Source organism: Sphaerisporangium sp. NPDC005289 (genome assembly GCF_040607455.1).
Lineage (GTDB): Bacteria > Actinomycetota > Actinomycetes > Streptosporangiales > Streptosporangiaceae > Sphaerisporangium > Sphaerisporangium rhizosphaerae.
Genome location: NZ_JBEXGS010000014.1, coordinates 1 through 57,035, shown reverse-complemented (window position 1 = coordinate 57,035; position 57,035 = coordinate 1). Strand labels below are relative to the sequence as shown.

Annotated in this window: 54 protein-coding genes and 1 tRNA gene (1 of these 55 running past the window's edge); 17 read left to right on the top strand and 38 right to left on the bottom strand. The window is 71.6% G+C overall.

Annotated elements, in window-relative coordinates; translation table 11 throughout:
* From ABZT47_RS24050 to ABZT47_RS24030, 5 genes are all read right to left on the bottom strand, one after another.
* On the bottom strand, positions 1-171 hold the 5' end (the start) of the coding sequence (locus ABZT47_RS24050; protein ID WP_354846065.1) for an ABC transporter ATP-binding protein. The gene continues 612 nt to the left of window position 1, outside the view; only the first 171 of its 783 coding nucleotides appear in the window; it begins with the start codon at positions 169-171; the stop codon falls past the left edge of the window.
* On the bottom strand, positions 168-1,319 hold the full coding sequence (locus tag ABZT47_RS24045) for a branched-chain amino acid ABC transporter permease (protein WP_354846062.1): 1,152 nt from the start codon (positions 1,317-1,319) through the stop codon (positions 168-170). Before ABZT47_RS24045 ends, ABZT47_RS24050 begins: the two co-directional genes overlap by 4 nt.
* The gene (locus ABZT47_RS24040; RefSeq protein ID WP_354846060.1) at positions 1,316-2,284 is read right to left on the bottom strand and encodes a branched-chain amino acid ABC transporter permease; all 969 of its coding nucleotides are present in this window, start codon (positions 2,282-2,284) and stop codon (positions 1,316-1,318) included. The genes ABZT47_RS24045 and ABZT47_RS24040 overlap by 4 nt, the downstream gene beginning before the upstream one ends.
* A gap of 105 nt (positions 2,285-2,389) precedes the next feature.
* The gene (locus ABZT47_RS24035; protein ID WP_354846488.1) at positions 2,390-3,538 is read right to left on the bottom strand and encodes a branched-chain amino acid ABC transporter substrate-binding protein; all 1,149 of its coding nucleotides are present in this window, start codon (positions 3,536-3,538) and stop codon (positions 2,390-2,392) included.
* Between the two features lie 349 nt (positions 3,539-3,887).
* Positions 3,888-4,478, bottom strand: coding sequence for a response regulator (locus ABZT47_RS24030; protein ID WP_354846057.1), 591 nt, complete (start codon positions 4,476-4,478; stop codon positions 3,888-3,890).
* A gap of 50 nt (positions 4,479-4,528) precedes the next feature.
* Here ABZT47_RS24030 and ABZT47_RS24025 point away from each other — a divergent pair.
* Positions 4,529-4,601: transfer RNA gene (locus tag ABZT47_RS24025), tRNA-Leu, on the top strand.
* A gap of 220 nt (positions 4,602-4,821) precedes the next feature.
* On the opposite strand, the gene pyk is transcribed toward ABZT47_RS24025, so the two are convergent.
* The 16 genes from pyk to hisI all read right to left on the bottom strand — a co-directional run bounded on the left by pyk (position 4,822) and on the right by hisI (position 24,724).
* Complete coding sequence (pyk, locus tag ABZT47_RS24020; protein ID WP_354846054.1) at positions 4,822-6,252, bottom strand: pyruvate kinase; 1,431 nt, start codon at positions 6,250-6,252, stop codon at positions 4,822-4,824.
* A gap of 348 nt (positions 6,253-6,600) precedes the next feature.
* On the bottom strand, positions 6,601-8,349 hold the full coding sequence (locus tag ABZT47_RS24015; RefSeq protein WP_354846052.1) for a S8 family serine peptidase: 1,749 nt from the start codon (positions 8,347-8,349) through the stop codon (positions 6,601-6,603).
* 189 nt (positions 8,350-8,538) lie between these two features.
* Entirely contained in the window at positions 8,539-10,023 is a 1,485-nt protein-coding gene (locus ABZT47_RS24010; RefSeq protein WP_354846049.1) for a glutamate synthase subunit beta, read from the bottom strand.
* 14 nt (positions 10,024-10,037) lie between these two features.
* A complete protein-coding gene (gltB, locus tag ABZT47_RS24005) occupies positions 10,038-14,552 on the bottom strand; it encodes a glutamate synthase large subunit (protein WP_354846046.1) in 4,515 nt (1,504 codons plus the stop codon).
* A gap of 379 nt (positions 14,553-14,931) precedes the next feature.
* Entirely contained in the window at positions 14,932-15,582 is a 651-nt protein-coding gene (locus ABZT47_RS24000; protein ID WP_354846043.1) for a hypothetical protein, read from the bottom strand.
* Positions 15,583-15,593: 11 nt separating this feature from the next.
* Positions 15,594-16,406 carry a hypothetical protein gene (locus ABZT47_RS23995; RefSeq protein ID WP_354846040.1) on the bottom strand — a complete coding sequence of 271 codons (813 nt, stop codon included), beginning with the start codon at positions 16,404-16,406 and terminating at the stop codon, positions 15,594-15,596.
* Positions 16,407-16,476: 70 nt separating this feature from the next.
* Positions 16,477-17,727: a prolipoprotein diacylglyceryl transferase gene (gene lgt, locus ABZT47_RS23990; RefSeq protein ID WP_354846038.1), complete on the bottom strand. Its 1,251-nt coding sequence runs from the start codon at positions 17,725-17,727 to the stop codon at positions 16,477-16,479.
* Positions 17,728-17,753: 26 nt separating this feature from the next.
* Complete coding sequence (locus ABZT47_RS23985; RefSeq protein WP_354846035.1) at positions 17,754-18,503, bottom strand: thioredoxin domain-containing protein; 750 nt, start codon at positions 18,501-18,503, stop codon at positions 17,754-17,756.
* Entirely contained in the window at positions 18,503-19,057 is a 555-nt protein-coding gene (locus tag ABZT47_RS23980; protein WP_354846033.1) for a MauE/DoxX family redox-associated membrane protein, read from the bottom strand. The genes ABZT47_RS23985 and ABZT47_RS23980 overlap by 1 nt, the downstream gene beginning before the upstream one ends.
* A gap of 467 nt (positions 19,058-19,524) precedes the next feature.
* Entirely contained in the window at positions 19,525-20,319 is a 795-nt protein-coding gene (gene trpA / locus ABZT47_RS23975) for a tryptophan synthase subunit alpha (protein WP_354846030.1), read from the bottom strand.
* 33 nt (positions 20,320-20,352) lie between these two features.
* Positions 20,353-21,543, bottom strand: coding sequence for a tryptophan synthase subunit beta (trpB, locus tag ABZT47_RS23970; protein ID WP_354846485.1), 1,191 nt, complete (start codon positions 21,541-21,543; stop codon positions 20,353-20,355).
* A gap of 50 nt (positions 21,544-21,593) precedes the next feature.
* Positions 21,594-22,418, bottom strand: a complete 825-nt coding sequence (trpC, locus tag ABZT47_RS23965; protein WP_354846028.1) for an indole-3-glycerol phosphate synthase TrpC — start codon at positions 22,416-22,418, stop codon at positions 21,594-21,596.
* A 184-nt stretch (positions 22,419-22,602) separates the two neighbouring features.
* Complete coding sequence (locus ABZT47_RS23960) at positions 22,603-23,040, bottom strand: DUF2752 domain-containing protein (protein WP_354846025.1); 438 nt, start codon at positions 23,038-23,040, stop codon at positions 22,603-22,605.
* Positions 23,040-23,570: a CD225/dispanin family protein gene (locus tag ABZT47_RS23955; protein WP_354846022.1), complete on the bottom strand. Its 531-nt coding sequence runs from the start codon at positions 23,568-23,570 to the stop codon at positions 23,040-23,042. The genes ABZT47_RS23960 and ABZT47_RS23955 overlap by 1 nt, the downstream gene beginning before the upstream one ends.
* Positions 23,571-23,687: 117 nt before the next feature.
* A complete protein-coding gene (locus ABZT47_RS23950) occupies positions 23,688-24,377 on the bottom strand; it encodes a TIGR02234 family membrane protein (RefSeq protein WP_354846019.1) in 690 nt (229 codons plus the stop codon).
* Positions 24,374-24,724: a phosphoribosyl-AMP cyclohydrolase gene (gene hisI / locus ABZT47_RS23945; RefSeq protein ID WP_354846016.1), complete on the bottom strand. Its 351-nt coding sequence runs from the start codon at positions 24,722-24,724 to the stop codon at positions 24,374-24,376. Before hisI ends, ABZT47_RS23950 begins: the two co-directional genes overlap by 4 nt.
* 155 nt (positions 24,725-24,879) lie before the next feature.
* Here hisI and ABZT47_RS23940 point away from each other — a divergent pair, with 155 nt between their 5' ends.
* The 6 genes from ABZT47_RS23940 to ABZT47_RS23915 all read left to right on the top strand — a co-directional run bounded on the left by ABZT47_RS23940 (position 24,880) and on the right by ABZT47_RS23915 (position 30,409).
* Positions 24,880-25,917: an ABC transporter ATP-binding protein gene (locus ABZT47_RS23940; RefSeq protein ID WP_354846013.1), complete on the top strand. Its 1,038-nt coding sequence runs from the start codon at positions 24,880-24,882 to the stop codon at positions 25,915-25,917.
* Positions 25,918-25,947: 30 nt separating this feature from the next.
* Positions 25,948-27,162: an ABC transporter substrate-binding protein gene (locus ABZT47_RS23935; RefSeq protein ID WP_354846010.1), complete on the top strand. Its 1,215-nt coding sequence runs from the start codon at positions 25,948-25,950 to the stop codon at positions 27,160-27,162.
* Positions 27,159-28,091, top strand: a complete 933-nt coding sequence (locus tag ABZT47_RS23930) for an ABC transporter permease (protein ID WP_354846008.1) — start codon at positions 27,159-27,161, stop codon at positions 28,089-28,091. Before ABZT47_RS23935 ends, ABZT47_RS23930 begins: the two co-directional genes overlap by 4 nt.
* Positions 28,092-28,149: 58 nt before the next feature.
* Complete coding sequence (locus tag ABZT47_RS23925) at positions 28,150-28,956, top strand: ABC transporter permease (protein WP_354846005.1); 807 nt, start codon at positions 28,150-28,152, stop codon at positions 28,954-28,956.
* A gap of 178 nt (positions 28,957-29,134) precedes the next feature.
* The gene (locus ABZT47_RS23920) at positions 29,135-29,983 is read left to right on the top strand and encodes a helix-turn-helix transcriptional regulator (protein WP_354846002.1); all 849 of its coding nucleotides are present in this window, start codon (positions 29,135-29,137) and stop codon (positions 29,981-29,983) included.
* A gap of 120 nt (positions 29,984-30,103) precedes the next feature.
* The gene (locus ABZT47_RS23915) at positions 30,104-30,409 is read left to right on the top strand and encodes a hypothetical protein (RefSeq protein WP_354845999.1); all 306 of its coding nucleotides are present in this window, start codon (positions 30,104-30,106) and stop codon (positions 30,407-30,409) included.
* 115 nt (positions 30,410-30,524) lie between these two features.
* Here the strand turns inward: ABZT47_RS23915 and ABZT47_RS23910 are convergent, their stop codons facing one another.
* Together ABZT47_RS23910 and ABZT47_RS23905 are read right to left on the bottom strand one after the other, a co-directional pair.
* Complete coding sequence (locus ABZT47_RS23910; protein ID WP_354846482.1) at positions 30,525-32,288, bottom strand: ABC transporter ATP-binding protein; 1,764 nt, start codon at positions 32,286-32,288, stop codon at positions 30,525-30,527.
* Positions 32,289-32,344: 56 nt separating this feature from the next.
* Entirely contained in the window at positions 32,345-34,129 is a 1,785-nt protein-coding gene (locus tag ABZT47_RS23905) for an ABC transporter ATP-binding protein (protein WP_354846479.1), read from the bottom strand.
* 455 nt (positions 34,130-34,584) lie between these two features.
* On the opposite strand from ABZT47_RS23905, the gene ABZT47_RS23900 reads away from it, so the two are divergent.
* Together ABZT47_RS23900 and ABZT47_RS23895 are read left to right on the top strand one after the other, a co-directional pair.
* Complete coding sequence (locus ABZT47_RS23900) at positions 34,585-35,220, top strand: TIGR03085 family metal-binding protein (protein ID WP_354845996.1); 636 nt, start codon at positions 34,585-34,587, stop codon at positions 35,218-35,220.
* Positions 35,221-35,599: 379 nt separating this feature from the next.
* Positions 35,600-35,761 carry a hypothetical protein gene (locus ABZT47_RS23895; RefSeq protein ID WP_354845994.1) on the top strand — a complete coding sequence of 54 codons (162 nt, stop codon included), beginning with the start codon at positions 35,600-35,602 and terminating at the stop codon, positions 35,759-35,761.
* 184 nt (positions 35,762-35,945) lie between these two features.
* Here ABZT47_RS23895 and ABZT47_RS23890 read toward each other — a convergent pair whose 3' ends face one another.
* The 9 genes from ABZT47_RS23890 to hisD form a co-directional block, all read right to left on the bottom strand.
* Positions 35,946-37,241, bottom strand: a complete 1,296-nt coding sequence (locus ABZT47_RS23890; protein WP_354845991.1) for a hypothetical protein — start codon at positions 37,239-37,241, stop codon at positions 35,946-35,948.
* A gap of 187 nt (positions 37,242-37,428) precedes the next feature.
* Entirely contained in the window at positions 37,429-38,199 is a 771-nt protein-coding gene (gene hisF, locus ABZT47_RS23885) for an imidazole glycerol phosphate synthase subunit HisF (protein WP_354845988.1), read from the bottom strand.
* Complete coding sequence (gene priA, locus ABZT47_RS23880) at positions 38,196-38,918, bottom strand: bifunctional 1-(5-phosphoribosyl)-5-((5-phosphoribosylamino)methylideneamino)imidazole-4-carboxamide isomerase/phosphoribosylanthranilate isomerase PriA (protein ID WP_354845985.1); 723 nt, start codon at positions 38,916-38,918, stop codon at positions 38,196-38,198. Before priA ends, hisF begins: the two co-directional genes overlap by 4 nt.
* Before the next feature lie 4 nt (positions 38,919-38,922).
* Positions 38,923-39,261 carry a hypothetical protein gene (locus ABZT47_RS23875; RefSeq protein ID WP_354845983.1) on the bottom strand — a complete coding sequence of 113 codons (339 nt, stop codon included), beginning with the start codon at positions 39,259-39,261 and terminating at the stop codon, positions 38,923-38,925.
* Between the two features lie 78 nt (positions 39,262-39,339).
* Positions 39,340-39,972: an imidazole glycerol phosphate synthase subunit HisH gene (gene hisH, locus ABZT47_RS23870; RefSeq protein WP_354845980.1), complete on the bottom strand. Its 633-nt coding sequence runs from the start codon at positions 39,970-39,972 to the stop codon at positions 39,340-39,342.
* Complete coding sequence (locus ABZT47_RS23865) at positions 39,963-40,118, bottom strand: hypothetical protein (RefSeq protein ID WP_354845977.1); 156 nt, start codon at positions 40,116-40,118, stop codon at positions 39,963-39,965. Before ABZT47_RS23865 ends, hisH begins: the two co-directional genes overlap by 10 nt.
* Entirely contained in the window at positions 40,115-40,735 is a 621-nt protein-coding gene (hisB, locus tag ABZT47_RS23860) for an imidazoleglycerol-phosphate dehydratase HisB (protein WP_354845974.1), read from the bottom strand. Before hisB ends, ABZT47_RS23865 begins: the two co-directional genes overlap by 4 nt.
* Positions 40,732-41,868 (bottom strand): histidinol-phosphate transaminase, encoded by a 1,137-nt coding sequence (locus ABZT47_RS23855; RefSeq protein ID WP_354846476.1) that lies wholly within the window; start codon positions 41,866-41,868, stop codon positions 40,732-40,734. Before ABZT47_RS23855 ends, hisB begins: the two co-directional genes overlap by 4 nt.
* 11 nt (positions 41,869-41,879) lie before the next feature.
* Positions 41,880-43,184, bottom strand: a complete 1,305-nt coding sequence (gene hisD, locus ABZT47_RS23850; RefSeq protein ID WP_354845971.1) for a histidinol dehydrogenase — start codon at positions 43,182-43,184, stop codon at positions 41,880-41,882.
* A gap of 101 nt (positions 43,185-43,285) precedes the next feature.
* Here hisD and ybaK point away from each other — a divergent pair, with 101 nt between their 5' ends.
* Positions 43,286-43,786: a Cys-tRNA(Pro) deacylase gene (gene ybaK / locus ABZT47_RS23845; RefSeq protein ID WP_354845968.1), complete on the top strand. Its 501-nt coding sequence runs from the start codon at positions 43,286-43,288 to the stop codon at positions 43,784-43,786.
* Between the two features lie 105 nt (positions 43,787-43,891).
* Positions 43,892-45,304, top strand: a complete 1,413-nt coding sequence (locus ABZT47_RS23840; RefSeq protein ID WP_354845965.1) for an amidase — start codon at positions 43,892-43,894, stop codon at positions 45,302-45,304.
* On the opposite strand, the gene ABZT47_RS23835 is transcribed toward ABZT47_RS23840, so the two are convergent.
* The gene (locus ABZT47_RS23835) at positions 45,301-46,104 is read right to left on the bottom strand and encodes a hypothetical protein (RefSeq protein WP_354845962.1); all 804 of its coding nucleotides are present in this window, start codon (positions 46,102-46,104) and stop codon (positions 45,301-45,303) included. The two genes, ABZT47_RS23840 and ABZT47_RS23835, sit on opposite strands and share 4 nt — an antisense overlap.
* Before the next feature lie 112 nt (positions 46,105-46,216).
* Between ABZT47_RS23835 and murA the strand changes: the two genes are divergently transcribed.
* The gene (gene murA / locus ABZT47_RS23830; protein ID WP_354845959.1) at positions 46,217-47,521 is read left to right on the top strand and encodes a UDP-N-acetylglucosamine 1-carboxyvinyltransferase; all 1,305 of its coding nucleotides are present in this window, start codon (positions 46,217-46,219) and stop codon (positions 47,519-47,521) included.
* Between the two features lie 53 nt (positions 47,522-47,574).
* Positions 47,575-49,989, top strand: a complete 2,415-nt coding sequence (locus ABZT47_RS23825; RefSeq protein WP_354845956.1) for a transglycosylase domain-containing protein — start codon at positions 47,575-47,577, stop codon at positions 49,987-49,989.
* Positions 49,990-50,355: 366 nt separating this feature from the next.
* On the opposite strand, the gene ABZT47_RS23820 is transcribed toward ABZT47_RS23825, so the two are convergent.
* Together ABZT47_RS23820 and ABZT47_RS23815 are read right to left on the bottom strand one after the other, a co-directional pair.
* On the bottom strand, positions 50,356-50,550 hold the full coding sequence (locus ABZT47_RS23820; protein ID WP_354845953.1) for a DUF397 domain-containing protein: 195 nt from the start codon (positions 50,548-50,550) through the stop codon (positions 50,356-50,358).
* Entirely contained in the window at positions 50,541-51,362 is an 822-nt protein-coding gene (locus tag ABZT47_RS23815; protein ID WP_354845950.1) for a helix-turn-helix transcriptional regulator, read from the bottom strand. The genes ABZT47_RS23820 and ABZT47_RS23815 overlap by 10 nt, the downstream gene beginning before the upstream one ends.
* A gap of 220 nt (positions 51,363-51,582) precedes the next feature.
* Here ABZT47_RS23815 and ABZT47_RS23810 point away from each other — a divergent pair, with 220 nt between their 5' ends.
* The 3 genes from ABZT47_RS23810 to ABZT47_RS23800 all read left to right on the top strand — a co-directional run bounded on the left by ABZT47_RS23810 (position 51,583) and on the right by ABZT47_RS23800 (position 53,405).
* Complete coding sequence (locus ABZT47_RS23810; RefSeq protein WP_354845947.1) at positions 51,583-51,849, top strand: hypothetical protein; 267 nt, start codon at positions 51,583-51,585, stop codon at positions 51,847-51,849.
* Entirely contained in the window at positions 51,846-52,256 is a 411-nt protein-coding gene (locus ABZT47_RS23805) for an ATP-binding protein (RefSeq protein ID WP_354845944.1), read from the top strand. The genes ABZT47_RS23810 and ABZT47_RS23805 overlap by 4 nt, the downstream gene beginning before the upstream one ends.
* A 147-nt stretch (positions 52,257-52,403) precedes the next feature.
* Positions 52,404-53,405 carry an RNA polymerase subunit sigma-70 gene (locus tag ABZT47_RS23800; RefSeq protein ID WP_354845941.1) on the top strand — a complete coding sequence of 334 codons (1,002 nt, stop codon included), beginning with the start codon at positions 52,404-52,406 and terminating at the stop codon, positions 53,403-53,405.
* Between the two features lie 61 nt (positions 53,406-53,466).
* Here the strand turns inward: ABZT47_RS23800 and ABZT47_RS23795 are convergent, their stop codons facing one another.
* Positions 53,467-54,018, bottom strand: coding sequence for a helix-turn-helix domain-containing protein (locus tag ABZT47_RS23795; RefSeq protein WP_354845939.1), 552 nt, complete (start codon positions 54,016-54,018; stop codon positions 53,467-53,469).
* A 96-nt stretch (positions 54,019-54,114) separates the two neighbouring features.
* On the opposite strand from ABZT47_RS23795, the gene ABZT47_RS23790 reads away from it, so the two are divergent.
* Positions 54,115-54,540 (top strand): nuclear transport factor 2 family protein, encoded by a 426-nt coding sequence (locus tag ABZT47_RS23790; protein ID WP_354846473.1) that lies wholly within the window; start codon positions 54,115-54,117, stop codon positions 54,538-54,540.
* A 221-nt stretch (positions 54,541-54,761) separates the two neighbouring features.
* Here the strand turns inward: ABZT47_RS23790 and ABZT47_RS23785 are convergent, their stop codons facing one another.
* Complete coding sequence (locus tag ABZT47_RS23785; protein WP_354845936.1) at positions 54,762-55,658, bottom strand: oxidoreductase; 897 nt, start codon at positions 55,656-55,658, stop codon at positions 54,762-54,764.
* Between the two features lie 138 nt (positions 55,659-55,796).
* On the bottom strand, positions 55,797-57,035 hold a 1,239-nt coding region (locus tag ABZT47_RS23780; RefSeq protein WP_354845934.1), incomplete at its 5' end, for a non-reducing end alpha-L-arabinofuranosidase family hydrolase.

The following is a 57,035-nucleotide window of genomic DNA, read 5'->3' as shown; positions in this document are numbered from 1 at the left end:
GTAGACGCCGGTGACGACGTTGAACACCGTCGTCTTGCCGGCGCCGTTCGGCCCGATGAGGGCGAAGATCTCACCCTCGTTGATCGTCAGCTCCACCTCACGCAGCGCGGTGACGCCGCCGAACTGCATCTTGACCTTCTGCAGCTGCAGAAGCGGACGCGGATCGCTCATTTCGCTGCCCCTTCGGCTGCTGCGGTGTGGGCATCCGGCGCAGGGACCTCGGCGCCCATGGCGCCCATGCCGCCCGTGCCCTCGGCCAGCTCCGCCCTGCGGCGCCGCGAGGGCAGCAGGCCCTCGGGACGGAAGATCATCAAGGCGACCAGCGCGGCGCCGAACACCATGATGCGGTATTCGGAGAGCCCGCGGAACCGCTCGGGCAGCCAGGCGACGAGGAACGCGCCCAGGATGACGCCCGGGATGTTGCCCGAGCCGCCCATCACGACCGCCGCCAGGATGGTCGCCGACAGCATGAACAGGAAGTCGTTCGGGTTGATCGAGATCGTCTTGGAGGCCCAGACGACGCCCATGGCGCCGCCGATCGAGGCGCCGATCGCGAAGGCCAGCAGCTTGAACTTGAAGGTCGGCACGCCCATGACCTCGGCGGCGTCCTCGTCCTCGCGGATGGCGGCCCACGCGCGGCCGACCCGGCTCTTCTCCCAGCGCTTGACGAAGATGATGATGGCCGTGGCCACCACCACCAGCAGGTAGTAGTACGGCCGGGGGTCCAGCACCCCGTAGTGGAAGATGTCCACCCCGAAGAGCGAGACGCCGTCGATGCTCGGCGGGTGCGGGATGCCGGCGATGCCGCGCGGGCCGCCGATGGCGTCGGTGTTCTCGGCCGTCTGGCGGACGATCTCACCGAAGCCGAGCGTCACGATGGCCAGGTAGTCGCCGCGAAGGCGCAGCGTAGGCCCACCCAGCACCACCCCGGAGAGCGCCGACAGGATCACGCCGGCGACGAGGATCTCCCAGAAGTTCAGCCCCATGCGGGTGCCGAGCAGCGCCATCGAGTAGCCGCCGATGGCGAAGAACGCGACGTACCCGAGGTCGAGCAGGCCGGCCTGGCCGACGACCACGTTGAGGCCGATCGCGAGCACCACGTACGTGCCGATGGGGAAGAACAGGACGCTGGCCCAGTCGCTGTACGGCGACATGATCGGGCCGAGGGACTCGGTGGGCAGCAGCAGCGCCGCGATGAACAGCACGACGTAGAGCGTCCAGCGCTGCCAGCCCGGGGCGGTCGCCCACCGGTCGCGGACGCCGTCGATGAACGCCGAGAAGGCGTTCCTGCCGTTGGTGATCGTCGTGTTCGTGCTCATGCGCGCGCCTGCTGGAGTGATTCACCGAGGATGCCGGTGGGCCGGAACATCAGGACCAGGACGAGAACCGTGAACGCGATGACATCCTTCCATCCCGAGCCGAAGACCGCGGCGCCGTAATTCTCGATCAGACCGAGGAACAGGCCGCCGAGCAACGCTCCGCGTAGGTTGCCGATGCCTCCGAGCACGGCGGCGGTGAACGCCTTGATGCCGAGGAGGAAGCCGATGGAGAACTTGGTGACCTCGAACTGCAGCACGAACAGGGCGCCGGCGACCCCAGCCATCAGGCCACCGATCAGGAACGTCATTCGCACGATCTTGTCGATGTCCACGCCCATCAGGACCGCGGTCTCGGGGTCCTGGGAGGTGGCCCGGATGCCACGGCCGATCTTGGTGCGGTTCACCAGCAGGTCCAGCAGGACCATCATGCCGATCGCCGCCACGAAGATCAGCACCTGGTCGGCCCGGATCTGCGCGCCGCCGAGCGTGAAGAGGGTGTCCTTCTCCATGATGCGGGCCACGCCCATCTGGTTGCGGCCCTGCTGCGGACGGTTGAACACGTGCGGGATGATCACCAGGGCGAAGAGCTCCTGGAGGAAGAGCGAGGCGCCGATGGCCGAGATGAGCGCGGCCAGGCGCGAGGCGCCGCGCTTGCGCAGCGGCCGGTAGGCGATGCGTTCGAGCAGCATGGCCGAGCCCGCGGAGGCGAAGCCTCCCGCGAGCACCATCAACAGCAGGCCGCCGACGAGGGCGAACCCGGTGAGCGGCGTGGTGATGCCGAGCGCCATCACCACGAACGCCGACGCCATGGTGCCGATCATGAAGATCTCGGAGTGCGCGAAGTTGATGAGGCGCAGCACGCCGTAGACCATCGTGTAGCCGAGGGCGACGAGGCCGTAGATCGCGCCCAGGATGAGGCCGTCGATCGTGTACGGCCAGAAGGAGCCGAGGAGGTTATCGAACACGGAGTTTCGCTTTCAAGGAAGCCTTCACGCGAGGCGGGCACGGACAGGGGCGGGAGCGCCGTTGCGATTCCCGCCCCTCATTGGCTGGCCTTTGTCTACCTGCCGTCAGCCGAGCTTGGCCGTCGTCGTGTCGCCGAGCAGCCCGATCTGGCCGTCCTTGACCTGGTACATGTAGATCGACTTGGCGGAGGGCTCACCGGTGGGGTCGAACGAGATGTGCTTGGAGATGCCGTCGAAGTCCGACTTGCCGACCGCCTCGTTGATCGCGTCGGCGGTGGTGGCGCCGCCGGCGATGGCCTTGGTGAAGGCCGTCATGGCGTCGTAACCCTCGGTCGCGTAGATCAGCGGGTCGGCGTTGAACTTCGCCTTGTAGTCGGCCGCGAACTTCTTGACCTTCTCGTCGGTCTCGGCGGAGGTCGGGATGCGGCAGGGGCAGCCGATGAGCGCGCCCTCGGCCTGCTTGGCGCCGGCGCTCTCGATGATGCCCTTGTCGAGCGAGCCGTCGCCGGAGAAGAACTTCGCCGTCACGCCCTTGTCGCGGAGCTGCTTGAGCAGCTTGCCGGCACCGGCGTAGTAGCCGCCGAAGACCACCGCGTCCGGCTTGGCGGAGGCCACCTTGTTCACCGTCGAGGAGTAGTCGGTGGCGGCGGGGTCGAGCGCGTCGTCGGTGACCGTGACGCCCTTGGTCTTCAGCTGGGCGCGCACCGCGTCGGCGAGGCCCTTGCCGTACTCGGACTTGTCGTCGACCACGAAGACACTCTTGGCGGCAGCGGCGCCGGCGACGAAGTCGGCGATGGCCGGGCCCTGCACACCGTCGTTCGGGACGACGCGGTGCCAGTACTTCCAGCCGTTCTTGGCCAGGTCGACGTTGGTGGCCGAGGCGGAGATGTTCGGGATCTTCGCCTCCTCCAGCAGCGGCACGGCCTGCTTGGACTCGCCGGAGAACGCCGGGCCGACCAGCGCCACGACCTTGTCCTGCTTGATGGCCTGCTGGGCGAGGTTGACGGCCGTCGTCGGGTCGGCGCGGCTGTCGTACTTCACCATCTCGAGCTTGACCTTGGGGTTGGTCGCGTTGTACTCGTCCACGGCAAGCTGAGCGCCATTGCTCGGCGGGATGACGATGCCGGAGTTCTCACCCGTCAGGTCCCCCATGAAGCCGATCTTCAGCGTGCTGGGCGCCGCGGAATCGCCGCCACCGGTGCCGGAGCCCGAGTCAGCGCCACCACAGGCGGCGAGACCAACGGTAAGTGCCACACCGACGGCGAGCACGCCCCCGAGGCGAGCAATCTTGGGCCGCAAGGTTGCCTTCCTTTCGCCTGATCCCGCATCCCGGGATCGGGTTCACAGAGCCACCCTGGCAGTTGGGCCAGGGTTCGTTGACGGCATTACACCCAGCTCAAGTCACAGGTCGGTACAGAGTCACATCACGTTACCGCTTCGTTATCACACCGGTCCTCTTCGGCGATCAGCACGAAAAGTAAAGGTCACATCGCGGTTGCACGGCCGACCAAGATCGACTGTATGGGCTCGCGGGCGACCGGGCGCCGCCGGACCCGTCCGATCTGACACGGCGGGACGGCACGGTGTCAACCGCGCCGTCAGATCAGGACTCCTCGGGAGGCTTGGCCTCGCTCACGACGGCCTGGGCGACCTGGCGCATGCTCAACCGCCGGTCCATCGACGCCTTTTGGATCCAGCGGAACGCCTGCGGCTCGGTCCAGCCGTGCTCGGCCATCAGCAGGCCCTTGGCCCGCTCGACGAGCTTGCGTGTCTCGAGGCGCTCGCCGAGGGTCGTGACCTCGCGCTCGAGGGCCGCGATCTCCTCGTGCCGGCTCACGGCCATCTCGATCGCCGGCACCAGGTCGGACTTGGTGAACGGCTTGACCAGATAGGCCATCGCCCCGGCGTCCCGCGCCCGCTCGACCAGGTCGCGCTGCGAGAACGCCGTCAGGATCAGGCACGGCGCCACGCGCTCGGACACGATGCGCTCGGCGGCCGAGATGCCGTCGAGGATCGGCATCTTGACGTCCAGGATCACCAGATCGGGGCGCTGCTCCAGAGCCAGCTTGATCGCCGTCTCGCCGTCACCGGCCTCGCCGACGACGGCATAACCCTCTTCTTCCAGCATCTCCTTCAAATCGAGGCGGATCAGCGCCTCATCTTCCGCGATCACCACTCGCCGCTGCGTACTCACGACCAAGAGAGTACCGACGTCCGCTAGATTAGGGGCACGAGCACCACGGCGCCCCGATAGACCAACGGCAGAGTCGATGGCCTCAAAATCCATACAGTGTGGGTTCGAATCCCACTCGGGGCACACGCATGGGCAGCCGCGCGGCACCGCCGCGCGGCTTCGCTCTTCTCAGGCCCCGACGCCTCGCTGTGCCGCCCCTCGGCCTTCGCGATCACCTCGGCGCCTTCGTCCCGCGGCTCCCGCTTCCCCGGCACGCCCGTCCGCGCGATGCGGCCGTCATCGCGCGCGGAAACACCGATGACCGGCAGGCGGGAAGCCGCCTGCCGGTGCTCGCCGGCGTGGGTCAGTGGTCGCTGGAGACCGCGGAGCCGATGGTGTGGACGCGCAGGGCGTTGGTGGAGCCGTGGTTGCCGGGAGGCGAGCCGGCGACGATGACGACCTTGTCGCCCTTCTCGTAGCGGCCGATGGACAGCAGGGCCGACTCCACCTGGCGCACCATGTCGTCGGTGTGGTGCACGAACGGCACCTCGAAGGTCTCGACGCCCCAGGTGAGGGCGAGCTGGCCGCGCACCTCGGGGGCCGAGGTGAAGGCCAGCAGCGGGATCGGCGAGCGGTAGCGCGCGAGCCGCCGCGCGGTCTCCCCCGACATGGTGAAGGCGCACAGGGCCTTGGCGCCGACGATGGCGCCGACCTCGGCCGCCGCGCGGGCGATGGCCCCGCCGGTGGTCTCGGGAAGCCGGTCGAAGGTGTGGGTGGCCTCCAGCGACTCGGCCTCCGCGGCCGAGGCGATGCGGGCCATGGTGGCGACCGACTCGACCGGGTAGCTGCCGACGGAGGTCTCGCCGGACAGCATGACGGCGTCGGCCCCGTCCATGACGGCGTAGGCGACGTCGGAGGCCTCGGCGCGGGTGGGCCGGGGGGCGCTCATCATGGAGTCGAGCATCTGGGTGGCCACGATGACCGGGTGGGCCTTCTCCCTGGCCAGGGCGATGGCGCGGCGCTGCACGATCGGCACCTGCTCCAGCGGGAGCTCCACGCCGAGGTCGCCGCGGGCGACCATGATGCCGTCGAAGGCGTCGACGATCTCTTCGAGGCACTCGACGGCCTGCGGCTTCTCGATCTTGGCGAGGAGGGGCAGGTGGACGCCCTCCTCGTCCATGATGGCGCGGACGATCTGCGCGTCCTCGGGGCTGCGCACGAACGACAGCGCGATCATGTCGAAGCCGGTGCGCAGCGCCCAGCGCAGGTCTTCCTCGTCCTTCTCGGTGAGGGCGGGGGCCGAGACCGCGACGCCGGGCAGGTTGAGGCCCTTGTTGTCGGAGATCATGCCGCCGACGAGCACCTTGGTCACCACGCGGGGGCCGTCGACCTCGATGGCCTCCAGGGCCAGGCGGCCGTCGTCGACGAGGATCTTGTCGCCCGGCTGGACGTCGTTGGGCAGGCCCTCGTAGGTGGTGGAGACGATCTCGCGGTCGCCGGGGACGTCCTCGGTGGTGATGGTGAAGACGTCTCCGAAGCCGAGCCGGACGGGGCCCTCGGCGAAACGCCCCACACGGATCTTCGGGCCCTGCAGGTCGGCGAGGACGCCGACGGCCTTGCCGAGCTCGGCGGCCGCCTCTCTCACCCGGCCGTGGATCTCCTTGTGGAGCTCGTGGCTCCCGTGACTGAGGTTGAACCGCGCCACGTTCATTCCGGCGGCGATCAGCTCGCGCAGCCGCTCCGGGGAGGAGGTGGCGGGCCCCAGTGTGCAGACAATCTTCGCTCGACGACTCACAAGTCCTACCCTAATTGGTACAGACCACTTGATGATGACGAAGTGCACAGCCCCTGGGGAAATCCAGGTGACATCAGCCTTGCCATCGCGTGCGCTCCGCACGTCGCCGCAGGTGGGGCCCGCTTCTTGCGGGCAGAGGCCGCGACCGGCGCGGAAGGGCGCGCGGGGTCCGTTTTCGTGTTGCGTGCTCTAGGAAGGATAGTTGCCCCGCAGCGTGCCCGCAGGCCGTACGGACCCGGTGGACCGCCGGCGGCCCGGCAGGTGAACGGCGGGCGCCCTGCCCGGTGAACGCCCGCAGGCCCCGCCCGGACGCGCCGGACGGGGCCTCAGAAGGCGTTCGGAGGCCGTTCAGCCCTTGGCCGTGGCCGCCCGGTAGGCGTTGACCAGGCCGTGCCCGTAGAAGCCGTTCTTCGCGGCCGGCCCGGCGCAGGTGTGGGTCTCCTCGCTCACCGAGTAGGTGGTCGAGCCCGAGGCCGGGCAGCTCACCGGGGTGGCCGTGGCGTACAGCAACTGCTCGACCCTGGACGGGGACAGCGTCAGCCCGCCCTTGCCCGGCCTGCCGAAACGGGCCACCAGGATGGCCGCGACGCCCGCGGCGTGCGGGGAGGCCATGGAGGTGCCGGACAGGTACTGGTAGTAGGAGCAGTGCCCGTGGTGGCACTCGCGCACCACCGAGCCGCCGAGGGGCTTGCCCGCGGCGTTGATGAGCTTCTCGCGGCGCAGCACGTGCGTCGGCGCGGCGGCCAGGATCTCCCTGGTGGCGCCCTTGAGCGAGGTGCCGGCGTCGGAGGGGTCGCCGCCGGGGGCCGACAGGTCGGTCTGCTCGGTGCCGTAGTCGGAGTACCAGGCCTTGCGCTTGCTGGGGCCGAGGGCGGAGACGGAGATGACGCCGCGCGACTCGGCCGGGACGTTCACGCACGAGTTGTCGATGGTGCGCTCGCGCTCCTTGCCCAGCGGATAGCCGGGGCTCTCCTTGTCGGTCGTGGGGTCGCCGAGGTCGGTCGAGCCGTTGCCGAGAGCGCTGATGAGCGTGACGCCGCGGGCCCGGGCGTAGTCGAGCGCGCGCTGGACGCCGGTGACGATGCCGGCCTGCTGGAGCCGGTCGGCCTTGGAGTCGGCCGGGTTGTTGGTGCAGTTGAACGTCCACGGGTCGACGAAGAAGCTCATGTTGACCACGTCGATGCCCGCGTCGCCGGCGTAGGTGAGCGCGTCGAGGACCGGCTTGAGGAAGAAGAACCCGGCGTCGGTGCCGGCGCGGATGTTGACGAGCGAGACATCGGGCGCCACGCCAGCGACGCCGATGCCGTTGATCGGCGAGCCGATGGTGCTGGCGACGTGGGTGCCGTGCCCGTCGTCGTCCACGTCGGCGGGGTCCTTGCAGCTCTTGACCTCGCACGGCCCGTCCAGCGTCTTGCCGTTGGGGTCCTTCGGGTGGTCGGTCACGAAGTTGCGGCTCAGCGCCCGGTTGAAGTTCGGGGCGATGTCGGGGTGCCTGCCGTCCACGCCGGTGTCGATGATGCCGACCGTGACCTTCTTGTTCGCCCGGTTGACGGCGTAGGAGCCCGAGGGGGTGGCGCCGATCATCCTCATGTCCCACTGGCGTCCCGCCAGGGGTTCGGCCTTGACCGCCTTCCCCACCGTGGACGGGTTCGCGGCGGAGGCGTTCGCGGCGGAGACATCCGCGGCCGAGGCGCCTTCGGCGGCGGCCGGCGACAGCGGCGCCGTGAGCGGGCCGGCGCCGGCGGCGACGGCCGTGGCGGCGCCGATGCGGCGATTGTCGGTCACGCCGACGACGGCGGGACTCGCGCCGAGCGCCTCGGCGAAGCCCGTGCGAGGGCCCCGGGCGATGATGTAGCCGAGCTTGGCCTCGACGGCGGCGGCGACGCCTCCGCCCGCCTTGACGGCGCTCAGCGCCTCGGCCTGGGCGCCCGCGCCATAGAAGACGAGGTACTCACCCCTGCCCGCGACCGGCGGCGCGGCGCCCGCCGGACCCGCCCCTGTCACCAGCGAGGCGGCGGCGAGCGTACCCGCCACCGCGAGTGAGACGGCGGCGCCCGCCAGGCGTTTGTACCCCCGCACCATGGACCTTCCCCTCATGCCTGTCCTACAACGAGGCAGCATCTTTCAGGGGATCGAGCACCAAAGCAAACTGCGATCAGATACTCCGGCATTCGACCCATTACACACATATATAGCTATAAACACCGTATGGGATGACCGGATTACCACAAAAAGGACGGCGCCCCGAATCGGGGGACGCCGTCCTTCAGTCCGTCCTTCAGAGCGTCACACCAGCGGCCGGGCCGTCGGCGGGATCGCGACGGGCAGCGCCGTCCGGCCGCTCAGGAAACGGTCGGCCGCGGCGGCCGCCGAGCGGCCCTCCGCGATCGCCCACACGATGAGCGACTGCCCCCGGCCCATGTCACCGGCGACGAAGACGCCCTCCACGCCCGACATGTAGGACTTGTCGCGCGCGACGTTGCCCCGGGCGTCGAAGAACGCGTCCGGGTCGGCGGACAGGGCCGCCAGGTCGGTGAGCAGAGCCCCCTTCTCGGGACCGAGGAAGCCCATCGCCAGCGTGACCAGCTCGGCCGGGATCTCCCGCTCGGTGCCGGGGATCGGCCGGAACCCGCTCGCCGGGCCCTCGACGTCCACCAGCCGCAGGGCCTTCACCCGTCCCTGCTCGTCGGCGACGAACTCGGTGGTCGAGACGGCGTACACCCGCGCGCCGTCCCCGGCCTCCAGCTCCTCGTGGGCGCTCTCCATCTTGAACAGCATCGGGTAGGTCGGCCACGGCTGCGAGTCCGGCCGCAGCTCCGGCGGCTTCGGCATGATCTCCAGCTGGGTGACCGACAGCGCGCCCTGGCGCACCGCCGTGCCGATGCAGTCGGCGCCGGTGTCGCCGCCGCCGATCACCACGACGTGCTTGCCCTCGGCCGACACCGGCGAGGCGGGCAGGTCGCCCTCCTGCACCTTGTTGGACAGGGGCAGGTACTCCATGGCCTGGTAGATGCCCTCGTACTCGCGGCCCGTCACCGGCAGGTCGCGCCAGGCGGTGGCGCCGCCGGCCAGGACGACGGCGTCGAATTCCTCGCGCAGCCGCTCGGCGCTGACGTCCACGCCCACGTTGACGCCGGCGCGGAACTCGGTGCCCTCGGCGCGCATCTGCGAAAGGCGCCGGTCGATGTGCCGCTTCTCCATCTTGAACTCGGGGATGCCGTACCGCAGCAGGCCGCCGACGCGGTCGGCCCGCTCGAAGACCACCACGTCGTGACCGGCGCGGGTGAGTTGCTGGGCGGCGGCGAGCCCGGCCGGGCCCGAGCCGACGACGGCGACCCGCTTGCCGGTCTTGGCCGACGGCGGCTGCGGCGTCACCCAGCCCTCGTCGAAGGCCCGGTCGATGATCTCCACCTCGACCCGCTTGATCGCCACCGGGTCCGCGTTGATGCCGAGGACGCACGCCGCCTCACACGGAGCCGGGCACAGGCGGCCGGTGAACTCCGGGAAGTTGTTGGTGGCGTGCAGCCGCTCGATCGCCTCGCGCCAGTCGTCGCGGTAGACCAGGTCGTTCCACTCGGGGATGAGGTTGCCGAGCGGGCAGCCGTTGTGGCAGAACGGGATGCCGCAGTCCATGCAGCGGGCGGCCTGCCTGGTCAGGGCGGGCCGCGGGAAGTCCTCGTAGACCTCCCGCCAGTCGCGGATGCGGACGTCGACCGGGCGGCGCGCCGGCAGCTCACGCTCGTGCGTCAGAAACCCCTTGGGGTCGGCCATCGGTGAAACCTCCCTTAACCCTGTACGGCGGCCATGACCGCCTGGTCGATGTCCCTGCCCTCGGCGCGCGCGGCCTCCTGCGCCAGCAGGACCCGCTTGTAGTCCACCGGCATGATCTTGCCGAAGCGGGTGAGCGTGCCGTCCCAGTCGTCCAGCAGCGTCTTGGCGACCGTCGAGCCCGTCTCGGCGAGGTGGCGCTCGACGACGTCGCGCAGGAACTCCGAGTCCTCCTCGGTGAGCTCCTCGATGGCGACCATCTCGCGGTTGACCCGCTCGGCGTCGAGGTCGAGCACGTAGGCGATGCCGCCGGACATGCCGGCCGCGAAGTTGCGCCCGGTGGGGCCGAGCACGACCACCCGGCCGCCGGTCATGTACTCACAGCCGTGGTCGCCCACGCCCTCCACGACGGCGGTGGCGCCGGAGTTGCGCACGCAGAACCGCTCGCCGACGACGCCGCTGATGAACACCTCGCCGGAGGTCGCCCCGTACAGGCCGACGTTGCCGGCGATCACCTGGGTCTCGGCGCTGAACGGCGCGTCCGGGTGCGGGCGCACGGTCACCCGTCCGCCCGACAGCCCCTTGGCCAGGTAGTCGTTGGCGTCGCCGGTGAGCCGCAGGGTGACTCCCCTGGGCACGAAGGCCCCGAGGGAGTTGCCCGCCGAGCCGGTGAAGCTCACGTCGATGGTGTTGTCGGGCAGGCCGGCTCCGCCGTGCCGCTTGGTCACCTGGTGGCCGAGCATGGTGCCGACCGTGCGGTTGACGTTGCGGATGGGCAGCTCCAGCGTCACCCGCTCGCCGAACTGCAGCGCGCCCTCGGCGAGCTGGATCAGCGTGTTGTCCAGCGCCTTGTCCAGGCCGTGGTCCTGCTCGACCACGCGCCGCAGCGGCGTGCCCTCCGGCAGGGAAGGCACGTGCAGGATCGGCGACAGGTCGAGGCCCGCGGCCTTCCAGTGGTCCTCGGCGGCCGTGGTGTCCAGCACCTCGGCGTGGCCGACGGCCTCGTCGATCGAGCGGAAGCCGAGCGCCGCCAGGTACTCGCGGACCTCCTCGGCGATGAACTCGAAGAAGTTGACCACGAACTCGGGCTTGCCGGCGAACCGCTTGCGCAGCTCGGGGTTCTGGGTGGCGACGCCGACCGGGCAGGTGTCCAGGTGGCAGACGCGCATCATGACGCAGCCGGAGACCACCAGCGGCGCGGTGGCGAAGCCGAACTCCTCGGCGCCGAGCAGCGCGGCGACCACCACGTCCCGGCCGGTCTTGAGCTGGCCGTCGGCCTGTACGACGATGCGGTCGCGAAGGCCGTTGAGCAGCAGCGTCTGCTGGGTCTCGGCCAGGCCGAGCTCCCAGGGGGCGCCCGCGTGCTTGATCGAGGTGAGCGGCGAGGCGCCGGTGCCGCCGTCGTGGCCGGAGATGAGCACCACGTCGGCGTGCGCCTTGCTGACCCCGGCCGCGACCGTCCCGACCCCGACCTCCGCGACGAGCTTCACGTGCACGCGCGCCGTGGGGTTGCTGTTCTTCAGGTCGTGGATGAGCTGGGCCAGGTCCTCGATGGAGTAGATGTCGTGGTGCGGCGGCGGCGAGATCAGGCCGACGCCCGGGGTGGAGTGCCTGGTCTTGGCGATCCACGGGTAGACCTTGTGGCCGGGCAGCTGGCCGCCCTCGCCCGGCTTGGCGCCCTGGGCCATCTTGATCTGCAGGTCGTCGGCGTTGACCAGGTACTCGCTGGTCACGCCGAACCGGCCGGAGGCCACCTGCTTGATGGCGCTGCGGCGCGTCGCGTCGTACAGCCGCTCGGGGTCCTCGCCGCCCTCGCCGGTGTTGGACTTGGCGCCCAGCCGGTTCATCGCGATCGCGATGGTCTCGTGGGCCTCCTTGGAGATCGACCCGTAGGACATCGCGCCGGTGGAGAACCGCCGGACGATCGCCGAGACCGGCTCGACCTCCTCGATCGGCACCGGCGGGCGCACGCCCTCGCGCAGCCTGAACAGCCCGCGCAGGGTCATGAGCTTCTCGGCCTGGGTGTCGACCAGCTCGGTGTACTGCTTGAAGATCTCGTACCGGCGGGTGCGGGTGGCGTGCTGGAGCCGGAAGACGGTGTCGGGGTTGAACAGGTGCGGCTCGCCCTCGCGGCGCCACTGATACTCCCCGCCGACCTCCAGGCGGCGGTGGGGGTTCTCGGCGCGCGGGTAGGCCCGCTGGTGGCGCAGCGCGGCCTCCTTGGCGAGCACGTCGAAGCCGACGCCGCCCAGCCGGGAGGTGGTGCCCGCGAAGCAGGCGTCGATGACCTCCTGGCTCAGCCCGAGCGCCTCGAAGATCTGCGCGCCGGTGTAGGAGGCGACCGTGGACACGCCCATCTTGGACATGATCTTCAGGACGCCCTTGCCGTACGCCTTGATCAGGTTGCGCACCGCGGCGCGCGGCTCCAGGGCCAGCGCCCCGGAGGCGATCAGGTCCTCGATGGTCTCGATCGCCAGGTACGGGTTGACCGCCGAGGCGCCGTAGCCGATGAGCAGCGCCATGTGGTGGGCCTCGCGGGCCTCCCCGGTCTCGACGACCAGGCCGACGCGGGTGCGCGACTTCTCGTGGATCAGGTGGTGGTGCACCGCGCCGGTGAGCAGCAGCGACGGGATCGGCGCCAGGCGGGCGTCGGAGCCGCGGTCCGACAGCACGATGGTGCGCGAGCCGTCCGCGATGGCCCGCGACACCTCGGCGCAGATCTCCTCGAGGCGGTGCAGCAGCGCCTCGCCGCCGCCCGCGACCTCGAACAGGCCGGAGACGACGTGCGGCTGGAAGCCGGGCAGCGCGCCCTCGTCGTTGATGTGGATGATCTTGGCGAGCTCGTCGTTGTCGACCACCGGGTAGGGCAGGACGAGCCGGCGGCAGGACGCCGGGTCCGGCGCGAGCAGGTTGCCCTCGGGGCCGATGGTCGTCTGCAGCGAGGTGACCAGCTCTTCGCGGATCGCGTCCAGCGGCGGGTTGGTGACCTGGGCGAACAACTGGCTGAAGTAGTCGAACAGCAGCCGGGGCTTCTCGCTCAGCACGGCGACCGGGCTGTCGGTGCCCATCGAGCCGATCGGCTCGGCGCCGGCCTTGGCCATCGGGGCCAGGATGACGCGCAGCTCCTCCTCGGTGTAACCGAAGGTCTGCTGGCGCTTGACCAGGGCCTCGTGGGTGACGATCGGGCGCTGGCGCTCGGGCAGCTCCTCGAAGCGGATCAGCCCGGCGTGCAGCCAGTCGCCGTAGGGGTGGGCGGCGGCCAGCTCGGCCTTGATCTCGTCGTCCTCGATGATCTTGCCGCGCGAGGTGTCGACCAGGAACATCTTGCCCGGCTGGAGGCGGCCCTTGCGCACGACCCTGGACGGCTCGATGTCCAGCACGCCGGCCTCCGAGGCCAGCACGACCAGGCCGTCGTCGGTCACCCAGAAGCGTCCCGGGCGCAGGCCGTTGCGGTCGAGGACCGCGCCGACCAGGGTGCCGTCGCTGAAGGTGATCGACGCGGGGCCGTCCCACGCCTCCATCGAGGTGGAGTGGTACTCGTAGAAGGCGCGCCGCGCCGGATCCATCTCGGTGTGGTTCTCCCACGCCTCGGGGATCATCATCAGCACCGCGTGCGGCAGGCTCCGGCCGCCCAGGTGCAGCAGCTCCAGGCACTCGTCGAAGGAGGCGGTGTCGGAGCCGTCGGGGTCGCAGATCGGGAACAGCCGCGTCAGGTCGCCGGGGATCAGGTCGGTGGCCAGCATCGCCTCGCGGGCCCGCATCCAGTTGCGGTTGCCCTTGACGGTGTTGATCTCACCGTTGTGCGCGACGTACCGGTAGGGGTGGGCCAGCGGCCACGACGGGAAGGTGTTGGTCGAGAACCGCGAGTGCACCAGGGCGATCGCGCTGACGAACCTCTCGTCGGACAGGTCGGGGAAGAACGGCTCGAGCTGCGGGGTGGTCAGCATGCCCTTGTAGACGATGGTGCGCGAGGACAGCGAGGGGAAGTAGACGTCCACCTCGTGCTCGGCCCGCTTGCGCAGGCAGAAGGCCAGCCGGTCCAGCTCCAGCCCGGACTCGCCGTTCGGGGAGGACACGAACAGCTGCCGGAAGGCCGGCATGACCGCGCGGGCGCTCGGCCCGGCGTGGGCGGTGTCGATCGGCACCTCGCGCCAGCCGTGGACGGTCAGGCCCTCCTCGGCGGCGATCTCCTCGATCATCCGGACGGCGGTCGCGCGGGCCTGCTCGTCCATCGGCAGGTAGGCGACGCCGGCGGCGTAGGAACCGGCCGGGGGAAGGGGGAAGTCCACCGCGTCACGGAGGAACGCGTCAGGTATTTGGGTGAGAATTCCCGCGCCGTCACCGGTGTCTGGTTCGCTACCCTTGGCCCCTCGGTGGTCCAGGTTGCAGAGTGCCGTCAGGGCCTTGGCGACGATGTCGTGGCTTCGGCGCCCGGCGACGTCCGCGACCATCGCCACACCACAGGCGTCGTGCTCCTGCGAGGGGTGATATAGGCCCTGGGGCTCGGGGAACCCGAGGCGGGCAGCAGGCATTGAATCCCTCCCGTCGTCTTCGTCTGCTTCGTCTTGATTGGCGATTGCAGGCAAGAGGGACGACGTTGGCCCTGCTGCTGTTAGGTGTGTAGAGACTACCGCACCCTGCCGGAATAGTGCCCACCCGGTGGGAATCGCGAACATTCACCATGTGGCGGCACTGCGATGTGCCCGCTGCCGTGCGTCCCCGGCCGCAGTGAAGGAACGCCGGAAAAATGGACGTTATTCCAGGTGAAGGCCCCGGTAAGGGTTCTGTAACCGGTCAGGCGAAAGTCAAGTTTCCCTACGGTCCCCACTCCTTATACCATGCTCCACCCACCCCACGCGCCCGGCCGCCCCTTCCCGCCCCTCCCGGCCGCCGGCCGGCGCCCGGGGCGGGTCAGCCGCTCGCGGCCAGGACGCGGCTCTGGACGAAGCCGCCCAGCCCTTCCAGCGCCACCTGTGGCAGCGTCAGGTCGGCGCGGCCGGTGTCGCCGACCGGACCCACCCAGTTGACCACGACGAAGTGCCCGAGCGCCCGCACCTCGGCCCTGCTGTGCCCGGCGTCGAACGAGGCGGGCTGGCCCGCGGCCAGCCGCAGGAAGCCCTGGTCCGGCCGGGCGGCCAGCGCGTCCGCCAGCCGGTCCGCCGCGGCCGCGTCGGGCATGTCGAACACGGCGTACTGGCCGGACACCCCGCCGTCCGCGCCGGCGAAGCTCGCCCGCACCACCTGTGCGCACCCGGCCGCCGCCGCGGCCGGGCCGCTCCCCCACAGCGCCCGCGAGCAGTCGGCCGACACCGCGACCTGGCCGCGCCGCATGGTCACCCCCGAGGCCGAGAGGGCGGCGGCCTGCCCGAACACCTCGGCCTCGCTCAACGGGCGCGGATCGTCGCGCCGGCTCGCTATGGGGGCGTACAACGCGGAGGTGCGCTCGGCGCGGACCCTGCCGGGAACCGGCCCGGTCTCGGGCCGGGTGAGCAGGAACACCGCCGCTCCGGCGCCGGCCAGGACGGCCGCGACCGCCACGGCGATCACCTTACGGCTGGGCATGGGCACGCACCCTACCCGGCCGGCGGCGCCGCGGTCGGGCCCGTGACGGCGACGACGCGACGGTAGATGGCCTTCTCGGCCGCCCGGGCGCCCAGGGCCAGCGAGACGAAGTCGTCCTTGGGCGTGGCCTCCTGGCCGTCGGCCCGCCCGACCCAGACGAACCCGGCGTAGTGCCCCATCGCGTGGCCGCTGGCCTCGGAGTAGCCGTCCTGCGGGAACGCCGCCCCCTTGGACTCCAGCGGGCGCACCCAGCCGCCGCCCCGGTAGAGCGTGGTCATCTGCTGCACGAACCCGCCGGCCGCGGCGGCGTCGGCCATGTTGAACAACGTGTACTGGGCGACGTACCGGCGGTCGGCGCTGAGGTAGATGCCGCGCACGGCCTGCGTGCAGCCGGTCTGCCCGAGTTTCGCCAGCACGCCGCCGCCCCACACCGCGGGAGCGCAGGCGCCGTCGAGACGGCGGGCGGCGAGCTTGAGCGTCAGCGTCCCGCTGCGGACGGTCTTGACCGGGAAGACCTCCTCGGCGCGCAGCGGCGCCTGGTCGGCCTTGCGGTCGTCGATCGGCCCGAACAGCTTGGGCGAGGGCCAGGCCTGGTAGTCCTCCGGGCTGAGCAGCCCGATCGCGTCTGGCGCGGAGGACTCCTCGGCTGCCGGGGCCGACACGCCGAGGTTGCTGACGACGGCGGTCAGGCCGAAACCGCCCACCAGCACCGCCACCACCGTGCCGGCGCCGAACAGGATGCGCTGCTGCCGCTGGGTCAGCCCGCGCTCGGACAGGGCGTCCACCTCGAACGAGGCGCGGCGCCGCTTGCTGCGCGTGCTCACTGGGCGCCGTCTCCCGCCGGACCGCTACCGGGCCCCATCTCGGCGTGCCCCCCCGAGAGGCCGCCATGGGTCATCGTGAATTCGCCTCCGACGCCGGTGCCACCGGGGCCGCCGCCGCGCTCTCGCCTTCCCGCGCCGCGTCACCGGACGCCACCGGCGCGCTCTCGCGAGCGCCGGTGGCGTCGTCGTCGGCGCTCGTGGACGCCGCGACCGCGGCAGACGCCCGGCCGCCGATGGCGTCCGGGGCGTCGGCCGGTGAGGCCGCTTCGGCCTGCTCGTCTGGAGCCGGTGAAGTGGCCTCGGCCTGCTCGCCAGGGGCCGGTGAGGTGGCCTCGGCCCGCTCGCCGGCCGGAGGGTCGCCGGCCTCCCGCCCGTCCTTCGCGGGGGCCTCGCCCTCGGCCTGCTCCCCCGGCTCGGCGGAGGAGGACCCGCCGGCCGCGGAGGCGATCTCGTGGTCGTCCGCCTGCGCGGCGTCGTGCGCCGGATCGGCGCCGGCCCCGTGCAGCGGGACGACGATCTCCTCGGTGGTCTTGTTCCTGGTCAGGTAGAGGTAGACCAGGGCGCCGAGGAAGATGACGATGGAGGTCCACTGGTTGAGCCGCAGGCCGAGGATCTGGTGGGCCGGGTCGACCCGCATGCCTTCGATCCAGAAGCGGCCCAGGGTGTAGCCGGCGACGTACACCGCGAACAGCCGGGCGTGACGCAGCGCGTAGCGCCTGCCCGCCCACACCAGCACGCCGGCCAGGGCCAGGTCCCACAGCGACTCGTACAGGAAAGTGGGGTGGTAGGTCGACACCCCGGGGATCGTGCCGGGACGGCCCGGATCGATCTCCAGCCCCCAGGGCAGGCTGGTCGGCCCGCCGAACAGCTCCTGGTTGAAGTAGTTGCCCCAGCGGCCGATGGCCTGCGCCACCGCGATGCCCGGCGCGACCGTGTCGGCGACCGCCGACAGCGAGATGCCCCGCCTGCGGCAGGCGATCCACACTCCGACCGCGCCGAGCGCGATGGCGCCCCAGATGCCGAGGCCGCCGTGCCAGATGTACAGCGCGTCGATCGGGCGGTTCGGGGCGTCGTCGGCGAAGTAGAGCTGCCAGTCGCTGATGACGTGGTAGAGCCGACCGCCGACCAGGCCGAACGGGACGGCCCAGACGGCCAGGTCGGTGATGGTGCCGGGCTCGCCGCCGCGCGCGCGCCAGCGGCGCTCGCCGATCCATACGGCGGCGATGACGCCGAGCACGATGCAGAAAGCGTAGGCGCGCAGAGGGATCGGTCCGAGGTACCAGACCCCTTCTGGCGGGCTGGGAATGGAGGCCAGGGGCATGTCAGGTGACGTTACCGGTTCCAGGCCTACTTCGCGGCATCAAGGATGGTCTGACGCAGCGACGAGGGGCTGAAGGCGATCTTGTTGTCGATTTCCTTCCCGTCGAGCCGGAGCGTCGGGGTGCCCTCGAAGACCTTCGAGTCGATGATCTTCTTGTTGTAGTCGGCCTGGGTCTGGGCGTACTTCTGGGTCTTGACGCACTGCGCGAAGCCGGGGTCGGTGACACCGGCGTCCTTGCCCCAGGCGACCAGGTCGTCGAGCGCGAAGCCCTGCTTGGTCTCGGGGGGCTGCTCCTTGTAGATGCGGTCGTGGAAGGCCATCCACTGCCCGCCCCCGGGCACGCATCGAGCGGCCGCCGAGGCGCGCGTGGTGTTACCGAGCGTCGGCTCCTGGGTGAAGATGTTCACGACGTGGTAGACGACCTTGACCTGGCCGGCCGCCGCCATGTTCTTCACCGTGGCGCTGCTGGTCTGCTCGAACGCCTTGCACGCCGGGCACTGGAAGTCCTCGTAGATGTCGAGGACGGGCTTGGTGACGCCCGGCTTGGCCATGACCGTCGAGCCGTCGGCGGCCAGGCTGATCGGCGCGAGGTCGCCGCTGAGCGTCTCGGATTTGCCCGACTGGACGTACCACCAGCCGCCGCCGACCACGGCGAGCACCACGACCACCGAGGTGATGATGGTCGCCAGACGCCTGCGCTGCTGCTGGGCGCGCTCTTTCTCGCGCTGCGCCTTGATGCGCTCGCGGGCCGAGACCTCCCGCGCGGCCTTTCCCATCAGAGACTCTCCTTCATGTCGGGCCGGTGATCGTCGTCGGTCACGCGGCCTCCCCCGTCGTCCTCGCCGCTCTCGTCGGCGTCCTCGTCGTCGTCGCGGGCCGCCCTGGCCGGCACCAGCCCGAGGGCGGAGTCGAGCGAGAGGCGGCCAGGGGCGAACCGGATGATCCACACCCCCAGCAGGAACAGGCCACCGTCTCTGAGGATCTCCCAGAAGTAGGAGGGACTCTGCCCGGCGGCCAGCTTGCCGCCGCCCCCGAAGCAGCCGCAGTCGATGCGCAGGCCGCGCGCCCACGCCGAGGCGATGCCGACCACGAAGGCCAGCATGAGCAGCGCGGACACCACGCCCGCCGCGCGCGTGAGCAGCCCGGCGACCAGCAGCACCCCGACGACGATCTCGACGATCGGCAGGCCGTAGCCCACCGCCGTGGCGACCTGCGCCGGCAGCAACTCGTAGGCCTGCACCGCCTGGATGGACAGCGCCGGTGTGCCGATCTTGAGCCAGCCGGCGACGATCAGCACGACGGCGACCACCAGCCGCGCGAGCGTCGTCACCCAGGGTACCGCCGGGTGTGCGATGAGCGACCTCATCGGCGCGGCCTTCCCGACCTCACCAGCATCATCGTCTCCTTATCCCCACGAGCCGACGCCCGGGACGGGTAACGCCGTGGACGGCCCGGGCGATCGGAGCCGGTCGCGACGGCGCGCGGCGGCCTTCCTTGCCGAAGGCTACCGGCTGACCAGCCCATCATGAGGCCGATAAGCACCCGGTAAGCAATCTTCGTCCGTAGACTGCCACACGGCCGTGAGCTCGGGAAACGGACGCATCGCCCTTGCTGGAGGGACGAAAGACCCTTGCCCGGGCAGGCTCGGGCGAACCGACCACGCTCCTGCAGAGGAGGAGCCGGTCACCTACCCTCCGGGCGAGCGAACCGGTCAGACGTTCCAGGAGCGCGTGAGCCGGTCAGACCTTCTCACGAACGGATGAGCCGGTCAGGCGCTCTCAGGAGTGGGCGAGCCGGTCAGGCGCGGACGCCGGTGGCCAGCTCGGCCGCCAGCTCGCGCACCGACGCGAGGCCCGCGGCCTCGTCGGGGGCGTCCAGCAGCCGGCGGATGAACGCCGAGCCCACGATGACGCCGTCGGCGTAACCGGCCACCTCGGCGGCCTGCGCGCCGGTGCCGACGCCGAGACCCACGCACACGGGAAGGCCGGTGTGCGGACGGCAGCGCTTCACCAGGCCCTCGGCGGCGCTGCTCACGCTCGCGCGCGCGCCGGTGACGCCCATGAGCGAGGCGGCGTACACGAAGCCGGTGCAGCACTCGGTGACGGCCTTGATGCGCTCGTCGGGCGAGCTCGGCGCGACGAGGAAGACCGTGTCGATGCCGGCCGCCGCGCTGTACTCGCGCCAGGGCCCGGCCTCTTCGGGAGTGAGGTCGGGGGTGATGGTGCCGGTGCCGCCGGCGTCGGCGAGCTCGCGGGCGAACCGCTCGGCGCCGTAGCGGTCGATCGGGTTCCAGTAGGTCATGACGAGCACCGCGGCGCCGCTCTTGGCCACGCCTTCGACGGTGCGCATCACGTCGGCGATGCGGGTGCCGTTGACGAGGGCGCGGTGCACGGCGTCCTGGATGGTGGGACCGTCCATCAGCGGGTCGGAGTAGGGCAGGCCGATCTCGATGACGTCACAGCCGGCCTCCACCATGGCGGTGGCCGCGGCGATGGCGCCGTCCTTGGTGGGGAAGCCGGCCGGGAGGTACCCGACGAGGGCGGCCCGCTTGTCGGCCCGCGCCTTCTCGAACACCGTCTGAAGAGTCGTCATGTCAGGATGTCCCGCTCACAGGTGTCTGGAGGCCTACAGGTCGAAGTACTTCATGGCGGTGCCCATGTCCTTGTCGCCGCGCCCGGAGAGGTTGACCAGGATGGTCGCCTCCGGGCCGAGCTCGCGGCCGAGCTTGACGACGCCCGCCAGGGCGTGCGCCGACTCGATGGCGGGGATGATGCCCTCGGTGCGCGCGAGCAGCGAGAAGGACTCCATCGCCTCGTCGTCGGTGATGCCGTGGTAGGTGGCGCGGCCGGTGTCCTTGAGCCAGGCGTGCTCGGGGCCGACGCCGGGGTAGTCCAGGCCCGCCGAGATGGAGTGGGACTCGATGGTCTGGCCCTCGTCGTCCTGCAGGACGTAGGTGCGCGAGCCGTGCAGGACGCCGATGGAGCCCTCGGTGAGGGTGCAGGCGTGCTCGCCGGACTCGACGCCGTGCCCCGCGGCCTCGTAGCCGTGCAGGGCGACGCCCTCGTCGCCGATGAAGGCGTGGAACAGGCCGATGGCGTTGGAGCCGCCGCCGACGGCCGCCGCGACGGCGTCGGGCAGGCGGCCGGTGAGGTCGAGCACCTGGCGGCGGGCCTCGACGCCGATGATGCGCGCGAAGTCGCGGACGATCTCGGGGAAGGGGTGGGGGCCGGCGACGGTGCCGAACAGGTAGTGGGTGTCGTCGACGTTGGTCACCCAGTCGCGGAAGGCCTCGTTGATGGCGTCCTTGAGGGTGCGGCTGCCGTTGGCGACCGGGACGACCCGGGCGCCGAGGAGCTTCATGCGGGCGACGTTGAGCGCCTGGCGCTCGCAGTCGACCTCGCCCATGTAGATGACGCACTCGAGGCCGAGCAGCGCGCAGGCGGTGGCGGTGGCGACGCCGTGCTGGCCGGCGCCGGTCTCGGCGATGACGCGGCTCTTGCCGAGGCGCTTGGTGAGCAGGGCCTGGCCGAGCACATTGTTGATCTTGTGGGCGCCGGTGTGCGTGAGGTCCTCGCGCTTGAGCAGCACGCGGGCGCCGCCGGCCACCTCGCCGAACCGCTTGACCTCGGTGATCGTGGTCGGCCGCCCGGCGTAGGTGCGCAGCAGGTGGTCGAACTCGGCGACGAACGCGGGGTCGTTCTTGGCCTCGGCGTAGACCTTGGCGACCTCGTCGAGGGCGGGGATCAGCGCCTCGGGCACGAACCGGCCGCCGAAGACGCCGAAGCGCCCCCGGGTGTCGGGGTCGTCGCCGGCCACGCCGCCGCCCACGAGGTCGGCGGCGGTGATGATGGGACCTTCTGCGATGGTCACTGCTGCCTCTCGGGTCCGTTGTCGAGTCGCGATGCGGGGTGCGCTCCGGCGGTGACCAGGTCGACCACGGCGGCACGGGGGTCCTTGCCGGTGACCAGGCTCTCGCCGACGAGCACGGCGTCGGCGCCGGCGCGGGCGTAGGCCAGCAGGTCGTGCGGGCCGCGCACGCCGGACTCGGCGATCTTGATGACGCCGTCCGGGATCTTGGGCGCGATCCGGGCGAAGACGTCGCGGTCGACCTCCAGGGTCTTGAGGTTCCGCGCGTTCACTCCGACGATCTTGGCACCGGCTTCCAGCGCCCGGTCGAGCTCGTCTTCAGTATGCACCTCGACGAGCGGCGCCAGGCCGATCGACTCGGCCCTTTCGATCAAAGAGACCAGGGCGTTCTGCTCGAGGGCGGCCACGATCAGCAGCGCGAGGTCGGCGCCGTGCGCCCGGGCCTCCCATAGCTGGTAGGAGCTGACCACGAAGTCCTTGCGCAGGACCGGGATGTCGACCGCCGCGCGGACCGCGGCGAGGTCGTCCAGGCTGCCGCCGAAGCGGCGTCCCTCGGTCAGCACGCTGATGACGTGCGCCCCGCCCGCCTCGTAGTCGCCGGCCAGCGCCGCGGGGTCGGCGATCGCGGCCAGGGCCCCCTTGGAAGGGCTGGACCGCTTGACCTCGGCGATGACGGAGACCTTGTCGCCGCCCAGCGCGGCGTAGGCGTCCCTGGTGGCGGGCGCGCGCTGGGCTCGTTCCTTGAGCTCCGCCAGCGACACGGCCTGCTGCCGGTCGGCGAGGTCGGCCCGCACGCCGTCCAGGATCTCGTCGAGCACGCTCACTTGATCTCCTCGCTTGGCTCGCTCACCCGTACCGGGTCCCTCCGTCGCTGTACCCCCGGGCCGAGGACGGCCTCGCCCCGATCGGCTGATCGGCTCGGAGGCCCGCTTCCTCTCCCGACCTTGCCCTGCCGATGGTATCGGGCTTACCGCCGTCGCCTCGCCACAGGGTGGCGATCGTGAAGCGTCATGGGGCGAGGAACCTGCCGAAAGGCAGATTCCGCACGATCCAGTAGACGATCACCAGCGCGAGGAACGCCCAGATGTAGGCCGGATGGGCCAGCGTCGTGCGGACCGGCCGCCCCTGCCAGGTGCGCAGAGCCCACCGCCCCCACCAGAACAGCAGGAAAGGGACGGTCGCCACGGCCAGCGGGTTGAGCCCGAGGGCCGCCACGACGTCGCCGTGCGCGAGGGCGTGGATGGTGCGCAGTGTGCCGCAACCGGGGCAGTACAGCCCGGTGATGAACAGGAAGGGGCAGGTCGGGTAGTGGCCGGCCTGGTTGGGGTCGACCATGCCCACGTAGGTGAACACCGCCCCCGTGAGCGCCGCGGCGCCGAAGGGCGCGAGCATGGACCGCAGGCGGCCCGTGCCGCGCCTCCCGGTGTGTTCCGCGTGCGTCGTCATCAGTAGTTGTAGCCGTGGGTGCTCGCGGTGCTGAAGACCACGGCCAGCAGCAGGAAGTACCCGACGATCACGACGACGTCGACGACGATGCCCCAGATGAGGGCCCGCTTCCACCAGGTCTTCGCCTCTTCGGAGGCGGCGATGGCCCCCTGGTAGTCGCCGACGGCCCACTTGGAGTTGACCTGGGACGACTTGACGATCGAGACGATGCCGAAGGGCAGGCAGCAGAACAGCGTGGTGAGGATCGCCGGGACCAGGTGGTTGTCCGGCGCGGGCGGCCCGCCTCCGTAGGGACCCTGCCCGTAACCGCCCTGGGGCGGCGGGTACCCGCCCTGCTGACCGTAGCCCTGCTGCCCGTACCCCTGCTGGCCGTAGCCCCCCTGCTGGCCGTATCCCCCGCCTTGCTGTCCGTACCCCGGCTGCTGCTGCCCGTAGCCGCCGTCCTGCTGGCCGTACCCCCCGGAGGGCTGGCCACCGGGCTGCTGAGGGTCGTACCCCTCAGGATTGCCCGGCTGATTCCCGTAGCTCATGGAAGGCTCCTGTGAGTGAAATCGCGTATTGCGCTGCGGCAGCATAGCGACGACCGGTGACGCGCATGGGCGTTGTTCCGCTTTGTGGACAACTTGTCATATTGCGGGGACATCAGGTCAGCCCTGCCGCCCGCCCGGCCCCTCACCCTCGGTCGGATCGACGCCCTGGTCGAGCGCGTCCCACAGCGACCGCTCGGACCGCTCGGACCTGGCCGGACGCTCTCCACGCTCTCCACGGGCGGCGCCGGCGGCGCCGTCCGGGCGAGGGCCCCGCCGCTCGTACCGCTCGGACATGGCGGGCCAGCGGCCGCCGCGCGCCACCGCGACCGCGCCGGCCGCGGCGAGCGCCAGGCCCCCCGCGGCGGCGGCGATCGGCCACGCGGGCATGGCGGACACCGCCGTCTCGGCCAGGCCGGTCAGCGTGCCGCGCGTCCCTGCGACCTCCACCGCGCGGGAGGGGGAGGCACCCTGCCCGGCGGCCACGGCGGCCGCCGCGCCGAGCAGGGCGATGAGGGCGCCGACGACCCTGCGCCACAGGCCGCGGGTGGCGAGCACGGCGACCACCGCGGCCAGGCAGGCCAGGGCGAGCGGGCTCAGGACGGGCGCCAGGTCTCCGCCGGACAGGGCGACCGTGCCGGAACGGGTGGCGCCGGGAGCGGGCGGGTAGGCGACCTCGGCCCAGATGCGCCCGGAGGCGAGCAGGATGAGCGCCGCCCCAAGGACGCCGGCCGCCACCCACGCCAGCAGCCCGCGGCGGGTGCCGCCGCGCGCCGCGCCGGTACGGGCGGGGGCCGCGGGCGGGGTCACTGGGGCTCCTGGACCCGCAGCACGTCGGCGTCGAAGCAGGTGCGGTCGCCGGTGTGGCAGGCCGCCCCCACCTGGTCGACCTGGAGCAGGATGGTGTCGCCGTCGCAGTCGAGGGCCACGTGCCTGACGTGCTGGACGTGGCCGGAGGTCTCGCCCTTGACCCAGTAGGAGCGGCGGCTGCGCGACCAGTAGGTCGCCCGGCCGGTGGTGAGCGTGCGGTGCAGCGCCTCGTCGTCCATCCAGGCCAGCATCAGCACCTCGCCGGTGCCGTGCTGCTGGACCACCGCGGGCACCAGCCCGTCCGCCGTGCGCTTGAGGCGGTCGGCGATCTTCTGCTCAAGAGGCATGGGGCAATTCTGCCGCAACCCCCCGCAGGGGCAGGTCACCGCAGGGGTATGCCGCGCCGGGGTCGATGCCGCTCTCCCTATGCCTCTGGCCCGGTTCATAACAGCGATACCGGTTTGTGCTTCACCGCGAACCCCCGACTCCATATGTTTCCGACATGCCAGACCAGAACGTGGCGGTGCGGCTGCGCGGCCTTCGCAAGAACTTCGGCGCGGTGGAGGCGGTCGCCGGGGTCGACCTCGACATCGCCGACGGCGAGTTCTTCGCGATGCTCGGCCCGTCGGGGTCGGGCAAGACCACCGTGCTGCGCATGATCGCGGGCTTCGAGTCGCCCACGTCCGGCACCGTCGAACTGGGCGGGCGCGAGGTCACCCGCCTGGCCCCCTTCGAGCGGGACGTCAACACCGTCTTCCAGGACTACGCGCTGTTCCCGCACATGAACGTGCTGCAGAACGTCGAGTACGGCCTGCGGGTGAAGAGGGTCCCGAAGGGCGAGCGGCGCGAGCGGGCCGCCGAGGCGCTGGCCGCGGTGCGCCTGCCGGGGTTCGAAGGACGGCGGCCCTCCCAGCTCTCGGGCGGGCAGCGCCAGCGGGTCGCGCTCGCCAGGGCGCTGGTCAACCGGCCGCGGGTGCTGCTGCTGGACGAGCCCCTCGGCGCCCTGGACCTCAAGCTGCGTGAGGAGATGCAGGTCGAGTTGAAGCAGATCCAGCGCCAGGTCGGCATCACCTTCCTGTTCGTCACCCACGACCAGGAGGAGGCCCTCACCATGAGCGACCGTGTCGCGGTGTTCGACCGGGGCCGCGTCGAGCAGGTCGGCACCCCCGCCGAGGTGTACGAGCGGCCCTCCACGCCGTTCGTGGCGGGGTTCGTCGGCACCTCCAACCTGATCTCCGGCGAGGCGGCGGAATCGGTGCTCGGCAAGGAAGGCACCTACAGCGTCCGCCCCGAGAAGCTGCGCCTGGTGCTCGACGTGGACGCCCCCGTCGGCGGCGAGGAGCACAGCGCCACCGGCACGATCGCCGAGGTCGTGTACGCCGGGGCCTCGACCAGGTTCCTCGTCGACCTCGACGCCGGGGGGCGGCTCATCGTCCTGCAGCAGAACCTGGAGGTCTCCTCCATGGAGGTCACCGGGCTGCGCGGCGGCCGCGTGCGGCTGGTCTGGAACCGCCGCCACGAGTTCGCCATCGCTCCCTGACCCGCCCGTCCGACCCCTAGGAGGGACACCATGCGGTCCACCCGACTCGCGATCGCCGCCGCCGCGCTCGCCCTGGCCGCCGCCGCCTGCGGCGGCGCATCCTCCGGTGGCGGCGCCTCCGGAGGCACGGCCGCCCCCGGCCGGAGCGGGTTCACCCCGCCCAAGATCGAGGCGCTCGGGAGCCTGGGCGCCGGCGAGGGCCAGGTCAACCTGGTGGCCTGGGCCGGCTACGCCGAGGACGGCTCCAACGACCCCAAGGTCGACTGGGTCCACCCCTTCGAGAAGGCCACCGGCTGCAAGGTCGACACCAAGACCGCCGGCACCTCCGACGAGATGGTGAACCTGATGAAGACCGGCGAGTACGACGCCGTGTCCGCCTCCGGGGACGCGTCGCTGCGCCTGATCGCCTCCGGCACGGTCGCGCCGGTCAACACCGACCTGGTGCCCAACTACAAGGACGTCTTCGACGGTCTCAAGCTCAAGCCGTGGAACTCGGTCGGCGGGGTGGCCTACGGCGTGCCGCACGGCCGCGGCGCCAACCTGCTGATGTGGCGCACCGACAAGGTGAACCCGGCGCCGGACTCCTGGGGAGTGGTGTTCGACCCGGCCTCCCCCTACAAGGGCAGGCTGACGGCCTACGACTCCCCCATCTACATCGCCGACGCGGCCCTGTACCTGATGGCCACCAAGCCCGGCCTCGGCATCAAGGACCCCTACGCCCTTGACGACGAGCAGTTCCAGGCGGCCGTCGACCTGCTCAAGCAGCAGAAGCAGAACATCGGCGAGTACTGGTCGGACTACACCAAGGCCGTGCAGGCGTTCAAGAGCGGCGACACCGTGGCGGGCACGACCTGGCAGGTCATCGCCAACCTGGTCAAGGCCGACAAGGCGCCGGTCGAGGCGATCCTGCCCAAGGAGGGCGCCACCGGCTGGTCGGACACCTGGATGGTCGCCGCCAAGGCCAAGCACCCCAATTGCGCCTACAAGTGGCTCGACTGGATCATCTCACCGAAGGCCAACGCCCAGGTCGCCGAGTGGTTCGGCGAGGCGCCCTCCAACGCCGAGGCGTGCGGGCAGACCTCCGACAAGACCTTCTGCGAGACCTACCACGCCACCGACGAGTCCTACTTCTCCAAGGTCCACTACTGGACGACCCCGATCGCCCAGTGCCTGGACGGCCGCACGGACGTCACGTGCAAGGACTACTCGGAGTGGACCCGGGCCTGGACGGAGATCAAGGGGTGACGACCTCGGCATCGGGGGCATCGGGGGCGCCGGCCGCGCCGGCGTCCCCGTCCGGGCGGGCCGGACCCGGGGCGGCGCGGCAGGGACGGCCCGGCCCGCGCCGCAGGCTCGCCGCCGCGCTCCACCGGCACGCCGGCGTGCGGCTGTCGCTGCTGCTGTCGGCGCCGCTGGCCTGGCTCGGCGTCGCCTACCTCGGCGCGCTGGCCGCGCTGTTCGTCACCGCGTTCTGGAGCACCGACGCCTTCACCGGCGACCTGGTCAGGACCTTCACCTGGGCCAACTTCCACGACGTTCTGACGGTCGAGGTCTACAGGACCGTCGCCCTGCGGTCGGTGGGCGTGGCGGTGGCGGTGACGCTGATCGACGTCGCGATCGCCTTCCCGATGGCGTTCGCGATGGCCAAGCTCGCCTCGCCACGCGCCCAGCGCTGGCTGGTCATCGCCGTGCTGACGCCACTGTGGGCGTCCTACCTGGTCAAGGCGTACGCCTGGCGGGTCATGCTGTCCGGAGGCGGCCTGCTCGGCTGGGGGTACGGGCTGACGGCCACCATCGCGACCCTGGCCTACCTGTGGCTGCCGTACATGATCCTGCCGATCTACGCGGGGCTGGAGCGGCTGCCGGACTCGCTGCTGGAGGCGGCGGGCGACCTCGGCGCGCGGGGATGGCGCGTGTTCCGCACGGTCGTATGGCCGCTCGCCTTCCCCGCGATCGTGGCCGGCTCGGTGTTCACCTTCTCCCTGTCGCTCGGCGACTACATCGCCGTAAAGATCGTCGGGGGCCGGAGCCAGCTCATCGGCAACGTCGTCTACGACAATGTCGGCGCGGCGAACAACCTCCCCTTCGCCGCCGCGGTCGCCACGGTCCCCGTCGTGATCATGCTGGTGTACCTGGCGGCCGTCCGCCGCACCGGGGCGCTGGAGAACCTGTGACCGCCGCGCCCCCCGTGACCCCGCCCCGCCCCGCGAACCCCCCGGCCAGGAGGCTCCGGTGAACCTGTCCCGAACGGCACGGCTGGCGCTGCGCGCGGCGCTGGCGCTCGGGCTCGGCGTCATCTACGTGCCGCTGGCGATCGTGCTGCTGAACTCCTTCAACTCCGACCGGACCTTCGCCTGGCCGCCGGCCGGGTTCACCACGCGGTGGTGGAGCATCGCCTGGGACTCCTCGGGCGTGCGCGACGCGCTGTGGACCTCGGTGCGGGCCGGGCTGGGCGCGACGGCGATCGCGCTGGTGCTCGGCACGATGGCGGCCTTCGCCGTGCAGCGCCACCGGTTCTTCGGGCGGGACGCCGTCTCGCTGCTCATCGTGCTGCCGATCGCGCTGCCGGGCATCGTGACCGGCATCGCGCTCAACAACGCCTTCCGCACGATCCTCGAGCCCTTCGGCGTCGGGCTCGGCATGTTCACCGTGATCGTGGGCCACGCGACATTCTGCGTGGTGACCGTGCACAACAACGTGCTGGCGCGGCTGCGGCGGACCGGGCTGAACATGGAGGAAGCCTCGGCCGACCTGGGAGCGGACACCTTCACGACCTTCCGCCTGGTCACCTTCCCGATGATGCGCTCGGCGCTGCTGGCGGGCGGCCTTCTGGCCTTCGCGCTGTCGTTCGACGAGATCATCGTGACGACGTTCACCGCCGGGGCGGGGGTGAGGACGCTGCCGATCTGGATCTTCGAGAACCTGTTCCGCCCGAACCAGGCGCCGGTGGTCAACGTCGTCGCCGCCGCGCTCATCGTGCTGTCGGTGGTCCCCATCTACCTGGCCCAGCGCCTGTCGGGCACGGCCGGCACGCACTGACGGCGGCCTGTCCGCACCCCGAGGGCGTTCCGGCCGGCGCCCGGCGCGCTCCCGCGCGCGCCGGGCGGGCCACGAGCGAGCAACATCACGCAACATGGGGGAACCGCGCGCGGCGTTCGCGCTACGGTCGTCGAGTCGGCGACGTCACCCGGTCCACCCTCCGGAGAGGTGGCCTCCCATGCCTCCCCCGCGCATCACCGAAGCCAAGGGAATCCTCGCCGCGCGGCTGCGCGAGATCCGCAGCGAGGCCGGCATGACCGGGCGGCTCCTGGCCTCCCAGGCGGGCTGGCACTACTCCAAGGTGTCCAAGATCGAGAACGCGGCGCAGATGCCCAACGAGACCGACATCCGGGTCTGGTGCCGGATATGCGACGCCGAGGAGTACGTGGTGGACCTGATCGCCGCCGTTCGCAACATCGACTCCATGTACACCGAGTGGCGGCGCCTCGAGTCCACCGGGCTGCGGCACGTGCAGGAGTCCTTCCAGCCGCTCTACCGCGACACCCAGCAGTTCCGGGTCTTCCAGCACTCCGCGGTCCCCGGCCTGCTGCAGACCCCCGGCTACGCCCGCGCGCACCTGCGGGCGGTCATCGACTTCCGCGGCATCCCCGACGACCTGGACGACGCGGTGGCGGCGCGGCTGGCGCAGCAGCAGGTGCTGTCGGCCGGCGGCAAGCGGTTCATGTTCATCGTCGGCGAGCAGGCGCTGCGCACCCGGGTGTGCGGGGTCGAGGGCATGCTGGAGCAGCTCGACCGGCTGGCGGGGCTGACGGCCAACACCCCGCAGCTCAGCTTCGGCGTCATCCCCGCCACCGCCCGCCCGGTGATCCTGCCGCCGGAGAACTTCTGGATCTACGACGCCACGCAGGTCAGGGTGGACACCATCCCCGGCCAGTACCGCATCAAGATCCCCAGCGACGTCGCCCTGTACGAAAGGGCCTTCGCCCGCCTGTCCGAGACGGCCGTCTACGGCCAGGCCGCGCGCGAGCTGGTCCAGGCGGAGGCGGAACGCCTGCGAGGAACATGAAGCAACATCGTTGAACCGCCCGCCGGTGGTCGCCTAGCGTCACCAGGGACGCACTCCGTGGTGACGCGGGGCACGCCCCCGTCTCGCACGTCCACCTCCGCCCGGACGGAGATCACGCCCATGGCGACCGCGGACAAGGTGATGAGCGCCGCTACGGCGGCCGACCACCTCAGACGGCTCGGCGACCTGCTGCGTGCGCGCGGCCTGCACGTGCGCGTCGGGGTGACCCGCGGCGGGGTGCCCCAGCTCATCGTGGTCAGCACCTCGGTGCCCACGCTCTCGGAGGTCATCTTCGCGGCCCGGGCCGAGGAGAGCTGGTGGTTCTGGTGGGCCTGGGCCGAGCGCATCGCCCCCGTGGACGACCCCCAGACGGCGGCCACGCACGTCTGCCAGGCCCTGCGCCCGGCCCCCCGCCACGACCGCTGAGACCGCGGCGGCACGCCAGGCGAGCCGCCGGGATCACCGAAGGTCACCGCCGGGCCGGTGAGGCGGTGAGACCGCTGAGGTCGCCCGGACGCGGCGCGGCGGGCGGCGTCCGGGGTCAGGAGGTGCGGGCGGCGGAGGTCCAAGAGGCGTACAGGTCGGCGTAGACGCCGTCCTGGCGCACCAGCTCGGCGTGCGGGCCGCGCTGGACGATGCGCCCGTGCTCGAACACCAGCACCTCGTCCGCCGCCTCGGCGGTGGACAGGCGGTGGGCGATCGACACGGCCGTGCGGCCACGGGTGACGCCGTCGAGCGCGCGGGCCAGCCGCACCTCCGTCGCCGGGTCCACCGCGGAGGTGGCCTCGTCCAGCAGCAGCAGGTCGGGGTCGGCCAGGTAGGCCCGCGCCAGGGCGACGAGCTGGCGCTCCCCGGCCGACAGCGACTCGCCGCGCTGGCCGACCGAGGTGGCCAGGCCCGCGGGCAGGCCCTCCAGCCAGTCGGTCAGGCCCAGTTCGGTGATGGCCAGGGCGATGTCGGCGTCGGTGGCCGAGGGGCGGCCGTAGCGGATGTTGTCGGCGAGCGTGCCGTCGAACAGGAACCCGTCCTGCGGAACCATGACGATGCGCTCGCGCAGCGAGGAGAACCGCACCTTGCGCAGGTCCGCGCCGTCGACCAGGATGCGCCCGGAGGTCGGGTCCATGAGCCGGGTGAGCAGCTTGGCGAAGGTCGTCTTGCCCGAGCCGGTCTCCCCCACGACCGCGACGCGCGTGCGGGGCCCGATCTCGACCGACACCTCGTGCAGCACCCGAGGGCCGTCGGGGTAGTGGAAGCCGACGTCCTGGAAGGACACCGTGATGGGGCCGCGCGGCAGGACCGCGCCCTTGTCCGCGGGGTCGGCGACGTCAGCGGGGGTGTCCAGCACGCCGAGCACCCGCCGCCAGCCGGCGACGGCGTTCTGGGCGTCGTTGAGCACCTCGGTCGCCGTCTGCAGCGGGCTGATGAACAGCGTGATCAGGAACAGGAACGCGACCAGCCGCCCGGCGGAGATGGTGCCGCCCACCCCGAGGTGAACGCCGAGCAGGACCACTCCGGCGATCGCCACCGCGCCCACCAGCTCGGTGGTCGGGAAGGTGAAGGCGATGATCTTCTGCGCGCGGGTCTGCGCCCGCTGGTGCAGGCCGACGGCCTCGTCGATGCGGCGCGCGGTGCGCTCCTCCGACCCGTACGCCCGGATCACCGCGCTGCCCACCACCGACTCGCTGACCGCCGCCAGCATGTCGCCGGTGCGCTCGCGGACCTGGGTGTAGGCGCGGGCCACCAACCTCTGGAACCGCGGCAGCGCGACGGCCATCGGCAGGAAGCAGCCCCAGACGACCAGCGCGAGCTGCCAGGAGTACAGGGCCATCATCACGCTCGCGATGAGCAGCTGGCCCACCGAGATGATGACCATGAGGCCACCCCACTGCATGAACGTGCTGATCTGGTCCACGTCGCTGGTGACCCGGGAGACCAGCGCGCCGCGCCGCTCGGTGTTCTGGGTCAGCACCGACAGGTCGTGGACGTGCCGGAACGCCTTGCCCCGCAGCGAGGCCAGCCCCGACTCGGTCGAGCGGTAGAGCCGCACGTTCATCAGGTAGCCGCACAGGGCGGTCAGCAGCACCGCGACGGCGCAGAGCACGACGGCCTTGGTGATGAACGGCATGTCCGGTGACGTGGTGTCCTTCAGGCCGCGGTCGATGACCTGCTGTACCGCGAAGGGGACGATCACCTTGCCGAGCGTGGCGAGCACCGCCAGCAGCAGCGTGACCGGCAGCCCGGTGCGGAACTCCGGCGACAGCGCGAGGCCGCGCCGCAGCGTCGCCAGGGCCGAACGCTCCTCCATGCGCAGCGCGCCGCCCGCCTTCACGGCGGCGGCGCCGCGTTCTTCGACCTGGGTCGTCATGCCACGATCTCCTCGTCGGCGTCCAGCGCCGCGCGCTCGGCCTCTTCACGTTCGTATGCGGTGACCAGGTTGCGGTAGCCCTCGCAGCGGGCCAGCAGCTCGTCATGGGCGCCGCGGTCGACGACGCGGCCCTGCTCCAGGTAGACCACCTCGTCGGCCAGCGCGATCGTCGCCATGCGGTAGGCGACCACGATCACCGTGGAGTCGGGAGACCCGTCCCGCAGGCCGAACAGGATGCGGCCCTCCACCTGCGCGTCCACGCTGGAGGTGGCGTCGTCCAGGATGAGCAGCCGGGGTGTCCTGACCAGGGCCCGGGCCAGCGCCAGGCGCTGCCGCTGCCCGCCCGACAGGGTCGCGCCGCGCTCGCCGATGCGGGTGTCCAGGCTCTTGGGCAGGGCGCTGACGAAGCCCTCGGCCTGCGCCAGGCGCAGCGCCGCCCACACCTTCTCGTCCGGCACGTCCTCCTGGGAACCCAGGGTCAGGTTGCCGCGGACGGTGTCGTCGAACAGGAACGTCTGCTGCGGCACCAGGGCCGCGGCGGTGCTCACCTCGCCGCGGGCGACCTCGCGCAGGTCCACCCCGTCGATGAGCACCCGTCCCTCGTCGGGGTCGACGAGGCGGACCAGCAGCTGGGTCAGCGTCGACTTGCCCGACCCGGTGGGGCCGACGAGCGCCACCGTCCGGCCCGGCCTGACCTCGAAGCCCACACCCGACAGCACGGGCGCGCCCGGCACGTAGGCGAAGCCGAGGTCGCGCACCTCGATGCGCGCCGGGCCGGCCGCGGGCAGGCGCGCCGGACCGAACTCCATCGACCCGGACGCGTTCAGCACGTCCTGCACCCGCCGCCAGCCGACGACGCTGCGCGGCAGCTCGGCGAGCACCCAGCCGAGCGCGCGGATCGGGAAGGCGAGCAGCGTGAACAGGTAGGAGATCTGGATGAGCTCTCCGGAGGAGACGTCCCCCGCGGCCAGGCGGACCGAGCCGAACAGCAGCACCGCCAGCACGCCCAAGGTGGGCAGCGCCTCCAGCAGCGGGTCGAACAGGCCGCGGATGCGGCCCACGGCGATGTTGGCGTCGCGCAGCCGGTCGGCCGTGGCCTGGAAGCGCGCCGCCTCGGTGTCCTCCCGCCCGAGGGTCTTGACGACGAGCGCCCCCTCGAAGCTCTCGTGCGCGATCTCGCTGACCTCGGCGCGCAGTTGCTGCGCCCGCATCACCAGCGGGGAGAGCCTGCGCTGGTAGACCAGGTTCAGCACGGCGATGGCCGGGAAGATCAGGAAGCCGACCAGGGCGAGCACCGGGTCGACGACCAAGATGGCGACGGCCGCGGTGACCAGCATCACCACGACGCCGACGGCCATCGGCAGCGGCGCGAGCGGCGCCCAGGCGGCCTCGACGTCGGAGCTGGCGTTGGACAGCAGCTGGCCGGTCGGGTGACGGTGATGCCAGGCCAGCGGCAGCCGCAGGTACTGGCGGGTCACCTCGCGCCGCGAGCGGGCCTGCATCCGGTACTGCATGATGCCGGCCAGCACCCTGCGGCCGATCACCCCCGCCGCCTTGAGCACCGCCACGCCGACGATCAGCAGCGCCGCGGTGACCAGGGTGCCGGTGACCGCGTGCCCCGACCGGAAGGCCGGCAGCACGGCGTTCTCGGTCGCCCAGCCCAGCGCCCACGAGGAGGCGACGGTCATCGCGCCGTAGAGCGAGCTGCTCAGCACGGCGCCGATGAAGATGCGCGGCTCACCCCGGATGGCGTGGCCGATGACACCGAACCCCTGGCGCATGACGGTCGGACTGTGATCGCGCTCGCTCGGCACGCGGGGGATCCTCTCGATGGGGGACGAGACCTGGCTCGATGGGGACGAGACCTGGCGGGCCGGCCGGAGCTCGCCGGGGGAACCGGTCCGCCACAATCCCTATCATCCGCGGCAACTCATTTATTCCCACCCCTACGGCCCACCTCGGTCATCACCCCTGGGTGGCCCGATCAGCGGGCACGGGCCTCGTCAGGGGGGATCCGCCCATCGTGGACGTCATCCAGGGCCGGCCGATCAACGGGGCGCGGGGCTTGTCAGGGATGATCGGCCCACCTTGGACATCACCTCAGAGCGGGCCGATCAGCGGGGCACGGGCCTTGTCCGGGGGGACGGCCCACCTTGGACGTCACCCCGGGGCGGGCCGATCGGCCGGGCACGGGCCTTGTTAGGGTGATCAGAACGACGCAGTTAGGGTGATCAGGATGACGCACGCACGCGCCGAACGCGCCGCACTCTGTGACCTCCTCGACCACCTCGGACCCGACGCCCCGACGCTCTGCGCCGGATGGGCCACCGCCGACCTGGCCGCCCACCTCGTCCTGCGCGAGCGCCGCATCGACGCCGCGGGCGGCATCGTCCTCAAGCCGCTCGCCGGCTACACCGCCCGGGTGCAGGAGGGCGTCAAGTCGGGCCGGAGCTACCCCGAGCTCGTCGACGCCGTCCGCCAGGGCCCGCCCCCGTGGTCGCCGTACGGCTTCCTGCCCGGCGTGGACGCGCTCGTCAACACCCTTGAGCTGCTGGTCCACCACGAGGACGTCCGGCGGGCTCAGCCCGGCTGGGAGCCGCGCGAACTGCCGGCCGACCTCACCGAGACCGTGTGGAAGCGGGTCTCGAGCGGCGCCCGCATGATGCTGCGCCGCTCACCGGTCGGAGTCGTGCTGCGACTGCCCGACGGGCGCAAGGCGGGAGGCAAGAAGGCCGAGCCGCACGTCATCGTCACCGGGGAACCGGTCGAGCTGCTGCTGTTCGCCTTCGGCCGGCAGGAGCACGCCCGCGTCGCCTACGAGGGCGACCAGCCCTCCATCGACCGCCTCCGCCAGGCTCACCTCGGCGTCTGAACGCCAGACCCACCTCGGCGTCCGGCAGCGACCCGGCACGCCATCCGACTCCAACCGGGCACAGCGTCCGACTCCAACCGGGAACGGCATCCGACTCCGGCCTGGCACGGCATCCGACCCCGGCCTGGCACGGCATCCGACCCCGGCCGGGCACGGCATCCGCACCCCACCCGGCACGGCATTGGACTCCGGCCCGGCGCGATGGAACCAGGCGGAGCCGGTGTTCGTTCGACGGTTACGGCCGTCTGGCGGCGGTTACCGCACAGGCGGACCATGCCTGGCTATGATCAACATGGGAGCGGCGCACGACCGCTCCCGCAGATCGGGCGTCCCACCGTTCCGGTAGGACCACGCCACAGCAGCAGCGGGAGGATGTCCGATGAAGACAAAGAAGGTGCTCACCTACCTCGCCATCGCCTTCGTGGTCTTCTACCTGTACTCGCGGCCCGCCGAGGCCGCCACGGCGGTGAAGGGCGTCTTCGACGGCATCACCACCGGCGCCGGTCAGCTGGCCCTGTTCTTCTCCCGCCTCACCGGCTGAGCCCCACCCTTACGAGCGCCGCCTCATGACCCGGCTCCGGGCGCTCCAGCTCCGCCGACCTCCAGCGCCGTGACCCGCGCACGTCCGCCAAGTCACCCGCCGCACACGGCGCCGGACCCGCCGTCCCCCTTACCACCGACCCGACGCCTGGCATCGGGGCCGGCGGAGGTGGGTGGTCGGGGCGTCAGCTCTTTTTGTTCATCGGGACCAGGCAGAGGATCCAGCCGGCGCCGCCGGTCTTGCTGCCTTCCCAGTAGGCCGAGGTGACCTTCTTGTCGCGGCACATGGTGAGGTTCTTGTCGGCGTCGAACTGCGCCTCGGTCTTGCCCTCGACCCGCTGGGAGACCTTCCACTCGACGGTGGCGTCCTTGCAGTTGACGACCTTCAGGGTGTTCTCGCTCTGGCCGGACATGCAGTCGCCCACGTGGGCGATGCGCGGGGCGCCGGTGACCTGGTCGCCGACCGCGCCGACGCCCTCGCGCACGGCGAAGATGCCGCCGAATTTCACCAGCGCGATGATGACGAAGACGCCGACCGCGCCGAGCCCGCTCAGCAGCTTGCCGTACTTCTTCTTCTTGGCCGGGGCCGTGGGCTCGGAGGGCTCCCACTGGCCGGCGCCGCCCTGCTGGGCGTAGGGGTCCTGGCCCGTGGTTTGCCCGTACGCGCCGTACTGCTGCTGGGACTCCTGCCCGGCCTGCCCAGCGCCCTGCTGGTAGGGGTCCTGAGCCGTGGCGCCCTGTGAGGGGCGTTCCTGGACCTGGGTCTGCTGGTGAGAATCGGCGGCCTGCTGGTATCCGCCGTAGCCCGGCTGGGCCTGCTGAGCCCCGTAGCCCTGCTGGTCCTGCGCGCCATAGCCCGGCTGGTCCTGCCCGCCGTAGCCTTGCTGGGCGCCGTAGCCCTGCTGAGCCGCGTAACCCTGCTGGGTGCCCTGAGCCTGCTGGGCGCCGTAGCCCTGCTGGTCCTGTCCGCCGTAACCCTGCTGCGCGCCATAACCGGTCTGCGCGCCATAGCCCGGCTGGGTGCCATGGCCCTGCTGGTCCTGCAGGCCGTAGCTCTGCTGCTGACCGTAGGCCTGCTGGGCGCCGTAGCTCTCCTGCGCGCCGTAGCTCTGCTGGGCGGCGTAGGGATCCTGCTGCCCGGGGTAGGCGCCCTGCTGTCCCGGGTAGGCGCCCTGAGCTCCGGAGTACCCGCCCTGCCCGCCGCCGTAGGCCGCCTGCTGGCGGCCGTCCTGTGCCGCGCCGGCGTACGGGGACGACTGCTGGTGGGCGCCCTGCTGGGCGCCGTAGCCCTGCCCCAGAGGGTCCTGCCCAGGGTAGGTCTGTCCCGCGGCGGCGCCCTGCTGGAACGGGTCCTGCGGCGCGCCGGCTCCGTACTGCGGAGAGGTCTGCTGCGGGTAGGACCCCTGCTGGTGCGTTCCCTGGTAGGGCGAGCCCTGCTGATATGGCGAATCCGGCTGCTGCGGATTGGAGGGAGAGGTCACGGGAGATCCTTGTGTCTGCGGCACCATAGGAGAACCCGCACGACCGTAGCGGATCATCACCCGCCTTGCGATGGCATTCCACCATGCGAGCAGGTTTGGACCGCTCCCAAGTTGGGTAGACAGGCCCGCCGGGTCTCCGCCCCCGTGGAGCACGAGGAGCAGGACGACGACCGGCGGGCCGGACGGGTCAGCGGACGGGGTGACCGGCCGCGCGCAAGGTGTCCTTGACGTCGGCGATCTTGAGCTGGCCGAAGTGGAACACGCTCGCCGCCAGCACCGCGTCGGCGCCCGCCGCCACGGCCGGCGGGAAGTGGTCCAGCGCGCCCGCGCCGCCGCTGGCGATGACCGGCACGGTGACCGCCGCCCGCACCGCCCGGATCATCGCGAGGTCGTACCCGTCCTTGGTGCCGTCCCCGTCCATGGAGTTCAGCAGGATCTCCCCCACGCCGAGTTCCTGCCCGCGCCGTGCCCACTCGACGGCGTCGATGCCCGTGCCGCGCCGGCCGCCGTGCGTGGTGACCTCGAAACCGGACGGCGTGGGCGGGCCGTCCACGACCCGCCGGGCGTCCACCGACAGCACGACGCACTGGGCGCCGAACCGGCGCGAGGCCTCGGTCAGCAGCTCGGGACGGGCGATGGCGGCGGTGTTGAGCGACACCTTGTCGGCGCCGGCGCGCAGCAGGCGGTCGACGTCCTCCACGGCCCGCACTCCCCCGCCGACGGTCAGCGGGATGAACACCTGCTCGGCCGTCCGGCGCACCACGTCGATCATGGTCCCGCGGTCGCCCGAGGATGCGGTGATGTCCAGGAAGGTCAGCTCGTCGGCGCCCTCGGCGTCGTAGCGGCGCGCCAGCTCGACCGGGTCGCCGGCGTCCCGGAGGTTCTCGAAGTTGACGCCCTTCACCACCCGCCCGGCGTCCACGTCCAGGCAGGGGATGACCCGTACGGCGACGCTCATGCCCGCACCGCCGACAGCGCCTCCTCCAGCGTGAACGCCTGCGCGTACAGCGCCTTGCCGACGATCGCGCCCTCCACGCCCTCGGCGACCAGCGTCGACAGCGCCCGCAGGTCGTCCAGCGAGGACACCCCGCCGCTGGCGATCACCGGCTTGTCGGTGCGGGCGCACACCTGGCGCAGCAGGTCGAGGTTCGGCCCGCGCAGCGTGCCGTCCTTGGTGACGTCGGTGACGACGTAGCGGGGGCAGCCGTCGGCCTCCAGCCGGTCGAGCACCTCCCACAGGTCGCCGCCCTCCTGCGTCCAGCCGCGCGCGGCCAGCGTGGTGCCGCGCACGTCCAGGCCGACGGCGATGCGGTCGCCGTACTCGGCGATGATCTTGGAGCACCAGGCCGGGTCCTCCAGCGCGGCGGTGCCGATGTTGACCCGGCGGCAGCCGGTGGCGAGGGCCGCCGCCAGCGAGGCGTCATCGCGGATGCCGCCGGACAGCTCGACCTGGACGTCCAGCGCCGCCACGACCGAGGCCAGCAGCTCGCGGTTGGAGCCCCGGCCGAACGCGGCGTCCAGGTCGACCAGATGGACCCACTCGGCGCCCGCCCGCTGCCAGGCCAGCGCCGCGGCGAGCGGGTCGCCGTAGGAGGTCTCCGTACCCGCCTCGCCTTGCACCAGGCGCACGGCCTTGCCGTCCGCGACGTCCACTGCGGGCAACAGCACCAGCGACATTGTTCTACGACCTCCGGTCGAATACGACGGTGACGAGCACCGGCAGCAGCAAAAGGGACAACACCAGGACGCCCACCCGGGCCGCCCAGCCGCCGAGCAGCAGCCACGCGCCGGCCTGGACCAGCACGAACAGCATCGCCACGACGGCGTTCTGCGCCTTGTGGCGCCGGGCGATCACGCCGCCCTGGCGGGCGACGCGGATCGGGCGGGGCACCGCCGCGGCCAGCCGGGCACGCAGCCGGCGCCACCTGGCCCGCCGGGCCTCGCGCTCGGCGCGCAGTGCGGCCTGGCGGGCCTGCTCGGCCTCCCGCTCGGCGCGGCGGCGCGCGCGTTCCTTGCTCACCCGATCACCGCTAACCCGGTGAGCACGTGTGACTCGGTGAGCACGTGGCCGCCGGCCGTGATGACGCCGGACGGGGTCTCACAGTGTGCCTACCCAGTTCCGCAGCAGGACCGCACCGGCGTCCCCGGACTTCTCGGGGTGGAACTGGGTGGCCATGAGCGGGCCGTTCTCCACCGCGGCGACGAACGGCACGCCGTGCTCGGCCCAGGTGACCAGAGGCTGGCGGAACCCGTCGCCCGCATGGAGCTCGAACTTGCGCACCCCGTAGGAGTGGACGAAGTAGAAGCGCGTGGCGTCGTCCAGCCCGTCGAACAGCACCGAGCCCTCGGGCGCCTGCACGGTGTTCCACCCCATGTGGGGCAGAACGGGCGCGTCCAGCCGCTCGACGACGCCCGGCCACTCGCCGCACCCCTCGGTGTGCTCGCCGTGCTCGACCCCCTCGGCGAACAGGATCTGCATGCCGACGCAGATGCCGAGGACGGGGCGCCCGCCGGCCAGGCGGCGTCCGATGATCTGCTCGCCGCGCACGGCCTTCAGCCCGCGCATGCAGGCCGAATAGGCGCCGACGCCGGGGACGACCAGGCCGTCGGCCTCCATCGCGGCGTCGCGGTCGGCGGTCACCGTGACCTCGGCCCCGGTGCGGGCCAGCGCCCGCTCGGCCGAGCGCAGGTTGCCCGAGCCGTAGTCGAGGACGACGACCTTCACCACCACAGCACCCCCGCGGTGATCGACAGCGCGGCGCCGACGCCGCACACGACGGCGCCGACGCGCATGCCCTGCTTGACGAAGGAGACGACCCCGCCGATCAGGAACAGGCCCAGGAAGACCATGGCGACGGCGGTCCCGTTGGAGCTCACAGGACCCCCTTCGTGCTCGGCACGCCGGTGGCGCGCGGGTCGCGCTCGCTGGCGGCGCGCAGCGCACGGGCCAGCGCCTTGAACTGCGCCTCGACGATGTGGTGGGCGTTGCGCCCGTAGGGCACGCGCACGTGCAGGCAGATCGCCGCCTGGGCGACGAAGGACTCCAGGATGTGACGGGTGAGCGTGGTGTCGTAGTCGGGCCCGATCATCGGGGCCATGCCTTCGGGCTCGGCGTGCACCAGGTAGGGGCGGCCGGACAGGTCGACGGTGACCTCGGCCAGCGACTCGTCCAGCGGGCACGAGGCGTTGCCGAACCGCCGGATGCCCGACTTGTCGCCCAGCGCCTCGCGGAACGCCGCGCCCAGCGCCAGGGCGGTGTCCTCGATGGTGTGGTGGGAGTCGATGTGCAGGTCGCCGTCGGTCTTGACCGTCAGGTCGAACAGGCCGTGCTTGCCGAGCTGGGCGAGCATGTGGTCGAAGAAGCCGACCCCGGTGGACACCTCGACCTTGCCGGTGCCGTCCAGGTCGACCTCCACCAGCACCGAGGTCTCCTTGGTCGTACGCTCGACGCGGCCGACCCTCGGCCTCGGCGCGCCCACGGCGGGACTGGTCACGCGATTTCCTCCGGTTCGTCGCCTCCGGGGATCCCGGAGGCGGGGATGACGTCTGACACGGCCAATACGGCCGTTATGGCCTCGTGGAAGGCGGCCATCTCCTCGGTGGTGCCGACGGAGACGCGCAGCCACTGCGGCGGGCCGACCTCGCGGATCAGCACGCCGCGCGCGAGCAGCGCCTCCCAGACCGCGCGGCGGTCGGGAAAGCGGCCGAACAGCACGAAGTTGGCGTCGGAGTCGGCGACCGACAGCCCCTGCCCGCGCAGCCGCGCCACACAGGCGTCACGCTCGGCGCGCAGCCGGTCGACGGTGCCGAGCAGCTCGACGCGGTGGGCGAGGGCGACCCGCGCCGCCGCCTGGGTGAGCGTGGACAGGTGGTAGGGCAGGCGCACCAGCAGCAGCGCCTCGATCACCGCCGGGTCTGCCGCGAGGTACCCGAGGCGCGTGCCGGCCATGGCGAACGCCTTGGACATGGTGCGGGTGACGATCAGCCGCGGGTTGCCGGGCAGCAGGGTGAGCGCGCTCGGCGTGCCGGTGCGGGCGAACTCGAAGTAGGCCTCGTCGACCACCACCATGCCCGGCGCGGCCTCCACGACCCGCTGGATCGCCTCCATCGGCAGGGCGGTGCCCGTCGGGTTGTTGGGGCTGGTCAGGAAGACGATGTCGGGCCGGTGCTCCTCGACGGCGGCCACGGCCTTCTCGGGGTCCAAGCCGAAGTCGTCCTCGCGGGCGCCGGCGATCCACCGGGTGGAGGCGCCGGTCGTGATGATCGGGTGCATGGAGTACGACGGCTCGAACCCCATGGCCGACCTGCCGGGCCCGCCGAAGGCCTGCAGGATCTGCTGGAGCACCTCGTTGGAGCCGTTGGCCGCCCACACCTGCCCGGGCGTCAGGCCGTGGCCGAGGTAGGCCGCGAGGTCCTCACGCAGGGCGACGGCGTCGCGGTCGGGGTAGCGGTTGAGCTCGGCCGCGTCGCGGCGCACCGCCTCGGCCAGGGCGTCCACCAGACCGGCGGAGGGCGGGTAGGGGTTCTCGTTGGTGTTCAGTCGCACCGGCACGTCGATCTGCGGCGCGCCGTACGGCGAGCGGCCGCGCAGGTCGTCGCGGATCGGAAGGTCGGCCAGGCGCACCAGGCCCGCCCCCGTCACCGGGCACCGCCGTCGAACCGCACGCGCACCGCGGCGCCGTGGGCCGGGAGATCTTCGGCCTCCGACAGCGCGTACACGTGGCCGGCGGCCTCCGCCAGCGCCTCGCGCGAGTAGTCGACCACGTGGATGCCGCGCAGGAACGCCTGCACCGACAGCCCCGAGGAGTGGCAGGCGCAGCCGCCGGTCGGCAGGACGTGGTTGGACCCGGCCATGTAGTCGCCCAGGGACACCGGCGCGTACGGCCCGATGAAGATGGCGCCGGCGTTGCGCACCCGCGCGGCGACCGCGTGGGCGTCGGCGGTCTGGATCTCCAGGTGCTCGGCGGCGTAGGCGTCGACCACCCGCAGGCCGTCATCCAGGGAGGACACCAGCACGATGCCCGACTGCCGGCCCGTCAGCGCCTCGGTGATGCGCTCGGAGTGCTTGGTGGCGGCCACCTGCGCGGGAAGCTCGCGCTCTACCGCGTCGGCCAGAGCCTCGCTGGTGGTCACCAGCACCGCGGCGGCGATCACGTCGTGCTCGGCCTGGCTGATCAGGTCGGCGGCCACGTGGGCGGGATCGGCGGTGTCGTCGGCCAGCACGGCGATCTCGGTGGGGCCGGCCTCGGAGTCGATGCCGATGCGCCCCTTGAGCAGGCGCTTGGCGGCGGCCACCCAGATGTTGCCCGGGCCGGTGACCATGGTGACCGGCTCGCACTCTTCGGTGCCGTAGGCGAACATCGCCACGGCCTGTGCGCCGCCGACGGCGTAGACCTCCTCGACTCCGAGCAGCGCGCACGCCGCCAGGATGGTCGGGTGCGGCAGCCCGTCGAAGTCGGCCTGCGGCGGCGAGCTGACCGCCAGGGACGCCACCCCGGCCTCCTGGGCGGGCACGACGTTCATGACGACGCTGGAGGGGTACACGGCCCTGCCGCCCGGCACGTACAGGCCCACGCGGTCGACCGGGACCCAGCGCTCGGTGACCGTGCCGCCGGGGACGACCTGCGTGAGGGTGTCGGTGCGGCGCTGGTCGCGGTGCACCATGCGGGCGCGGCGGATGGACTCCTCCAGCGCGGCGCGCACGGCGGGGTCGAGCCCGTCCAGCGCCCGGGTGAGGGCCGCGGCGGGCACGCGCGTGGAGCCCAGCTCGACGCCGTCGAAGCGGGCCGTCCACTCCCGTACGGCCGCCACCCCCCTATGGCGCACGTCGTCGCACAGGGGCCGCACCTTCGACAGGGCGGCCTCGACGTCGAGCTCGGCGCGGGGCAGCACGTCGCGCAGGTTGCCCGGCAGGGAACCGCGCATGTCGATACGGGATATCACCGGACCAGTCTACGGAGGGTGGCGGCCCGCTCCGGCGAACGTCCGGCATTCGGGACGAATCCTTTACATTGTAGATTTTGCCCTGCCGCTAGGCTTGGGCCGTGAGCAAGACCAAGAGCAAGGGCGGCCAGGGCACTCCCGCCACCGTGGCCCTGGTCAAGGCCGGGGCCGAGTTCACCCTCCACCCCTACGACCACGACCCGAACGCCCAGGCCTACGGCGAGGAGGCCGCCGACGCCCTCGGCGTGGCCTACGAGCGCATCTTCAAGACGCTGGTCGCCGAGGTCGAGTCCGGGCTCGCCGTCGCGGTGGTGCCGGTCGCCGGCAAGCTCGACCTGAAGGCGTTCGCCGCGGCCCTGGGCGGCAAGCGCGCCGCGATGGCCGACGCCGCCAAGGTCGAGCGGGTCACCGGGTACGTCGTCGGCGGCATCAGCCCGCTCGGCCAGCGCAAGGCCCTGCCCACGGTGGTCGACGCCTCCGCGCTGGACCTCCCGACGATCTACTTCTCCGCCGGCCGCCGGGGCCTGCAGATCGAGACCTCCCCCGCCGACCTCATCCGCCTCACCAGCGCCGTCACCGCCCCCATCGCCAAGACGCCCTGACCTCCCCTCACCGTGACGGCGCTTGGCAACCCTTGCCGTCGCCGCGCGGCGTCGCGCCCCGCCAGACTGGCGGTGAGGTGCCGGGACGCAGCCGAAGGAGCCGCAGTGACCGAGCTGTTCTACCTGTCCGCCGTCGAGATGCTGCGTCTGCTGCGCGAGCGGCAGGTCGGCGCGGCCGAGCTGACCGAGGCGCACCTGCGGCGCATCGACGAGGTGGGCGGCGAGGTCAACGCGATCGTCACGCTCACCGCCGACCGGGCGATGGAGGAAGCCCAGCGGCTGGACGAGGGCTGGGCCCGCGGCCACTGGCAGGGACCCCTCCATGGCCTGCCCATCGCGTTCAAGGACCTCACCGACACCGCGGGCATCCGCACCACCTACGGCTCGCCGCTGTTCGCGGGCCATGTTCCGACCGCCGACGCGCTGGTCGTCCGCCGCGCCCGCGCGGCGGGCGCGGTGACGATCGGCAAGACCAACACCCCCGAGTTCGGCACCGGCTCCCACACCGTCAACGAGATCTTCGGCGCCACCCGCAACCCCTACGACACCGGCAGGAGCGCGGGCGGCAGCAGCGGCGGGGCCGCCGCCGCCCTCGCGGCCGGCCTGGTGCCGCTGGCCGACGGCTCCGACATGGGCGGCTCCCTGCGCAACCCCGCCTCGTTCTGCAACGTCGTCGGGCTGCGGCCGACCCCCGGACGCGTGCCCGACGCCTCACCGGCCGCCGCCTGGTTCACCCTCAGCGTGCCCGGCCCGATGGCGAGGACCGTCGGCGACGCCGCGCTGCTGATGAGCGTCATCGCGGGTTTCGCGCCCACCTCGCCGTTCGCGGTGCGCGAGGACGGCTCGGCGTTCGCCCGGCCGCTGGACACCGGCGTCCAGGGCCTGCGGGTGGCCTGGAGCCCCGACCTCGGCGGCCTGCCCGTCGACCCGCGCACCGCCGCGGTGACGGCGCGGGCGCCCGAGGTGCTGGCCGGCCTCGGCGCGAAGGTGGAACAGGTCCCCCTCGACCTGTCCGACGCCGAGGACGCCTTCCGCACCTACCGCGCCTGGCACTACGCGAGCACCTTCGGCGACCTGCCCCGCGACCGGCTCGGCCCGAACGTCGCCTGGAACGTCGAGCAGGGGCTCAAGGTCACCGGCGCCGACCTCGCCCGCGCCGAGCGGCTGCGCAGCCGCCTGTTCCAGCGCATGAACGCCTTCTTCGAGACCTTCGACGTCCTGCTCTGCCCGGTCAGCCAGGTGCCGCCCTTCCCGGTGGAGCAGCCCTACGTCACCGAGGTCGACGGCACGCCGATGCCCGACTACCTGGCCTGGATGCGGTCGGCGTACTGGATCAGCGTGCTGCACGCCCCGGCGGCGTCGGTGCCCTGCGGCTTCACCCCCGACGGGCTGCCCGTGGGCGTCCAGATCGTCGGACGGCCGTGGGAGGACCTCACCGTGCTGCGGACGGCGCACGCCTTCGAGCAGGCCACCCGCCACGGCGACCGGCGCCCTCCGCTCGGCTCCGCCGGCCGTTAGACCGCGCCGGGCCCCGGCGAGGGCGGGCCACTGGAACCGTCCCGGCCCTGTGACGGGCCCGCGGCACCGTCCTGGCCGTGCGAGGACGGACCGGCCGAACCGTCCGAGCCGTGCGAGAGCGGACCGTCCGAGCCGTGCGAGCCGTGCGAGGGCGAACCAGCCGAACCGTCCGAGCCGTGCGAGGGCGAACCGTCCGAGAGCGGACCGGCCGAACCGTCCGGGCCCTGCGAGAGCGAGCCGCCGGACGGGCGGGCGTCCTGCGGGAGGGCGTACGGCTCCCCCGCGTGGAGCTCGCCCGCGTACGGCTGGCGCAGGGGCGACTCGCGGTAGCCGTCGACCGACTCGATGATGCCGAAGACCGCCACGGCCACCAGCGGCCAGGCCAGCAGCACCCCGCGCGCCGTGACCGACAGCACGTTCACCGTGGCGCCGACGCTCGCCGAGCCCGGCACGGCCGCGGCCTGGATGATCGAGCCGCCGATCGAGGTGCCGACGCTGAGCGCGAGCCACCCGCCCAGCATCCCCCCGGCCGCCAGACCGGCCAGCAGGGCGAGCGGGCGCCCCTTGCGGGCGACCAGGTAGGCGACGATGCCGCACGCCAGCCCCGCCCCGCCGGTGATCACGGCGAACCAGCCGTCGGCCGCGATGAGGCTCTGCGTCGTGGGGTCGGCCAGCACCGGGCCGGTCTTGGTCACGACGTAGGGGGTGCGAGGGGCGAGGGCCGACCACAGGAACCCGGCCGCGATGCCGAGAAGCGCCAGCACGACGACGGTGAGCCCGAAATCTCGCGCCTGCCGCACCCGATCACCTCACCTGTCCCACCGCACTCGCGCGCGGACCACACATGGTACCGACGCGGGCCGCCCGGCGGCGCCTTAGGCCGGAGGCGGGCGCCCGGTTAGGCTGTCCCCCGTGAGCGATGAGGTATGGCTGATCGAACCGTCCGGGCCTCTGCGGGGGGACGTCGAGGTACGCGGTTCCAAGAACGCGGTGTCAAAACACATGGTCGCGGCGATGCTCGGCAGCGGGCCGAGCACCCTGCACAACGCGCCCGAGGTGGGCGAGGTCGGCATCACCGCCGCCATGCTGGAGGCCCTCGGCATCGAGGTGCAGACCAACCAGGGTGAGATCACTCTTGAACGCGGCCCCGAGATCCGCCCCCGGGTCCCGGCCGCCTTCACCGGGCTGAACCGCATCCCGATCCTCATGCTGGGCCCGCTGCTCCACCTGGCGGGCGAGGCGTTCGTCCCGCTGGTCGGCGGCGACCCGATCGGCCGGCGGCCGGTCAACTTCCACGTCGAGGCGCTGCGGGCGCTGGGCGCCGAGGTCGAGGTCGGCGAGGCCGGCATCTCCGCCAAGGCCACCCGGCTGCGCGGCGCCCGCATCGAGCTGCCCTACCCGAGCGTCGGCGCCACCGAGACGATCCTGCTGTCGGCCGTCCTGGCCGAGGGCAAGACGGTCATCAAGGGCGCGGCCACCGAGCCCGAGGTGGTCGAGCTGGCGCTGTTCCTGCAGCGCATGGGCGCGCGCATCGAGATGAGCCCCGACCGCCGCATCGTCATCGAGGGCGTCGAGCGGCTGCGCGGCGCCTCCACCTGGCTCGCCGGTGACCGCATAGAGGCGTTCTCCTACCTGGTGGCCGGGCTGATCACCGGCGGCGAGGTGCGGGTGCACGGCTGCCCGCAGGACCGCCTGGTCACCGCCATCACCACGCTGGCCCGCATGGGCGCGCAGTTCGACATCACCGACGACTGGCTGACCGCCTCGGCGCCGAACGGCCTGCGCGCCGCCGCCGTGCAGACCGACACCCACCCGGGGTTCATGACCGACTGGCAGACGCCGCTGATGGTCCTGTTCACCCAGGCCGAGGGCATGTCGGTGCTGCACGAGACCGTCTTCGAGAACCGGCTGGTGTACGTGCCGGCGCTGCAGAAGATGGGCTGCGAGATCGAGATCTTCGACGTGTGCCTGGGCGGGCCCGCGTGCCGGTACCACGACACCAACGCCAAGCACTCGGCGGTGGTCCGGGGCGTGTCCAAGCTGCGCGGCGCCGACGTCACGCTGCCCGACATCCGCGCCGGGTTCTCGGCGGTGCTCGCCGCCGCGGTCGCCGAGGGCAACTCGACGCTGCGGGGCGTCAACCACATCGAGCGCGGCTACCATCGCGTTTTCGACCAGTTCACCTCACTTGGGCTGAAGATCAACCGGGAAGCGTAAAGATTCCGCGGGGTGGCGTTTGCCGGGGTTCTCTCGGTCGTACGTCTATCCCCGTGACCTCGCGATCCGACGGCCGCCGCGTGCCCGGCGACGACTCCTCGCCGAGCCGGGAGCACCCGGTGCTGGTGGGCGTCGCCGTGCTGGGCGCGGCGGGCGTGGCCGGCGGGGTGCTGGTCGCCGCGCTCGCCCTGCCCGTGGTCGGCGGGGCGGGCGTCTACACGCGCGACGTAGCCCACGGCCTGTTCGAGGTGCCGGCCATGCTGCGCGAGGCGCCGCTGCCCGAACGCAGCCGGCTGCTGGACAAGGACGGCCGGCAGTTCGCCCAGTTCTACGTGCAGAACCGGCAGTCGGTCGCCCTCGGCAAGATAGCCCCGGACATGCTGAAGGCGATCGTCGCCATCGAGGACGCCCGCTTCTACGAGCACGGCGGCCTGGACCTCAAGGGCACGCTGCGCGCGATCATCACCAACACCCGGGCGGGCAGCATCCAGCAGGGCGGGTCGTCGCTGACCCAGCAGCTGGTGAAGAACATCCTGCTGCAGAACGCCCGCTCGGAGACCGAGCGCGACCAGGCCCGGGCGCCGAGCATCCGAAGGAAGATGCAGGAGCTGCGGTACGCGATCAGCCTGGAGCGCAAGTACACCAAAGACCAGATCCTGCTCCGCTACCTCAACATCGCCTACTTCGGCGGAGGCGCGTTCGGCGTCCAGGCCGCCGCGCACCGGTTCTTCGGCACCTCCGCCGACAAGCTCACCCTCGAACAGGCCGCCACCCTGGCCGGCGCCGTGCGCACCCCGTACTTCACCGACCCCACCCTCGGCGGCGAGCACCGCGACCGGCTGCTGGAGCGCCGCGACCTCGTCCTGGACCGCATGGCCCAGCTCAAGGTGATCACCCAGGTGCGCGCCGACGCCGCCAAGGCCACCCCGCTCGCCCTGCACCTACGCCCGGAACCCGGCGGCTGCTCCGAGAGCGACCATCCCTTCTTCTGCCTGTACGTCCAGAAGGAGGTGATCGGCAACCCCGCGTTCGGCCGCACCCGGGCCGAGCGCGAGCGCCGCCTGTTCCGCGACGGGATCACGATCAGGACGACCCTGGACCGCACCGCGCAGGAGGCCGCCGACAAGGCCATCGCCGCGCACGTCCACCCCAAGGATGACCAGGTGGCCGCCGAGGCCATGATCGAGCCGGGGACCGGGCGCATCCGGGCCCTGGCGGCGAGCAAGCGGTACGGCGCCAACCCCGGCGAACGCAAGGACGGGCCCAGCACGACCTACAACCTGCCCGCCGACATGGCCCACGGAGGCGGCCAGGGCTTCCAGGCCGGCTCGACGTTCAAGGTGTTCACGCTGGCCACGGCGCTGGCCAAGGGCTGGCGGTTCGACCAGGGCTTCGACACCCCCGGCAGTTTCGTGCCGTCCTCGGGGTACAAGGACTGCTCGGGCACGAGGGTCAACGCCCCCGGCACCGTCGTGCACAACGCCGGCGGCGAGGGCAAGGGCGGCCCGTACAGCCTGGCCACCGGCACCTGGCAGTCGGTCAACATCTTCTACATGATGCTCGAACGCGATGTCGGACTGTGCGACGTCGTGCGAACCGCCCGGTCGGTCGGCATCGCGCGGGCCGACGGACAGCCGCTCAAGGAGGTGCCCACCTTCACCCTCGGCGTCAACGAGATGGACCCCGTGACGGTCGCCGCCGGCTTCGCCGCGTTCGGCGCGCGGGGACGCTACTGCCGGCCGATGGCCATCCTGGAGGTCGTCGAACGGCACGGCAGGCGCACCGGCGTCGCGCCGAGCTGCACCCAGGCCGTCGAGCAGGACGTCGCCGACGCCGTCAACTACATCCTGACCGGCGTGTTCACCAAGGGCACCATGAAGGGCCAGGGCATCGGCAGGGACGCCGCCGGCAAGACCGGCACCAACAACGGGTACACCTCGGCGTGGTTCGCCGGGTACACCCCCGACCTGGCCGCGGCGGTCAGCCTCGGCGACATCAGGGGCGCCTACAAGTACCCGCTGACCGACGTGGAGATAGGCGGGCAGCACTACGGCGGCGTCCAGGGGGCCACGCTCCCCGGCCCCATCTGGGTGCGCTCCATGGAGCTCGCCCTCCAGCACCTGCCCGCCACCCCGTTCCACCATCCCGACACCGGCCGCTTCGGCGGCGGCACCACCCCGGGCCTCAAGCCCGAGGACCAGCTCGCCGACCCGCGCGCGGCCGACGGCGAACGCGGCCGGGACGGCCGCGAGGAGTGGGACGAGGCGCGCGGCGGCGAACCGGGCGAGGGCCGGTCCGGCGAGGGCCGCCTGCGCCGCCACTGGCACCGTCCCGCCGACCAGCGCCTGTGGGACCGCTTCTGGACCCACCCCGAACAGGACCTCTGGCTCTCCTGGCCCACCCACCACCGAAGCCGCCGCCACCGCTACCGCCCCGCCTGGGAACGCACCTGGCACCACCACCGGTGAACGGGTGCGACGACCATGAAATCGCGCCTTCGGCACGCCTTGTTTCAGGCGACCCTCACCGCACCACAGATCCCCCACACCACGGAGCCCCCCGCACCACGGATCCCCCGCACCACGGATCCCCCGCACCGCGACGAACCGCCGTGCCCCCGCCTCCCCGCGCCACGCGCCCACCTCCCCCGCGCCGTGTTGTCGGCTGTATCGAAGGGCGCCGCGAGGGCGGGACGGGGTACGGCGAATCCGGCGCCCGTCGTACGGCGGGTCACCTGGTGACCGCCGCTGGCCGCCACCGGATCGGCGGTCATGCCGAGTGGGGGACGCCTCGCGAATGAGGGGGCAGCGTCCTGTTAAGCCCCAGGTCGCTTGTCAGACTTCCTGCGTCTCCGTACCGCGGAGGAACAGCTGCCATTCTCGGGGACTGACGACGAGAACGGGGCCATCCGGGTTCTTGCTGTCCCGCACGGCGATGACCCCTGGCAGGTTGGAGGCCACCTCTACACATTGGCCACCGTCACCACTAGATCGGGAAGACTTACGCCACTTCGCGCTGCTCAGGTCCATTGCGCCATCACTTCCTCGATGATGCCGAACGACAGGTTCTTCGGAAGGGCCGCGGCTCGTAGGGCGTCGTAGCGTCCTACCAGTGAGGTGATGGTCTCACGTTCTCCAATCGTGAGACCACGTGGCGTGCTCTCGATGTACACGCCATACGGCGCGCCCCGTAGCTCCGCGATCGTGAAGGCAGTCTGCAGGCCAACCGCGGACCACGCGTTGTAAGGCACGACCTGGATCGTCACTCGTGGGTGTTCAGTCACTTCCAGAAGCCGCGCTAATTGCTCGCGCATCACCTCTGCTGCTCCCATGGGTCGACGTAGCGCACCCTCGTCTATGAGACTCAAGATCATGGGGCCGCGCTCGCGGAGCAGCATGGTTTGCCGCTCCATGCGATTAGTTAGCCGCTGTTCGACTAGTTCGGGGGTGATGCCCGGCTCGTCGTCGAATATCCGCTTGGCGTAAGACTTGATCTGAAAGATCCCTGGGATGAGGAGGGGATCCCAGCTTTGCAGAGCTGATGCTTGAGCCTCTAGCGCGAGGAAATCCCGGAAATGGTCTGGAGCCGACTCCCATCTCGTCCGCTTCCACAGTTCGTGAAAGACGCCATCGAGTTGGAAGACGCTGTCGCAGGCGTCGGCGAATCTGCGGTCCGGCCTACGCCTTACCGTCTCGACCATGCCCAGCGTACTGACGGCAACGGTGAGCTTGCGGGACAGCTGTAGCTGCGTCCATCCCTTTTCGAGCCGATATTGGCGTAGCTCATAGGCAAAACGAGCTAATGGGGACTCATCCGGATTGATCTGAATTGGGTTAGGCATGCCCCTTTTCTCCTTCCAATATCACCGGCCTCACTCATGCTGTCACGGTCTCCTGGAGAACGTGGCGGCATCGGGAGACTATTTCCCTATCAGAAGTCGCCTGCGAGCCGCACGCTTGGACAACCGAATTCTGCACCGATGAGCGCCATGGTGACGCCGATTCGACCTGACCGGCATTCACGTCACGAGCGCCTCATCAACGAAAACCGGAGGTCGTCCTGTGAAAAGACCCGAGCGGCGGGAAGAGGAGTACATTCACCTGGTCCGGTTGGCGTGGGATCTGAACGTGCGCGGGTTGAGCGCGGCGGTGGACCTGCCGAGCGGAGGCGGCCCGGTCCTGCTGGTCGCCAAGGGCTCCGGCCTGCTGAAAGTGACGGCGCTGGCGCAGGACGGCCAATGGTTCTTCACCTGGGGGCGGGGACGCGCCCAGCAGGTACGGGCGCTCGCGGACGACGCGGCCGACCGCGTCCGGCAGGCCGCCCGATGAGCGCCAGGACCAACGACCGGCTTGGCTCCGTCGACCTTCTCGGCCAGGTCAGCTCGGTCACCCTCGCGCGTGCCTACGTCCGGGGACTGCTCCTGTCCGCCGGACGGCGGGAGGTCGACGACATCGAACTCCTGGTCGGCGAACTCGTCGCCAACGCCATCAAGCACTCGGAATCAGGACGCCGGCCGGACGGCATGGTGTACCTACGCGTATACGACGACGGCGACACGATCCGCGTCGAGGTGACCGACCAAGGCTCGCCAGGGCCCCTCCCCCACATCCCTGCGCAGGTGGACCCCCTCAGCGAGAACGGCCGCGGCCTCTGGCTGGTCCGCGAACTCTCCTCCACCTGGGGATCAACCCAAAACGGCACAACGCGAACCGTGTGGTTCCAGATCGCGTCCTAAGCACCTCGATCAGAAGCTGCACCGCGTGGGCGTTCGTCCACCCGCCCACCTCGCACGACCCGAGGCCGGCTGACACCCGGTGATGAGTTGTCGAGCCCGCACCCGTCATACCTACGACGGGACACGACGAGGCGGAAGGATGACGTGATGAGTGCGGACATGCGGTTGGAGGAGCTGGGCGCGGGCGGGCTGGGGGAGGTCGACGAGGCGGCGTTCTCGGGGTTGGCGGAGCGGCACCGGCGGGAGCTGCACGTGCACTGCTACCGGATGCTCGGGTCGTTCGAGGACGCCGAGGACACCGTGCAGGAGACGTTCCTGCGTGCGTGGCGGCGACGGGAGACCTTCGAGGGGCGCTCGACGTTCCGTGCCTGGCTGTACCGGATCGCCACCAACGCCTGCCTGGACCTGCTCGCCAAGCTCCGCCCGGAGCCCGCCACCGGCGGCGAGGTGCTGTGGCTGCAGCCCTACCCCGACCGGCTGCTCGACGAGCTGCCCGCGGGCGACGCCGACGAGCCGGAGACCCTCGCCGTCGCACGCGAGACGATCGAGCTGGCGTACCTGGTCGCGGTCCAGCACCTGGCGCCGCGCCCGCGGGCCGTGCTGATCCTGCGGGACGTGCTCGGCTGGCCGGCCAAGGACGCCGCGGAGCTGCTCGGGGACTCGGTGAACTCCGTGAACAGCGCGCTGCAGCGGGCCCGCGCCGGGATGCGGGAGCACCTGCCCGCCGAGCGGCAGGACTGGACCGGCGGGCAGGACGACGCCGGGACGCGCGAGCTGGTGCGCCGCTTCACCGACGCCAGCGTGGCCACCGACATCGACGCGCTCGCAGCGCTGCTGCGGGACGACGTCCGCTGCTCGATGCCGCCCACGCCGGGCCTGTGCGTCGGCCGCGACACGGTGGTGAAGGACTGGGTCGAGAGCGGCTTCCCCGACATGAAGCACCTGCGCGCCGTCCCCACCTCCGTGAACCGGCAACCTGCCGTCGCCTTCTACCAGTGGCGGAAGCGGGAGAACGCGTACCTGCCGCTGACGATCGACGTCCTGCGCGTCACCGGCGGGGCGATCACCGAGATCGTCATCTTCCACGCCGACCGGTTCCCGCGGCTCGGCCTGCCGGAGCGCCTGCTGGCGGACGGCACGGAGCACTGACGCGCTCCCCGGCCTCAAGGCCGGAGCACTGCGGACGAATCCGGTCAGCCCCAGTGTGGATCTAGGGGCGCAGGGCGTCGAGGAGGCGGGTGACGGTGCGGTGGCGGAGGTCGGGGGTCCAGCCGGCGGCGAGGGCGCCGTGGCAGGCGGCGGTGAGCAGTGCGATGACCTCGTCGAGTCGCACCTCGGCGCGGACGGCGCCCGCCTCCCGGGCCCGCGCGAGGAGGGCGTCGAGTGCCTCGCCCAGTCCCGCGATCTGAGGGGCGACGCCTACGTCCGTCCCGTCGGCGGCGAGAAGGTGGACCACCGTGCGGGCGCCGGCCGCGCGCTCGACGACCTCGGCGAAGAAGGTGAACAACGCGGCGGGGTCGCCCTCGGCGGCGAGCGTCTCGGCCCGCGCGGCGAGGCGTCCCTGCAGCTCTTTCATGATCGCGGCGAGCAGGTCGGCCTTGGTGGGGAAGTGCCGGAAAACCGTGCCCACCGCGACGCCCGCACGCCGCGCGACCTCCTCGGTCGAGGCGGACGTGCCGTGCTCGTCGAAGACCTCGACCGCGGCGGCGAGGATACGGGCCCGGTTGCGTCGCGCGTCGGCGCGCAGAGGCGGCTCAGACACGGTGGACTCCGGACATGGACAAGATGAGTGGTGACTCATATTCTGGCCCACAGGATGCTGAGTGATGACTCATGTTAGGAGTGTACGGTGGCCGAGATGAACGACGGGGCGCTGACGGGACCGCGCGAGGCGTTCGAACGCTTCCGGGACCACCTGCTGGATGGGACGGCGGCCGGGCTGGAGAGCCTTCTCGCCGACGACGGCGTGGTGGAGAGCCCGTTCGCGCCGCCCGGTGCGCCGCGGCGCATCGAGGGACGCGAGGCGTTCGCGGCGATGGCCGTCCCGCAGCGGGAGGCGCTGCGCGGGCGCGTCAGGTTCACGGCCGTGCGCGATGTGGTCGTCCACCAGACGGCCGACCCCGAGGTCGCCGTCATCGAGTACGAGATCGAAGGGGTTCGCGAGACCGACGGCCTGCGTGCCGCGGCCCCCTTCGCGGTGGTGGTGCGGGTCCGGGACGGACGCGTCGCACTGTGGCGCGAGTACCAGAACCCCACGGCGATGGCCCTGATCGCGGCGGGTTGATCGATCCGCGCCGAAGCCTTCAGCGGACAAGCAGACTGGTGCTTGTTCGTCGTCGTTCGGCCAGGCGCCTGGCGCTCGCGAAGCGGCCGAACAGGCATGCGCCCGGCACACTCGCCGTAGACGGTGAGGTCGACGTGGGTGGTACCAGGCGCCCCGGAATGGCGAGCACGTAATCGGGCACGTGTGTCGGCGTTGCCTCCCGCGGGAGCGGGCGGCCGGTGTCATGAGGACGCCAGCCGGGTCAGGTCCTCGGCTGAGAGTCGGAGGGCGCCGGCGGCGATGTTCTCGTCGAGGTGGGCCGGATCGCCGGTGCCCGGAATGGCCAAAATGTGCGGGCCCTGGTGCAGCGTCCAGGCCAGCCGGACCTGCGCGGGCGTCGCGCCGTGCGCGCGGGCGACGTCGGTCACCACGCCGTCGTCCCCTCCGCCGGCAGGGGCGCCGGCCTCGCGTCCCTCACCGGCGATGGCGAAGAACGGCACGAACGCGATGCCCTGTTCTCCGCAGATCCGCAGGAGTTCCCCGGAATTGGGACCGCGGCCGTCGAGGCCGTAGCGGTTCTGTACACAGACCACGGGTGCCACGGCTTGGGCCTCGAAGAACTGCGCGGGGCTGACGCTGGAGATCCCCAGGTGGCGGATGAGGCCGGCCTCGCACAGCTCGGCCAGGGCGCCGAAGTGCTCGGCGACCGGCCCCGGCCCCTCGACGCGCAGGTTCACGACGTCGAGGTGGTCACGGCCGAGCTGGCGCAGGTTCTCCTCCACCTGACCGCGCAACCGCTCGGGCCGGGCCCAGGGCAGCCACTCGCCCGACGGGTCGCGCCCCGGCCCCACCTTGGTCACGATGACCAGATCATCCGGGTAGGGGGCCAGGGCGCTGTTGATCAGTTCGTTGGCGGAGCGCAGCGTCGAGAAGTAGAACGCGGCGGTGTCGATGTGGTTCACGCCCAGCTCGACGGCCCGCCGCAGTACGCCGATCGACCGCCTCCGGTCGCGCGGCGCCCCCAGGTCGAACGCGGCGGCGCCCGTCAGCCGCATCGCGCCGAACCCCAGACGGTTGACCGTCAGATCACCGAGCTTCCACGTGCCCGCGGCCGCCGCGGTGATCGTCTCCGACTGCATGCCCCGATCTTCTCACCCGCCCGCACCATTGATGCCCGCCCCCGCGAGGGCCGCCGGGGCGGGCAGGAGCGCCCGGGCGTCTCCGGGGCGGCGGGGTGTGCCGATCCGGAGACGCCCCTCATCGGTGTGGGTGAGAGGTCAGCAGGTGGAGTTGGTCTGGGTGAGCAGGCCCAGGCGCCAGGGCAGGGAGTTGTAGTCGCCGCCGGCGCTGGGGTCCATGCCCTGGTAGAGGTAGCGCATGTTGCAGGGGCTGATGGTCAGGGTCTGGTCGGTCATGGTGCGCACCATCTCGCCGTGGCTGATGTCCTGAGTCCAGGCCCCGCCGGGGAAGGTGACGTTGTTCGCGCGGGCGAAGGGGTTGCTCTCGCTGGCGGCGTGCTGGGACCAGGGGCCGGTGATGGCCGAGGAGGTCCAGGAGCGGAAGTAGCGCCGGCCGTTGGAGCCGATGGCCTCGACGATCAGCAGGTACTGGTTCTGCCCCTGCACCTTGTAGACGTTGGAGGCCTCGAACAGGTTGTTCTTGTTGGAGTCCTGCATGGCGATGACGGTGTTGGTCATGCCGTTGGGGAAGTTGGCGAGGCTGGTCTCCGAGCGGTACAGGTGACCGTTGTCGTCGGAGGAGAACAGGTAGCAGTTGGCGCTGTCGCAGATCACCCACATGTCGACCCAGTAACCGTTGCCGATGTTCTGGGAGATGATGCTGGGCATGCTGGAGTAGAAGTTCTTCGGCGCGCTCCAGCCGGCCGGGTTGGAGATGTCCGGGTTGGTGGAGTACGAGGCGTTACCGGTCTGGTAGATCAGGTACCACAGGCCCTGCGGGGCGAAGTAGAACACCTCCGGCGCCGCACGGTAACCCGATCCGATCGGCGTGCTGTCCAGGTAGTAGTGCGTCGCCGACCCGGCCTGCGACCAGTCGCTGAAGCTCAGGTACACCAGGTTGTAGCCCGAGGCCTGCGCGGTGCTGGCGAACACGTGGTACTTGCCGCCCGAGTACACCACCGTCGGGTCCTTGATCCCCGCGATGTTGTGCGAGGAGTCCGGCTTGGGCGCGATCAGCGAGCCGCTGGAGCTCCACTGGAGGCTGGAGGGGAGCGTGCCCCCGCCGGGCGTCGGGGTGGGAGTCGGCGTGGGGGTCACGGTCGGGGTGGGAGTCGGGGTGGGGGTGCTGGTGCCGCCGCTCCAGGTCCATTTCTGGTTGGTGCCGCCGTGGCAGGTGTAGAGCTGGATGGTGGTGCCGTTGGCGGTGCCTTGTCCGGTGGCGTCCAGGCACAGTCCGGACTGTACGCCGGTGATGGAGCCGTCGGAGTTGTAGCGCCACTGCTGGTTGGCGCCGCCGTGGCAGGAGTAGATCTGGACCTTGGCGCCGTTGCCGGTGCC

Coding starts and splice junctions, on each gene's coding strand:
- ABZT47_RS24045 (WP_354846062.1), bottom strand. CDS start 1,319: ATGAGCACGAACACGACGATCACCAACGGCAGGAACGCCTTCTCGGCG.
- ABZT47_RS24015 (WP_354846052.1), bottom strand. CDS start 8,349: ATGAGGGGAAGGTCCATGGTGCGGGGGTACAAACGCCTGGCGGGCGCC.
- ABZT47_RS24010 (WP_354846049.1), bottom strand. CDS start 10,023: ATGGCCGACCCCAAGGGGTTTCTGACGCACGAGCGTGAGCTGCCGGCG.
- gltB (WP_354846046.1), bottom strand. CDS start 14,552: ATGCCTGCTGCCCGCCTCGGGTTCCCCGAGCCCCAGGGCCTATATCAC.
- ABZT47_RS24000 (WP_354846043.1), bottom strand. CDS start 15,582: ATGCCCAGCCGTAAGGTGATCGCCGTGGCGGTCGCGGCCGTCCTGGCC.
- lgt (WP_354846038.1), bottom strand. CDS start 17,727: ATGCCCCTGGCCTCCATTCCCAGCCCGCCAGAAGGGGTCTGGTACCTC.
- ABZT47_RS23985 (WP_354846035.1), bottom strand. CDS start 18,503: ATGGGAAAGGCCGCGCGGGAGGTCTCGGCCCGCGAGCGCATCAAGGCG.
- trpA (WP_354846030.1), bottom strand. CDS start 20,319: ATGACGACTCTTCAGACGGTGTTCGAGAAGGCGCGGGCCGACAAGCGG.
- ABZT47_RS23960 (WP_354846025.1), bottom strand. CDS start 23,040: ATGACGACGCACGCGGAACACACCGGGAGGCGCGGCACGGGCCGCCTG.
- ABZT47_RS23955 (WP_354846022.1), bottom strand. CDS start 23,570: ATGAGCTACGGGAATCAGCCGGGCAATCCTGAGGGGTACGACCCTCAG.
- hisI (WP_354846016.1), bottom strand. CDS start 24,724: ATGCCTCTTGAGCAGAAGATCGCCGACCGCCTCAAGCGCACGGCGGAC.
- ABZT47_RS23940 (WP_354846013.1), top strand. CDS start 24,880: ATGCCAGACCAGAACGTGGCGGTGCGGCTGCGCGGCCTTCGCAAGAAC.
- ABZT47_RS23935 (WP_354846010.1), top strand. CDS start 25,948: ATGCGGTCCACCCGACTCGCGATCGCCGCCGCCGCGCTCGCCCTGGCC.
- ABZT47_RS23920 (WP_354846002.1), top strand. CDS start 29,135: ATGCCTCCCCCGCGCATCACCGAAGCCAAGGGAATCCTCGCCGCGCGG.
- ABZT47_RS23915 (WP_354845999.1), top strand. CDS start 30,104: ATGGCGACCGCGGACAAGGTGATGAGCGCCGCTACGGCGGCCGACCAC.
- ABZT47_RS23910 (WP_354846482.1), bottom strand. CDS start 32,288: ATGGAGGAGCGTTCGGCCCTGGCGACGCTGCGGCGCGGCCTCGCGCTG.
- ABZT47_RS23905 (WP_354846479.1), bottom strand. CDS start 34,129: ATGCGCCAGGGGTTCGGTGTCATCGGCCACGCCATCCGGGGTGAGCCG.
- ABZT47_RS23900 (WP_354845996.1), top strand. CDS start 34,585: ATGACGCACGCACGCGCCGAACGCGCCGCACTCTGTGACCTCCTCGAC.
- ABZT47_RS23895 (WP_354845994.1), top strand. CDS start 35,600: ATGAAGACAAAGAAGGTGCTCACCTACCTCGCCATCGCCTTCGTGGTC.
- hisF (WP_354845988.1), bottom strand. CDS start 38,199: ATGAGCGTCGCCGTACGGGTCATCCCCTGCCTGGACGTGGACGCCGGG.
- priA (WP_354845985.1), bottom strand. CDS start 38,918: ATGTCGCTGGTGCTGTTGCCCGCAGTGGACGTCGCGGACGGCAAGGCC.
- ABZT47_RS23820 (WP_354845953.1), bottom strand. CDS start 50,550: ATGGACCTGAGCAGCGCGAAGTGGCGTAAGTCTTCCCGATCTAGTGGT.
- ABZT47_RS23815 (WP_354845950.1), bottom strand. CDS start 51,362: ATGCCTAACCCAATTCAGATCAATCCGGATGAGTCCCCATTAGCTCGT.
- ABZT47_RS23805 (WP_354845944.1), top strand. CDS start 51,846: ATGAGCGCCAGGACCAACGACCGGCTTGGCTCCGTCGACCTTCTCGGC.
- ABZT47_RS23800 (WP_354845941.1), top strand. CDS start 52,404: ATGAGTGCGGACATGCGGTTGGAGGAGCTGGGCGCGGGCGGGCTGGGG.
- ABZT47_RS23790 (WP_354846473.1), top strand. CDS start 54,115: ATGAACGACGGGGCGCTGACGGGACCGCGCGAGGCGTTCGAACGCTTC.
- ABZT47_RS23785 (WP_354845936.1), bottom strand. CDS start 55,658: ATGCAGTCGGAGACGATCACCGCGGCGGCCGCGGGCACGTGGAAGCTC.